Source organism: Halomonas sp. LBP4, assembly GCF_003202205.1.
Classification (GTDB): domain Bacteria; phylum Pseudomonadota; class Gammaproteobacteria; order Pseudomonadales; family Halomonadaceae; genus Halomonas; species Halomonas flagellata.
This window is the reverse complement of the sequence record NZ_PDOG01000001.1, coordinates 1,408,922-1,454,894: the sequence shown is the minus strand read 5'-3', so window position 1 is coordinate 1,454,894 and position 45,973 is coordinate 1,408,922. Positions and strand designations below refer to the sequence as shown.

The 45,973-nt window shown below is 65.8% G+C and carries 46 protein-coding genes, 1 tRNA gene and 2 pseudogenes; 18 read left to right on the top strand and 31 right to left on the bottom strand.

Annotation, left to right across the window (positions count from 1 at the left end; translation table 11 throughout):
* The 5 genes from CR157_RS06645 to def all read right to left on the bottom strand — a co-directional run.
* A partial coding sequence (locus tag CR157_RS06645) for an NAD-binding protein (protein WP_181421998.1) occupies positions 1-257 on the bottom strand: 257 nt, incomplete at its 3' end.
* A 111-nt stretch (positions 258-368) separates the two neighbouring features.
* Positions 369-575, bottom strand: a complete 207-nt coding sequence (locus tag CR157_RS06640; protein ID WP_110282684.1) for a dodecin — start codon at positions 573-575, stop codon at positions 369-371.
* 36 nt (positions 576-611) lie between these two features.
* Positions 612-1,973 carry a 16S rRNA (cytosine(967)-C(5))-methyltransferase RsmB gene (gene rsmB / locus CR157_RS06635; RefSeq protein ID WP_110282683.1) on the bottom strand — a complete coding sequence of 454 codons (1,362 nt, stop codon included), beginning with the start codon at positions 1,971-1,973 and terminating at the stop codon, positions 612-614.
* Positions 1,970-2,959, bottom strand: coding sequence for a methionyl-tRNA formyltransferase (gene fmt, locus CR157_RS06630; RefSeq protein WP_110282682.1), 990 nt, complete (start codon positions 2,957-2,959; stop codon positions 1,970-1,972). The genes rsmB and fmt overlap by 4 nt, the downstream gene beginning before the upstream one ends.
* 127 nt (positions 2,960-3,086) lie before the next feature.
* Positions 3,087-3,599, bottom strand: a complete 513-nt coding sequence (gene def, locus CR157_RS06625; protein WP_110282681.1) for a peptide deformylase — start codon at positions 3,597-3,599, stop codon at positions 3,087-3,089.
* A gap of 245 nt (positions 3,600-3,844) precedes the next feature.
* Between def and CR157_RS06620 the strand changes: the two genes are divergently transcribed.
* The 5 genes from CR157_RS06620 (at position 3,845) to aroE (ending at position 8,546) form a co-directional block, all read left to right on the top strand.
* The gene (locus CR157_RS06620; protein WP_219999899.1) at positions 3,845-4,879 is read left to right on the top strand and encodes a LysM peptidoglycan-binding domain-containing protein; all 1,035 of its coding nucleotides are present in this window, start codon (positions 3,845-3,847) and stop codon (positions 4,877-4,879) included.
* Positions 4,880-4,891: 12 nt separating this feature from the next.
* Positions 4,892-5,998 (top strand): DNA-processing protein DprA, encoded by a 1,107-nt coding sequence (gene dprA / locus CR157_RS06615; RefSeq protein ID WP_110282679.1) that lies wholly within the window; start codon positions 4,892-4,894, stop codon positions 5,996-5,998.
* A gap of 62 nt (positions 5,999-6,060) precedes the next feature.
* A complete protein-coding gene (locus tag CR157_RS06610) occupies positions 6,061-6,618 on the top strand; it encodes an L-threonylcarbamoyladenylate synthase (protein WP_110282678.1) in 558 nt (185 codons plus the stop codon).
* 38 nt (positions 6,619-6,656) lie between these two features.
* Positions 6,657-7,613: an oxygen-dependent coproporphyrinogen oxidase gene (gene hemF / locus CR157_RS06605; protein ID WP_110282677.1), complete on the top strand. Its 957-nt coding sequence runs from the start codon at positions 6,657-6,659 to the stop codon at positions 7,611-7,613.
* Positions 7,614-7,733: 120 nt separating this feature from the next.
* Positions 7,734-8,546 (top strand): shikimate dehydrogenase, encoded by an 813-nt coding sequence (aroE, locus tag CR157_RS06600; protein WP_110282676.1) that lies wholly within the window; start codon positions 7,734-7,736, stop codon positions 8,544-8,546.
* Between the two features lie 470 nt (positions 8,547-9,016).
* Here aroE and CR157_RS06595 read toward each other — a convergent pair whose 3' ends face one another.
* Both CR157_RS06595 and CR157_RS06590 read right to left on the bottom strand, forming a co-directional pair.
* The gene (locus CR157_RS06595) at positions 9,017-9,274 is read right to left on the bottom strand and encodes a hypothetical protein (protein ID WP_110282675.1); all 258 of its coding nucleotides are present in this window, start codon (positions 9,272-9,274) and stop codon (positions 9,017-9,019) included.
* A 165-nt stretch (positions 9,275-9,439) separates the two neighbouring features.
* Entirely contained in the window at positions 9,440-10,240 is an 801-nt protein-coding gene (locus CR157_RS06590) for a M48 family metallopeptidase (protein WP_110282674.1), read from the bottom strand.
* Between the two features lie 138 nt (positions 10,241-10,378).
* Here CR157_RS06590 and CR157_RS06585 point away from each other — a divergent pair, with 138 nt between their 5' ends.
* From CR157_RS06585 to CR157_RS06575, 3 genes are all read left to right on the top strand, one after another.
* Positions 10,379-11,266, top strand: a complete 888-nt coding sequence (locus CR157_RS06585; RefSeq protein WP_110282673.1) for an ATP-binding protein — start codon at positions 10,379-10,381, stop codon at positions 11,264-11,266.
* Positions 11,267-11,360: 94 nt separating this feature from the next.
* Positions 11,361-11,819, top strand: a complete 459-nt coding sequence (locus tag CR157_RS06580) for a hypothetical protein (RefSeq protein WP_181421985.1) — start codon at positions 11,361-11,363, stop codon at positions 11,817-11,819.
* A gap of 19 nt (positions 11,820-11,838) precedes the next feature.
* Positions 11,839-12,942, top strand: a complete 1,104-nt coding sequence (locus CR157_RS06575; RefSeq protein WP_110282672.1) for a PQQ-dependent sugar dehydrogenase — start codon at positions 11,839-11,841, stop codon at positions 12,940-12,942.
* A 25-nt stretch (positions 12,943-12,967) separates the two neighbouring features.
* Here the strand turns inward: CR157_RS06575 and CR157_RS06570 are convergent, their stop codons facing one another.
* The 15 genes from CR157_RS06570 to trmJ all read right to left on the bottom strand — a co-directional run bounded on the left by CR157_RS06570 (position 12,968) and on the right by trmJ (position 27,206).
* Positions 12,968-13,591, bottom strand: coding sequence for a hypothetical protein (locus CR157_RS06570; protein ID WP_110282671.1), 624 nt, complete (start codon positions 13,589-13,591; stop codon positions 12,968-12,970).
* Between the two features lie 194 nt (positions 13,592-13,785).
* Complete coding sequence (gene der, locus CR157_RS06565; protein ID WP_110282670.1) at positions 13,786-15,189, bottom strand: ribosome biogenesis GTPase Der; 1,404 nt, start codon at positions 15,187-15,189, stop codon at positions 13,786-13,788.
* Entirely contained in the window at positions 15,186-16,331 is a 1,146-nt protein-coding gene (bamB, locus tag CR157_RS06560; protein WP_110282669.1) for an outer membrane protein assembly factor BamB, read from the bottom strand. Before bamB ends, der begins: the two co-directional genes overlap by 4 nt.
* Positions 16,328-16,987, bottom strand: a complete 660-nt coding sequence (locus CR157_RS06555) for a YfgM family protein (protein ID WP_110282668.1) — start codon at positions 16,985-16,987, stop codon at positions 16,328-16,330. Before CR157_RS06555 ends, bamB begins: the two co-directional genes overlap by 4 nt.
* Positions 16,988-17,086: 99 nt before the next feature.
* Positions 17,087-18,412, bottom strand: a complete 1,326-nt coding sequence (hisS, locus tag CR157_RS06550) for a histidine--tRNA ligase (RefSeq protein ID WP_258364082.1) — start codon at positions 18,410-18,412, stop codon at positions 17,087-17,089.
* A 27-nt stretch (positions 18,413-18,439) separates the two neighbouring features.
* Entirely contained in the window at positions 18,440-19,555 is a 1,116-nt protein-coding gene (ispG, locus tag CR157_RS06545) for a flavodoxin-dependent (E)-4-hydroxy-3-methylbut-2-enyl-diphosphate synthase (RefSeq protein WP_110282666.1), read from the bottom strand.
* Between the two features lie 9 nt (positions 19,556-19,564).
* Positions 19,565-20,563 (bottom strand): RodZ domain-containing protein, encoded by a 999-nt coding sequence (locus CR157_RS06540; RefSeq protein WP_110282665.1) that lies wholly within the window; start codon positions 20,561-20,563, stop codon positions 19,565-19,567.
* 30 nt (positions 20,564-20,593) lie between these two features.
* Positions 20,594-21,340: a type IV pilus biogenesis/stability protein PilW gene (pilW, locus tag CR157_RS06535; RefSeq protein ID WP_110282664.1), complete on the bottom strand. Its 747-nt coding sequence runs from the start codon at positions 21,338-21,340 to the stop codon at positions 20,594-20,596.
* 123 nt (positions 21,341-21,463) lie between these two features.
* Positions 21,464-22,591, bottom strand: coding sequence for a 23S rRNA (adenine(2503)-C(2))-methyltransferase RlmN (gene rlmN / locus CR157_RS06530; protein ID WP_110282663.1), 1,128 nt, complete (start codon positions 22,589-22,591; stop codon positions 21,464-21,466).
* 79 nt (positions 22,592-22,670) lie between these two features.
* Positions 22,671-23,096, bottom strand: a complete 426-nt coding sequence (gene ndk, locus CR157_RS06525) for a nucleoside-diphosphate kinase (RefSeq protein WP_110282662.1) — start codon at positions 23,094-23,096, stop codon at positions 22,671-22,673.
* Between the two features lie 212 nt (positions 23,097-23,308).
* A complete protein-coding gene (locus CR157_RS06520) occupies positions 23,309-23,635 on the bottom strand; it encodes a HesB/IscA family protein (protein WP_110282661.1) in 327 nt (108 codons plus the stop codon).
* Positions 23,636-23,662: 27 nt separating this feature from the next.
* Positions 23,663-24,820 (bottom strand): aminotransferase class V-fold PLP-dependent enzyme, encoded by a 1,158-nt coding sequence (locus CR157_RS06515; protein WP_110282660.1) that lies wholly within the window; start codon positions 24,818-24,820, stop codon positions 23,663-23,665.
* Positions 24,821-24,866: 46 nt separating this feature from the next.
* Positions 24,867-25,337, bottom strand: coding sequence for a Fe-S cluster assembly transcription factor (locus tag CR157_RS06510; RefSeq protein WP_110282659.1), 471 nt, complete (start codon positions 25,335-25,337; stop codon positions 24,867-24,869).
* 114 nt (positions 25,338-25,451) lie between these two features.
* The gene (cysE, locus tag CR157_RS06505; protein ID WP_110282658.1) at positions 25,452-26,339 is read right to left on the bottom strand and encodes a serine O-acetyltransferase; all 888 of its coding nucleotides are present in this window, start codon (positions 26,337-26,339) and stop codon (positions 25,452-25,454) included.
* A gap of 87 nt (positions 26,340-26,426) precedes the next feature.
* On the bottom strand, positions 26,427-27,206 hold the full coding sequence (trmJ, locus tag CR157_RS06500; RefSeq protein WP_110282657.1) for a tRNA (cytosine(32)/uridine(32)-2'-O)-methyltransferase TrmJ: 780 nt from the start codon (positions 27,204-27,206) through the stop codon (positions 26,427-26,429).
* A gap of 313 nt (positions 27,207-27,519) precedes the next feature.
* Between trmJ and CR157_RS06490 the strand changes: the two genes are divergently transcribed.
* Positions 27,520-28,314 (top strand): inositol monophosphatase family protein, encoded by a 795-nt coding sequence (locus CR157_RS06490; protein WP_110282656.1) that lies wholly within the window; start codon positions 27,520-27,522, stop codon positions 28,312-28,314.
* 166 nt (positions 28,315-28,480) lie between these two features.
* Here CR157_RS06490 and secF read toward each other — a convergent pair whose 3' ends face one another.
* The 5 genes from secF to queA all read right to left on the bottom strand — a co-directional run bounded on the left by secF (position 28,481) and on the right by queA (position 34,083).
* Positions 28,481-29,407: a protein translocase subunit SecF gene (secF, locus tag CR157_RS06485; RefSeq protein WP_110282655.1), complete on the bottom strand. Its 927-nt coding sequence runs from the start codon at positions 29,405-29,407 to the stop codon at positions 28,481-28,483.
* A gap of 9 nt (positions 29,408-29,416) precedes the next feature.
* On the bottom strand, positions 29,417-31,267 hold the full coding sequence (gene secD, locus CR157_RS06480) for a protein translocase subunit SecD (protein ID WP_110282654.1): 1,851 nt from the start codon (positions 31,265-31,267) through the stop codon (positions 29,417-29,419).
* Between the two features lie 141 nt (positions 31,268-31,408).
* Positions 31,409-31,744 carry a preprotein translocase subunit YajC gene (yajC, locus tag CR157_RS06475; RefSeq protein WP_110282653.1) on the bottom strand — a complete coding sequence of 112 codons (336 nt, stop codon included), beginning with the start codon at positions 31,742-31,744 and terminating at the stop codon, positions 31,409-31,411.
* Between the two features lie 106 nt (positions 31,745-31,850).
* A complete protein-coding gene (gene tgt / locus CR157_RS06470; protein ID WP_441319104.1) occupies positions 31,851-32,969 on the bottom strand; it encodes a tRNA guanosine(34) transglycosylase Tgt in 1,119 nt (372 codons plus the stop codon).
* Positions 32,970-33,042: 73 nt separating this feature from the next.
* A complete protein-coding gene (gene queA / locus CR157_RS06465; RefSeq protein ID WP_110282651.1) occupies positions 33,043-34,083 on the bottom strand; it encodes a tRNA preQ1(34) S-adenosylmethionine ribosyltransferase-isomerase QueA in 1,041 nt (346 codons plus the stop codon).
* A gap of 147 nt (positions 34,084-34,230) precedes the next feature.
* Between queA and CR157_RS06460 the strand changes: the two genes are divergently transcribed.
* A tRNA-Leu gene (locus tag CR157_RS06460) sits at positions 34,231-34,317 on the top strand.
* Positions 34,318-34,370: 53 nt separating this feature from the next.
* Here CR157_RS06460 and CR157_RS06455 read toward each other — a convergent pair.
* On the bottom strand, positions 34,371-35,387 hold the full coding sequence (locus tag CR157_RS06455) for a tyrosine-type recombinase/integrase (RefSeq protein ID WP_110282650.1): 1,017 nt from the start codon (positions 35,385-35,387) through the stop codon (positions 34,371-34,373).
* A gap of 44 nt (positions 35,388-35,431) precedes the next feature.
* Positions 35,432-35,575 (bottom strand): annotated as a pseudogene (locus CR157_RS23300) (helix-turn-helix domain-containing protein); the annotation flags it as partial.
* A gap of 244 nt (positions 35,576-35,819) precedes the next feature.
* Between CR157_RS23300 and CR157_RS22195 the strand changes: the two are divergent.
* Positions 35,820-36,548, top strand: coding sequence for a hypothetical protein (locus CR157_RS22195; protein ID WP_146218657.1), 729 nt, complete (start codon positions 35,820-35,822; stop codon positions 36,546-36,548).
* A gap of 535 nt (positions 36,549-37,083) precedes the next feature.
* Here the strand turns inward: CR157_RS22195 and CR157_RS06445 are convergent.
* Positions 37,084-37,821, bottom strand: coding sequence for a YagK/YfjJ domain-containing protein (locus CR157_RS06445; RefSeq protein WP_181421984.1), 738 nt, complete (start codon positions 37,819-37,821; stop codon positions 37,084-37,086).
* A gap of 1,296 nt (positions 37,822-39,117) precedes the next feature.
* On the opposite strand from CR157_RS06445, the gene CR157_RS06440 reads away from it, so the two are divergent.
* The 7 genes from CR157_RS06440 to CR157_RS06410 all read left to right on the top strand — a co-directional run bounded on the left by CR157_RS06440 (position 39,118) and on the right by CR157_RS06410 (position 44,521).
* Positions 39,118-40,755, top strand: a complete 1,638-nt coding sequence (locus CR157_RS06440; protein WP_110282647.1) for a YfjI family protein — start codon at positions 39,118-39,120, stop codon at positions 40,753-40,755.
* A 172-nt stretch (positions 40,756-40,927) separates the two neighbouring features.
* Complete coding sequence (locus tag CR157_RS06435) at positions 40,928-41,245, top strand: hypothetical protein (RefSeq protein ID WP_110282646.1); 318 nt, start codon at positions 40,928-40,930, stop codon at positions 41,243-41,245.
* Between the two features lie 73 nt (positions 41,246-41,318).
* Positions 41,319-42,287, top strand: coding sequence for a DUF932 domain-containing protein (locus CR157_RS06430; RefSeq protein ID WP_110282645.1), 969 nt, complete (start codon positions 41,319-41,321; stop codon positions 42,285-42,287).
* Between the two features lie 119 nt (positions 42,288-42,406).
* Positions 42,407-42,592 (top strand): hypothetical protein, encoded by a 186-nt coding sequence (locus CR157_RS06425; RefSeq protein ID WP_110282644.1) that lies wholly within the window; start codon positions 42,407-42,409, stop codon positions 42,590-42,592.
* 10 nt (positions 42,593-42,602) lie between these two features.
* A complete protein-coding gene (locus tag CR157_RS06420) occupies positions 42,603-43,340 on the top strand; it encodes an ERF family protein (RefSeq protein ID WP_110282643.1) in 738 nt (245 codons plus the stop codon).
* A 60-nt stretch (positions 43,341-43,400) separates the two neighbouring features.
* Positions 43,401-44,012, top strand: a complete 612-nt coding sequence (locus CR157_RS06415) for a lambda exonuclease family protein (protein ID WP_110282642.1) — start codon at positions 43,401-43,403, stop codon at positions 44,010-44,012.
* A gap of 11 nt (positions 44,013-44,023) precedes the next feature.
* Entirely contained in the window at positions 44,024-44,521 is a 498-nt protein-coding gene (locus CR157_RS06410; RefSeq protein WP_110282641.1) for a JAB domain-containing protein, read from the top strand.
* A gap of 745 nt (positions 44,522-45,266) precedes the next feature.
* Here CR157_RS06410 and CR157_RS06405 read toward each other — a convergent pair.
* Positions 45,267-45,836, bottom strand: a pseudogene (locus tag CR157_RS06405) (OmpW/AlkL family protein); the annotation flags it as partial.
* Positions 45,837-45,973 lie beyond the last annotated feature (137 nt).

The following is a 45,973-nucleotide window of genomic DNA, read 5'->3' as shown; positions in this document are numbered from 1 at the left end:
GCGACCTGGCAGGCGATCATGTTGACCTCGTCGGCGCTGGTCACCGCGATCAGCATGTCGGCGTCCTCGCAGCCGGCCTGGCGCAGCACCATGGGGTAGGAGCCGCGGCCGACCACGGTGCGGATGTCGAGCCGGGTATGCAGCTCGCGCAGCCGCTCGCCGTCGGTGTCCACCACGGTGATGTCGTTCTCCTCGCGGGCCAGGTGTTCGGCCAGGGTGCCGCCGACCTGGCCGGCGCCGAGAATGATGATCTTCATGGCTTGTCGTTATTCCACACGGGGGTCGAGCGGCGTCCCTTGTGCGCCGCAACAGGGAGTCAGCATAAACCAGGCGCCACCCGGCGAACAGGTCCGGCCCTGGCACGGGGGTCAGTCGAGGGTGAAGCCGATCTTGAGCGTGACCTGCCAGTGGGCAACGCGACCGTGTTCGATATGCCCCCGGGTGTCGGTGACCTCGAACCAGCGCATGCCGTGAAGGCTCTCCGAGGCCTTGGCAATGGCACTGTTGATGGCCTCCTCGATACCCAGTTCGGAGGATCCGGTGAGTTCGATGTGCTTGTAGGTATGGTGGCTCATGGTGATTCCCCTGGATCGTTGCAGGTGTCGGCGGACTCAGCCCGCCTGCTTCACCAGTCTGGCATAGAAGAAACCGTCGTGGCTGTCCGGTGCCGGCAGCAGCTGGCGGCCGGCGCCGGCGGGGCGACCCCAGGCCACGTCGTGGGGGGTGGTGGGCGAGGCGTCCGGGGTGCGTGCCAGGAAGGCCTGGATCTGCTCGGCGTTCTCCTCGGGCAGCACCGAGCAGGTGGCGTAGAGCAGGGTGCCCCCGGGGCGCAGCAGGGACCAGAGGTTGTCGAGCAGTCGGGCCTGCAGCTCGGCCAGCTTGGGGATGTCCGAGTGGCGCCGCAGTCGCTTGATGTCCGGGTGGCGACGGATCACGCCGCTGCCGGAACAGGGCGCATCGAGCAGGATGGCATCGAAGGGGGTGCCGTCCCACCAGTCCCGCTGCGTGGCGTCGCCGTGGGCCAGGGTGGCGGCGAGGCCGAGCCGGGCCAGGGCATCCTCCACCCGGGCCAGACGCACGGCATCGCTGTCCACGGCGTGGAGGTCGATGTCGAACAGCTCCAGCAGGTGCGCCGTCTTGCCGCCGGGGGCGCAGCAGGCATCCAGCACCCGGGCGCCGGGGCGTGGCGCCAGCACCGGGCCGAGCAGCACCGCGGTGAGCTGGGCGGCCTCGTCCTGCACGCTGACGTGCCCCTCCTCGAAGCCGGGCAGGGCGTGGACGTCGCAGGGAGTCTTGAGGGTCACCCCGTCCGGGGCGTGCAGGCAGAGCCTGGCGTCGAGGCCGGCGCCGTCCAGCCGGTCGAGATAGGCCTCGCGGTCGCCGTGGCGGCGATTGACCCGCAGCGTCATGGGGCCTGGCTCGTTGTTGGCCTCACAGATGGTGCGCCAGTCGTCGGGCCAGGCCTGACGCAGGGCCTTGAGCAGCCAGCGCGGGTGCAGCAACGCCACCGCGGGGTCGCTATCCACCTCGGCCTGGAGGGCGGCGGCTTCCCGCTGGAGCCGACGCAGGCAGCCGTTGAGCACCCGGGTCGCCCACTCCTTGCCGAGCAGGCGGGCGGCCCCGGCGGTCTCGCCCACGGCGGCGTGGGCCGGGATGCGCAGATAGAGCAACTGGTGGATGCCGATCAGCAGCAGCGCCTGCACATCGGCGTCCCGGGCCTTGAAGGGCTTCACCAGCAGCTTGGCGGCCAGCGCCTCGAGCCGTGGCAGGGTACGGCAGGTGCCGTAGCAGAGGGCCTTGAACAGGGCGCGGTCGCGGGCCACCACCTGATGGTCGTCGAGGTCGGTCAGCGAGCCCTTGGCGGTGATTACCGGGACCAGGGCGCGGGCGGCGGCGGCACGCAGCGTGAGGCCGCTGTCGTTCTGCAGGCCGCGGGGCTGGCTGCGGCGGTTGTCCGGGGTTCCGACGCTCATCGTGGTGTCTCCTCGGTGAGGCGGCCCAGGCATCGCCCCGTGGGGAAGCGCTCGGCCCGGGCCTTGAGCAGTTCGCGCACCGCCAGTGGCTTGCCGCCGGGCAGCTGGGCGCGGGTCACCCGCAGCACCTGGTGGCCGCCCGGGCCGCAGGCGATGCGCAGCGCCTCGGTATCGTGGGGCAGCAAGGTGCCCGGTGTCGCCGGTGTCTCGCCGTCTTCCGGCACGCCGGGCTCGGCCATCAGCAGCCGCAGGCGCTCGTCGCCCAGGGCACACCAGGCGACCGGCCAGGGGTTGAAGGCACGCACCCGGGCCGCCAGCTCGGCGGCCGGCCGGCGGAAATCCAGCTCGGCCTCGGCCTTGGAAAGCTTGGCGGCGTAGGTGACGCCGGCTTCCGGCTGGGGCATGGCGGTCAGCCCGTCGTCGGCCAGGGCGTCCAGGGTCTCGACGATGGCCTCGCCCCCGAGGGTGGCGAGGGTGTCGTGGAGCTCACCGCCGGTGGTGGTGGCGGTGATCGGCGTGCGCCGGACCAGCAGCATGTCGCCGGTGTCCAGGCCAGCGTCCACCTGCATGATGGTCACGCCGCTCTCGACGTCACCGGCCTCGATGGCGCGCTGGATCGGGGCGGCGCCGCGCCAGCGCGGCAGCAGCGAGGCGTGGACGTTGAGGCAGCCCCGCCGGGGGATCTCCAGCACCGCTCGGGGCAGGATCAGGCCATAGGCCACCACTACCATCAGGTCGGCCTCGAACTCGGCCAGTTCGGCCTGCACCTCGGATGACTTGAGGCTCTCGGGCTGGTGGACCGGCAGGTCGTGCGCCAGTGCCAGGGTCTTGACCGGGCTCGGGGTCAGCTTGCGCCCGCGCCCGGCCGGACGGTCGGGCTGGGTATAGACGGCGATGACCGGGTGGCGGCTGGCCAGCAGCGCCGCCAGGCTCTCGGCGGCGAAATCGGGCGTGCCGGCGAAGATGACGCGCAGGGGTCGGGACATGATCTCGGGGGCCTTGCCAGTGGGCGATGCCTCTCATGATAACGGAGCCGGCCCGAAACGACGAAGGCCGACGCGCCCGGCGTCGGCCTTCGCAGGCCACTTTGCCACGGGGGCCGGGCCCGAGGGGTCAGGCGGGCTGCATCAGCTTGTGGCGTTTCTGCATCTTCTTCAGCACCCGGTCGCGCTTGAGCGGCGAGAGGTAGTCGACGAACAGCACGCCCTCGAGATGGTCATGCTCGTGCTGGATGCAGTGGGCCAGCAGGCCCTCGGCCTCGAGTTCGTAGGGGGTGCCGTCGCGGTCGAGCGCCTCGAGGTGGACCTTCAGGGACCGGGGCACCTCGGCGTAGTACTCGGGGATCGACAGGCAGCCCTCCTGCATCAGGTCGCGCTCGTCGCCGATGGGCGTGTAGGTCGGGTTGATCAGCACCAGCGGGCTGGTCTGGGTGTCGCTGACATCCATGACGATCACCCGGCGGTGGACGTCCACCTGGGTGGCGGCGAGCCCGATGCCGCGGGCGTCGTACATGGTCTCGAGCATGTCGTCGACCAGCTGGCGCACCTCGTCGTCTACCGCCTCGACCGGCGCGGCCTTCGTGCGCAGGCGCTCGTCGGGGAATTCGAGGATGGGTAATTTGGCCATGGCGTTGGAACCACCGTTATGCTGTCATTCAGGGGATGCCACTATTCTAGAAGCGGGCGAGCGGTGGCGAAACCGCTCGCCGGGCATCGCATCGATAAAATATGACTATATCATGCCGTCATCGTTCCATGGTGGCAGGCGTGACGCGGGCAACGCAGGGGGCAGCAGGGATGAGGCAGACGACGAGGGATGGCAGGCGGCGCCGGCTGGGCCGCCTGGGGCGGGCAGCGGCCCTGAGCCTGGCCATGGTGATGGTGCCAGTGGGGGGCGCGCAGGCCCAGGGGCTGACCTGGGAGGAGGGCCTGCAGCGCGATGCGCCGGATCGCTATACGGTGGTGCGGGGCGACACCCTCTGGGACATCTCCGGCCGCTTCCTGCGCCACCCCTGGCAGTGGCCCGAGGTGTGGCAGGTCAATCCGCAGATTCGCAATCCGCACCTGATCTACCCCGGTGACGTCGTCTATCTCTACGACTGCAACGGTCGCCCCTGCCTCGGCCTGGAGCGCGGCCAGGGCGAGGTGCGGTTGTCGCCGGGCGTCCGCACCACGCCGCATCGCGAGGCGATCGAGCCGATTCCCCTCGAGGCGGTCCAGCACTTCCTGCGCGAGCACCGCGTCATCGACGACCCGGAAGACCTCGACGAGCTGGCCTATGTGGTCGGTGCCGACGACCACCGGCTGGTCAGCGGTGCCGGCGATCGCCTCTATGCCCGGGGCCGCGTGGCGGGCGGTGGCCGGGTCGGCCTCTACCGCATCGGCGAGCATTACCTGGATTCTGCCTCCGGCGAGCTGCTGGGCCTCGAACTCGAGCACGTGGGCCAGGCCCGGCGCCAGCGTAGCGAGGACGATATCGTGGTGCTGGAGGTCACCTCGTCACGCCAGGAAGTGCGCAACGACGATATCGTGCTGCCGCTGGAGAGCCGCGAGCTGACCACCCAGTTCTATCCCCGGCCGCCCGAGGGTGAGGTCGATGGCCGCATCCTGGCAGTGCCCGGCGGCGTGCGCTTCATCGGCCACCTGCAGGTGGTGGCGCTGGACCGCGGTCGTCGCGATGGCCTGGAGCCGGGCCATGTGCTGCTGGTCGAGCAGCAGGGCGAACTGGTCAGCGACCCGCGCACCAGCGAGGCGTTGCGCCTGCCGGGCGAGGAGGCCGGCCTGGTGATGGTCTTCCGGCCCTACGAGAAGATGAGCTACGGCCTGGTGATGAAGGCCAGCCGTACCCTGGCCGTGGGCGACCGGGTGCGCAGCCCGCAGCGCGCCCTGGGCACCGCCCAGCGCTGAGGGACGGCGACGATGCAGGCCAGGGAGTGGCTGGTGCTGTCCCGTCTGCCGGGTGTCGGCAGTCGGGAACTGGCGGCGATCGCCGAGCACTCGCCGGCCTGGCCCCAGGGGTGGCTGGCCGCGCTGCCCGGTGAGGCGGCCACCGCCTTGCGGCTGTGGCTCGACCACCCCGCCCGCAGCCCTGTCACCACGACCCTCGAGGCCGACCAGGCCTGGCTCGCCGCCGATTCCGCCCGTCACCTCCTGCATGTCGGTCACCCTGCCTGGCCAGACCTGCTCGGCCAGATCGCCGATCCGCCGCCGGTGCTCTGGGCGCTGGGTGACCTCGAGGCGCTGTCGCCCCCGCGGCTCGCCGTGGTCGGCACCCGCCGCCCGACCCGGGAAGGCCTCGGCAACGCCGCGGCCTTCGCCAGGGAGCTGGCCAGCCGCGGCTGGTGCCTGGTCAGTGGCATGGCGCTGGGCATCGACGGTGCCGCCCAGCAGGCCGCCCTGGAGGCCGGGGGGCGCAGCGTGGCGGTGCTCGGTTGCGGCGTCGACCTGGTCTATCCGCCGCGCCATCATCGTCTCTACCGCCGTCTGCAGGCCCCCGGCGGGCTGCTGCTCTCCGAGCATCCCCCCGCGACCCGGGCGCGTCCCGGCTTCTTCCCGCGCCGCAACCGTATCGTCACCGGGCTCTCGCTGGGCGTGCTGGTGGTGGAGGCCGCCGAGAAGAGCGGCTCGCTGGTCAGTGCCCGCCTGGCCACCGAACAGGGGCGCGAGGTCTTCGTGCTGCCCGGCTCGATCCACAACCCCCAGGCCCGGGGTTGTCTGCAGCTGATCCGCGACGGCGCCGTGCTGGTCCGCGAGATCGACGATATCCTCGCCGAACTCACCCAGTGGCGGGCATTGCCCGATGCCGGGTCGGCGTCACCGGTGTCGGCGGAGTCGGCGTCGCCGCCGTCGGCCGATCCCCTGCTGCGCTGGCTGAGTGGTTCTCCCACCCCGGTGGATGCCCTGGTGGGGCTATCCGGTCTGGGCATCGCCGAATGCCAGCGCCGACTGCTCGAGCTCGAGCTGGAGGGCCTCGCCACCCAGGCGGTCGGTGGCTGGGTGCGCCTGCCGTCGCCACCGGGAGCGTGATAGCATAGGGCCCGGCACCGGGGCGTCGTCGCCATGTCGATCGTTTCCATCCGAGGAGTTCCATGACCGAAGCCTGCACGCTCGAGACCACCGTTGCCGCGCTGCGCGCCGGCGGTGTCATCGCCTACCCCACCGAAGCGGTCTGGGGGCTCGGCTGCGACCCCGACAATGACGAGGCGCTGGCCCGCCTGCTGCGCCTCAAGCAGCGCGACCCGGCCAAGGGCATGATCCTGGTGGCGGCGAGCATTGCGCAGTTCGCGCCCTGGCTCGAGGGGCTGCCGCTCGAACTCCACGCTCCGCTGGTGGCCAGCTGGCCCGGACCCCATACCTGGCTGGTGCCCGACAACGGTCGCTCCCATGGGCTGCTGCGTGGCGACCACGACCGGGTAGCGCTGCGGGTCAGTGCCCATCCCCTGGTGGTGAAGCTCTGCACGGCCTTCGGCAAGCCGATCGTCTCGACCTCGGCCAACCAGGCCGGCGAGCCGCCGGCGATGAGTGCCGACGAGGTGCGCGCCATTTTCGGTGACGCCCTCGATGCGGTGCTCGACGGCCCACTGGGCGGCCTCGAGCGCCCCAGTACCATCCGCGACCTGATTTCCGGCCGTATATTGCGCTCCTGACCCGGGAGCCCATCCGATCCCTGCTTCCAGGAGGCCCCGTGGCCCACGCCTACCTCGATGACGTCAAGCACTACCTGCTCGACCTCCAGGATCGCCTCTGTGCCGGCCTGGCCGCGGAGGATGGCGGCCCCGGTTTCCGCGAGGATGCCTGGGTGCGGGAGGAGGGTGGCGGTGGCCGCTCCCGGGTGCTCGAACATGGGGCGCTGTTCGAGAAGGGCGGCGTCAACTTCTCCCATGTCTTCGGCGAGCGGCTACCGCCGTCCGCCACCGCGGCCCGGCCGGAGCTGGCCGGGCGCAGCTTCCACGCGGTGGGGGTCTCCTGGGTGCTGCACCCCGAGAACCCCCATGTGCCCACCAGCCACGGCAACGTGCGCTTCTTCATCGCCGAGAAGGCGGGCGAGGCGCCGGTGTGGTGGTTCGGTGGCGGCTTCGACCTGACGCCCTTCTACCCGGTACTCGAGGACGTGGTGCACTGGCACCGGGTCGCCCGGGATGCCTGCGCGCCCTTCGGTGACGACGTCTACCCCCGCTACAAGGCGTGGTGCGACGACTACTTCACCCTCAAGCACCGCGACGAGACCCGCGGCGTCGGTGGCCTGTTCTTCGACGATCTCAATGCCTGGGGCTTCGAGAAGTGCTTCGCCTTCCAGCGGGCCGTGGGCGACGCCTTCCTGGAGGCCTACCTGCCCATCGTGCGCCGCCGTCGCGACACGCCCTGGGGCGAGCGCGAGCGCGATTTCCAGCTCTACCGCCGCGGGCGCTACGTGGAGTTCAACCTGGTGTGGGACCGCGGCACCCTGTTCGGGTTGCAGAGCGGCGGACGCACCGAGGCGATCCTGATGTCGATGCCGCCGCTCGCGCGCTGGGAGTACGACTGGCACCCCGAACCCGGCAGCCCCGAGGCGCTGCTCTATCGCGATTATCTGCGCCCCCGCGACTGGCTGGGGGAATCCGATAGGGCCATCGTGGCGGGGCAGGAAAGGGAGCGCCGGTGACAGGTCGAAGAGGAGGTCCGATTCCAGGGAGGGATTCACAGCGCCTCCTCGGAGACCTGTCGCCGGATCAGCCCCGGAAAGCACAGCTAGCTGCGATGGATCTGAGGAAGGGAAAACACCATGACCGATCATTACTGTGTCTTCGGCCATCCCATTGGCCACTCGAAGTCACCGGGCATTCACGCGGCCTTTGCCGAACAGACCGGAGAGGCCATCGACTACACCGCCATCGAGGCGCCGCTCGACGACTTCGCCGGTGCCTGGCGTGACTTCGTCGCGGCGGGAGGCCGTGGCGCCAACGTCACCGTGCCCTTCAAGGAGGAGGCGTTTCGCCTGTGCGAGGTGCTGAGCCCGCGCGCCCGGCGGGCCGGGGCGGTGAACACCCTGATCCTCGGCAAGGACGGCCAGACCTACGGCGACACCACCGACGGGGTGGGCCTGGTGCGCGATCTCGAGCGCCACGGCGTCACGCTCGCTGGCGCGCGTCTTCTGGTGCTGGGCGCCGGCGGGGCGGTGCGCGGGGTGCTGGAGCCGCTGCTCGCGGCGGCACCGGCCAGCCTGGTCGTCGCCAACCGCACCGCCGGCAAGGCCGAGCGCCTGGCGGCGGACTTCGCCGACCTGGGCGAGGTCCGCGGTGGCGGTTTCGATGCGGTGTCGGGGCCCTTCGACGTGGTGATCAACGGCACCAGCGCCAGCCTGGCCAATGAGCTGCCGCCGCTGCCCGACGACCTCTTCGCCGCGGGGGCCACGGCCTACGATATGATGTACGGCGCCGAGCCCACGGTGTTCCTGCAGTGGGCCGGCGAGCGTGGCGCCCGCGGCGTCGATGGCCTGGGCATGCTGGTGGAGCAGGCGGCGGAGTCCTTCTTCCAGTGGCGCGGCAGGCGCCCCGATACCACTCCAGTGCTCGAGGCGCTGCGCCGGGCGCTGTGATCAACGTCACTTGATGTGGCGTCAGCTCCCCGGGCATCTTCGCGAATTGCCGGAAGCTAGCCGCTATTCGGGCTCGGTACGCCTAGATCCTGGCGCCGAGGCCGCCCCTATGGGGTCAGACCCCGGCCGAGTTACCGGGCCTGTCACAGGGCACTTGGCAAGCGTATTCGACACCGCCGGGGTCTGACTGACGAATCCCCACATTTTTCTCGACGTTGATAGCTTGTTCGCCGAAAAAGGCGCCGAGGCTGCCCCTATGGGGTCAGACCCCAGCCAAGCCGCGAAGCCCGTCATGGTGCGTCTTGCGAGCGGATTCGACGCCGCCGGGGTCTGACCCCATAGGGACCTGCAGCGTTGGCAGCCTCCCACCCACCCATGTCCAATGCATTGATAATGCTGAAATATTACTGGGGAGGCCTCAGGGTCTGACCCCAAAGGATCTCTGATCAGCGCCGCTTGATGTGGAGCCTTCAGCGTCTTTTGACATATAGCCCCACCATGCACAGCACCATGCCGGCCACCGACAGCAGCATGCCGCCGTTGACCAGCCAGGGATGGCGGTCGAGCCAGGAGGCGAAGGGCTGCGGCGTGTCGCGGCAGCCCCCCTCGAGGTAGTCCCAGTAGCCGCCGGAGAGGGTGCACTCGCGCACGTCCGCCAGCTCCCAGAAGTAGACGCCCATCAGCACCAGGATGGGCACGATCAACAGCAGCAGTCCGAGTCTCAGCATTCGTTTTCCAAAAATGAGGTGGTTAGGGAGGTGCTGATTTATGTCGCGAGCGAAGGGAGGCTGGCCGCCGCCGGAGCGCAGGAACCGGAGTGTAGCCTGCTACATGAGGATTCCGAGCACCGCCGGCGGCCAGGATATCGAGCGGAGCAATAAATCAGTGTTTCCCTAGGGGCGCGGGCAATTTGGCTGGCGCCCCGCCTGGCGGGCCTGCTCGTAGCGTGCCATGGCCTCGCCCATGCCGGCCTCCAGGCCGCCGATGCGCTGGCCGTGGCTGGGGTGGGTGGACATCCAGGCCGGCGGCCGGCCGCCGCCGGTGGCCCCCATGTTCCCCCACAGGGCAATGCTCGCCCGCGGATCGAAGCCGGCATCCGCCATCAGGTTCAGCCCAATGGTGTCGGCCTCGCTCTCGTGGCGGCGCGAGAAGGGCAGCAGGATGCCGTACTGGGCACCCATGCCCAGCGCGGCCATCATCTGCTCGCCGCCGGGCCCCTGCAGGCCCGAGGCAGAGGAGATCACCGACAGGCCCAACTGGGTGGCGCCTTGTGTGGAGGCGCGCTCATTGGCGTGACGGGCCATCACGTGGCCAATCTCGTGGCCGATCACCGCGGCGAGCTGGTCCTGGTTCTCGGCGATCTCGAGCAGGCCGGTGTTGATGCCCACGTAGCCGCCGGGCAGGGCGAAGGCGTTGGCCTGCTCGGACTCGAAGACCTTGACCTGCCAGTTCTGGTCACGCACGCCGGCCGGCAGGGCGCGGACCACGGCATCGGTCACGCACTCCACGTAGCGCAGCGGGGCACCGCCGACGGTGGGCAGCTCTTCCTGATACTGGGCGAAGGCCTGGGCGCCCATCTGATCGAGCTGGTCGTCGGACATCAACGTCAGCTGCGAGCGCCCGGTGGGCGAGGTGGTACAGGCGGTCAGGGCGATACCGAGGGTACCGATGGCGAGGCAGTGCATCCAGCGCATGGGAGGTCTCCTGTGACCAAGCTCCTGTGTCCAGGCTTCTATGACCCTGGACGGGGCGTGACGGTTCGCCACAAGATACCCGTAACGCCTGCCAGGTCAACACTGGCCTGCCATATCACGAGCCGAGGAGAGAGCGCCATGGATGCGGAGCTGTCGCGCCGCCTGCTGCACTTGCTGGATCACGTCGAACACTGGCTGCCGCCGCCGCCCGAGGCGGTCGACTGGGAACGCGACATCGCCGCCCTCTGGCAGCGCCATACCCTGGGCGGGCGGCTGCTGCCGGTGCCGCCCCGGGATGCCCTGGGCCTGGACGACCTGCTCGGCATCGAGCGCCAGAAGCTGGCGCTGGTCGACAACACCCGCGCCTTCCTCCAGGGGCTGCCGGCCAACCACGCCCTGCTGTGGGGCTCGCGGGGCAGCGGCAAGTCGTCGCTGATCCGTGCCCTGCTCAATGCCCTGGCGCCGGAGGGGCTGCGCCTGGTACAGGTCGACCGCCACGACCTCGCCGGCCTGCCGCTGCTGGTGGCCCAGCTCCGCGAGCAGGCCCATCGCTTCGTGGTCTACTGCGACGACCTCTCCTTCGAGGGCCACGACGACGCCTACAAGGCGCTCAAGAGCGTGCTCGACGGTGCCCTCACCGGCCCGCCGGAGAACGTGCTGCTCTACGCCACCTCCAATCGTCGCCACCTGCTGCCCGAGTCGATGAGCGACAACGAGGGCTCGCGGCTGGTGGGCGACGAGCTCCACCACGGCGACGCCGTGGAGGAGAAGATCTCGCTGTCGGATCGCTTCGGTCTGTGGCTCGGCTTCCACCCCTTCAACCAGGACGTCTACCTGGAGGCGTGCTGCCACTGGGTCGGCCAGCTCGGCACGGCCGATGACTGGAACCGCGAGGCGCGCGCCGAGGCGATCCGTTTCGCCACCCTGCGCGGCGGACGCAGTGGCCGGGTCGCCTGGCAGTTCGCCTGCCAGTGGGTCGGCCAGCGGCGCTTGGGGGACCGCTTCCGAGTGCAGGGTGGCCAGTGAGGGCATGCAACCACGTGAAGGGCCTGTGCACTGCTGGCAACTTTGCCGTCTGGAAGGCGTGGCGCTGCTATCGAAGTCCTCATGAGAGGCCATCATGACGAGGCGATGGCAAACGCTGGTGGCTTATGTCGCTGCCGTGCTCGACGCCACACTGCTCGGGTCGATCGTGCAGACCCAGTTCAACCTGGCGGCGCTGTCGGCGCTGGGTGCCGATATCTCGTTCTCCACGCGCCTGGCGACCACGGCTCACGATCTGCTGGGGTTCACACCGCTGTACGGCAGCCTCGTCGCCATCATGATGCTGGGGGCCATGCCAGTGGCCAGCGTGGTGACACGCTGGCTGGGCTTCGGGGCATGGCCGATTCATGCGCTGGCGGCGGCGCTCGGGCTATGGGGCATGCTGTTGATTGTCGATGCTTTGGCGCCGATGCCGACCCTGATCGCGGCCACTCGCAGCCTGGAGGGAACCCTGGCGATGATGGCGACCGCCGCCCTGGGTGGCTGGGGCTATGCCATTCTGGCGTATTTCGACTGGGACGGGGCTGCCGGGTGACCCGGCAGGGGAGTGAAACATGCGTCGATTCGGTCGTGTCCTGCTGACCATCGTCGGTCTGTCGGTGTGTACCACGGCGCTCGCCGTGGACTACCGGTTCGAGACGCTGGCCGAGGGGCTCGACCATCCCTGGTCGCTGGCCTTCCTGCCCGGGGGCGGCATGCTGGTCACCGAACGCGTCGGGCGGCTGCGCCTGATCGAGGCCGATGGCAGGCTGCGCGAGGCGCCCATCGATGGGGTGCCCGAGGTCTTCGTCGGTGGCCAGGCGGGATTGTTCGAGGTGGCGCTGGCGCCGGATCATCACGACAGTGGCTGGGTGTACCTGAGCTATGCCTGTGGCACGCTGGCCGCCAACACGACCTGCCTGGATCGTGCCCGCTTCGACGGCCAGCGGCTGGTCGCACGGGAGACGCTGTTTCGCGCCGAGCCGGACAAGCAGGGACGCTCCCACTACGGCGGCCGTCTGACCTTCCTGCCGGACGATACCCTGGTATTGGGGCTCGGCGATGGCTTCGACTACCGTGAACAGGCCCAGAATCCGGGCAACCACCTGGGCAGCCTGGTCCGCTTGACCCCCGCTGGCTCGGTGCCCGGCGACAACCCCTTCGTCGCTGCCAGCGAAGCGCGAGCGGAGCTCTACAGCATCGGCCACCGCAATATCCAGGGGGTCGTCTTCGACGAGACACGAAGTGAGCTGCTCATTCACGAGCATGGCCCCCGGGGCGGTGACGAACTCAATCGTATCCTTCCCGGCGCCAACTATGGCTGGCCACTGGTCACGCATGGCGTCGACTATACCGGGGCGCGCGTCACGCCCTTCACCGAGCTGCCGGGGTTCGAGCCGCCCTTGCTGCACTGGACACCATCCATCGCTCCCTCGGGCATGACCCTGTATGACGGGGAGCGATTTCCCGAGTGGCGCGGCGACCTGTTCGTCTCGGCGCTGGCCGCTCGCCAGGTGCGCCGCCTGATCCGCGAGGATGGCGAGATCGTGGGCCAGGAAGCCCTGTTCACGGAACTCGGCGAGCGGATCCGTGACGTCCGCAGCGGGCCGGATGGCGCCCTCTACCTGTTGACCGACAGCGCCGAGGGGCGGGTGTTGCGTGTGATGCCTGCCCCTTGAATCATGTGGAGGCGGCGCCGGCGGATCAGCGCTGGGGCGTCAACCCGCCGTCCTCGCCCACCGCGAAGCGCAGGGTCGGTGTCAACAGGCCGGCGGGCAGGGTCATGCCCAGCCCGCGCAGATCCCCCGGCGTGATGGCCAGCTCGCTGCCGGCGGGTAGCTCCCCCTGGCTGGCCATCTGGCTGGCCAGCTCCACCAGCGGGGCCAGGCGGCTGCGGTCGGCGCCCAGCACGTCGAAGGCGACCGGCAGGCGTAGCTTGGTGTCGTCGGCCGAGGTCAGGGTGACCTCCTCCTGGTAGTTGCCGCTGACCACCTCGGCGCCGGGCACATCCAGGGTCCAGCGGAAGCCCGACATCTCCACCGCCGGCATGCCGACGGGCAACGCCAGGCCCATGGCCAGGGTGGCCTGCACCGGCAGGCTGCCCATGCCCAGGCTCGAGGCGATCAGCGAGGTGATGTCGCTGGTATCGAGGCCGGCCTGGATCGAGTAGGGGCCGATGCGCACGTCCTCCACCCCCAGCGAGGTGATCGCCAGGCGAAAGGCGAACAGGCCGGTCTGGGGGATCGCCAGGCAGCCGCCGAGCAGCGCCGCCAGGCAGAGCGGGGCGAGCAGGCGCCAGCGGCGCGGCAAGAGACGGGTGAGCATCATGAGGTCCTCCGGGGATAGGGTCGGTGCTGCATTGCAGCGAGAGGCGTATTTCAGGGCTGCCGGGCTTCCCTGTCAAGGCGTCGTGCGCCCTGTCGGCTCGCCGGGAAAGCGAACCTGTCGGCCCGGAACGACAAAGCCCGGCCAGTCGTGGACGACGGGCCGGGCGGGCGGTATGGGGGTGAGGCGGAAGTGACTCAGCGGCGGCTCTTGCGCGCCTCGCGGGTCCGGCCCAGTTCGCGCTTCTTGGCCTTCTCCTTGTCACTGGCTCCGGCCATGCTGTCGAAGGGGTTCTTGCCCGAGCGGAACTCGAAGCGCAGCGGGGTGCCGCGCACCTTGAGCACCTTGCGGAAGGTATTGGTCAGGTAGCGGCGATAGGCCTCGGGCAGCGAGGCGGTCTGGTTGCCGTGGACCACGATGATCGGCGGGTTGCTGCCGCCCTGGTGGGCCATGCGCAGCTTGATGCGCCGGCCGTTGACCAGCGGTGGCTGGTGCTGTTCCACCGCGTCCTGGAGGATGCTGGTCAGGCGGTTGGTCGACCAGTGGCTGTTGGCCGAGGCGAAGGCGCGCTCGATGGAGGGATAGAGGTCGCCGACCCCGGTGCCGTGCAGCGCCGAGATGAAGTGCAGCTCGGCATAGTCGGCGAAGCCCAGGCGGCGCTTGATCTCGGCACGCATCCTGTCCTTGGCCTCGTGCTCCATGCCGTCCCACTTGTTGACCGCCAGCACCAGGGCGCGGCCGCTGGTCAGCACATAGTCGAGCAGGTGCAGGTCCTGCTCCACCAGGCCGCTGCGCGCATCCAGCACCGTGACCGCGACATGGCACTCCTTGATCGCTTCCAGGGTCTTGATGATCGAGAACTTCTCGGCGATCTCGCGGACGTTCTTGCGTCGCCGCACACCGGCGGTGTCCACCAGCACGTAGGGCTTGCCGCGGCGCTCGAAGGGGATCTCGATGGCGTCACGGGTGGTGCCGGCCTCGTCGAACACCACCACCCGCTCCTCGCCGAGCAGGCGGTTGACCAGGGTCGACTTGCCCACGTTGGGACGGCCGATCACGCCGATGCGGATGCCCTTGGTGCCGGTATCGGCCGGGATGCTCTCGTCGCGTTCGGGGAAGGGCGAGAGCACCTCCTCGATCAGCGAGGTGACGTTGCGGCCGTGGGCGGCGGCGATGGGGTGGGGGTCGCCGAGCCCCAGCTGCCAGAAGTCGGCCATGGCGGCATGCTCTTCCAGGCCGTCGGTCTTGTTGACCACCAGCCAGGTCTTCTTCTGGTTGACCCGCAGGTGGTTGGCGATGGCCTCGTCGGCGACGTTGAGCCCGGCGCGGGCGTCGACCATGAACAGCACGATGTCGGCCTCGTCGATGGCCTGCAGCGACTGCTCGGCCATGGCCGCATCGATGCCCGCCTCGTCACCGCTGATGCCGCCGGTGTCGATCACCGTGTAGGCCTTGCCGCCGAGCACGCCGTTGCCGTACTTGCGGTCGCGGGTGAGTCCTGGGAAATCCGCCACCAGGGCGTCCCGGGAGCGGGTCAGGCGGTTGAACAGGGTCGACTTGCCCACATTGGGGCGGCCGACCAGGGCGATCACGGGGGTCATTGGATGTCCAGGGTCTCTAGGCTGCCGTCGTTGGCCAGCACGTGGATGCGACGGCCCTCGGTGAGGGGGCGCACGCTGATGCCCGAGCGGTCGACGCGGGTGCGGCCGGCCAGCTCGCCGCTGCGGGCATCGATCAGGTGCAGGTAGCCCTCGAAGTCGCCGAACACCAGGCGGCCGTCGGCAAAGGCCGGGGCGGTGATGCGGCGTCCCTCCAGGGAGTCGTTGCGCCAGATCTCGTCGCCGCTGTTGGCGTCCAGGGCGAGGATGTGGCTGGCCTCGTTGACGGTGAACAGGAAGTCGCCGACCAGGATCGGGGTCAGGTAGCTGGAGTGCTCGCGCTCCCACAGCACCTCGCCCTGGGTGGCCTCGAGGGCGACCAGGCGGCCGTTGTAGCTGGTCACGAAGAGGCGGCCGTCGGGAGTCAGTACCGGCTGGGCGGCGAGGTCGACCAACCGGTCGATGTCGCTGCGACCCCGGGGCACGGCGATGCGCATGTCCCACAGCGGCTGGCCGCTGCGGTTGTCCAGGGTCACCAGGCGGCCGTTGGGAAGGCCGGTGAAGGTGACGGGGTCGATCACCATGGGGGTGCCGGTGCCGCGCAGGGTCAGCGCCGGCCGCGTGGCGCTGTAGGTCCAGCGCTCCTCGCCGCTGGCCCGGTCCAGGGCGGTGACGCTGCCGTCGACGCTCTGCACCACCAGCAGCTGCTGGTTGGGTTGGGGCGCGGCCAGCACCTCGCTGGGGACCCGGGTGCGCCAGCGGACCTCGCCATCGCGCTGGTCGATGGCCAGCACCTCGCCGCTGCGGGTGCCCAGGTAGACCCGGTTCGCCACGGCGGTGAGGCCACTGGAAACGGGCACCTCGAGGTCGACTTCCCAGCGGGTATCGCCGTCATCGGCGTCCAGCGCCATCAGCCGGCCGCGCTCGTCGGCGGCGAAGACGGTGTCGCCGTCGCGGGCCGGGGCGATGGGATAGGTCGCGCGGCCGAGGCCCCGTCCGACCCGCTCGCGCCAGGCGGTATCCAGGCTGACGCTCTCTTCGAAGCGTTCGAGCTCCTTGGGCGGGTGCTGCGGCTCCACCTTGCCGGCGCAGCCGGCCAGCAGGGCGAGGCTCGCGACGGCGGCGATCAGGAGGGTCGGTTTCATAGCGTGGCCTCGTCAAAACCCAGGTTGTCGAGCTTGAGCTGGACGCCGTAGAGCGGTTGATCGCGCTCCTCGGCACGCGCCAGTGCCTCCTTCCATGCCTCGCGGGCCTCGTCCTCGCGGCCCAGGGCGTGATAGGCGTCGCCGCGCACGTCGGCGCGCTGGGCGGCCAGGGCCTCCGGCACGCCGGCATCCAGGGTGGCCAGCGCGGCCTCGGCAGCGCCGTCGGCGACCTGCAGCCGGGCCAGGCGCAGCCGCGCCAGGCCCTGCACATAGTCGCGCTTGGTGGTGTCGATCACGCCTTCCAGGGCGTCACGGGCCGCGGCCTGGTCGCCCTGGGCCACCGCCAGCCGGGCATCGACCAGACGCGCCAGGTCGGCATAGAGCGTGCTGCCGTGGCTGTCGGTGATCTCCACCACCAGCTCGCGGGCCTCGTGGAGGCTGGCCTCGTCGAGCTCGCCGCCGGCGGTCAGGTTGATCAGCTGCTGGTAGCGCATGGAGGCGGCCTGGGCCTGGTTCTCCTGGTAGGTCTGCCAGGCGTTCCAGCCGAACACGCCGGCCGCGGCGATGGCGACGCCGGCGATCAGCGAGGTGCCGTTCTCCTTCCACCAGCGCTTGATCGCGTCAAGCTGCTCTTCTTCGGTTCTCAGCTCCGCCACAGGCGGTCTCCTTCTGTCCTGGAGGATCCGGCGCGGGATCCTGTGCGGATCGCTTTCGGGATCCGGGGTGGATCGGCGTCGGGATCCTGATACGGGGGCTCAGGCGTGCTCGTCGGCCAGCAGGGCTGCCAGGGTGGCGTTGAGCTCCGCCTGGGGCAGGCTCAGTTGCTCGCGCTCCTCGCGCAGGAACTTCAGCGTCGCCCTGCCGTTGGCCAGTTCGTCCTCGCCCAGCAGCAGCGCCAGGCGGGCGCCGCTGCGGTCGGCCTTCTTGATGCGGCTCTTGAAGCTGCCGCCGCCGCAGTGCAGCTGGGCGCGCAGGCCGGGCAGCTCGCTGCGCAGGCGCTCGCCGAGCAGCAGGGCCTGGCGGGTGGCGGCGTCGTCCATGGGCAGCAGGTAGAGGTCGAGTTCGCCGCGGGCGCCGTCGGGCACCAGCTCGAGGGTCTCGAGCAGCAGGATGAGACGCTCGATGCCCATGGCGAAGCCCACCGCCGGGGTCGGCTTGCCGCCGAGCTGCTCCACCAGGCCGTCGTAGCGGCCACCGGCACAGACGGTGCCCTGGCTGCCCAGCGCCGTGGTGGTCCACTCGAAGACGGTGCGGCCGTAGTAGTCGAGCCCGCGCACCAGGCGCGGGTTGATCACGTAGTCGATGCCGGCGGCGTCGAGCAGGGCGGTGAGCTGCTCGAAGTGCTCGCGGGAGGCGTCGTCGAGGTGATCCATCAGCTGCGGCGCCCCGGCGAGCATCTCGGCCATGTCGGGGTTCTTGGAATCGAGGATGCGCAGCGGGTTGCTGGTCAGGCGCCGGCGGGAGTCCTCGTCGAGCAGCGCGTGGTGCCGCTCGAAGTAGGCCACCAGCAGATCGCGGTAGGCGGCCCGGGCCTCGGCGGAGCCCAGCGAGTTGAGCTCCAGGGTGACGTGCTCGAAGAGTCCCAGCTGCTGCCACAGGCGGGCCGAGAGCAGGATCACCTCGGCGTCGATGTCGGGGCCGTCGAGGCCGAAGGCCTCCACGCCGACCTGGTGGAACTGCCGGTAGCGGCCCTTCTGGGGACGCTCGTGGCGGAACATCGGGCCCTGGTACCAGAGCCGCTGGGTCTGGTTGTGCAGCAGGCCATGCTCCATGGCGGCGCGCACGCAGCTCGCCGTGCCCTCGGGGCGCAGGGTGAGGCTGTCGCCGTTGCGGTCCTCGAAGGTGTACATCTCCTTCTCGACGATGTCGGTGACCTCGCCGATGGAGCGGGCGAACAACGCGGTCTGCTCGACGATGGGGGTGCGGATCTCGTCATAGCCGTAGCGCTGCATCAGCGCGCGCACCTGTCCCTCGAAGTACTGCCACAGCGCCGACTGGCCGGGCAGCAGGTCGTTCATGCCACGAATGGCCTGGATTTTTTTCTTGCTCGGCTCTTGATGACTTGATTGGGGCTTGCTCAACACTGGCTCCTTGGTTCTTCGCCCGGCTCACTGGCCGCGGGCGATCACGTCCTGTTCGGCCTGCTGCTTTTCGCGGACCTTGTCGCGGATCAGCCGCTCCAGGTCGTCGACCAGGTGGTCGTTGCGCAGCTTGCTGGCGGGCTTGCCGTCGATGTAGACGAGGTTGGCGGGGCTGCCGCCGGTGAGGCCGATATCGCTCTCCTTGGCCTCGCCGGGGCCGTTGACCACGCAGCCGATGACCGAGACGTCCAGCGGCGTCATGACGTCCTCGAGGCGCTCCTCGAGGGCGTTCATGGTGCCGATGACGTCGAAGTTCTGGCGCGAGCAACTGGGGCAGGCGATGAAGTTGATGCCCTTGCTGCGCAGGCGCAGGCTCTTGAGCATGTCATAGCCGACCTTGACCTCCTCGACCGGGTCGGCGGCCAGCGAGACCCGGATGGTGTCGCCGATGCCGTCCATCAGCAGTAGCCCTAAGCCGATCGACGACTTGACGGTGCCCGAGCGCAGCCCGCCCGCCTCGGTGATGCCGAGGTGCAGCGGCTGCTCGATCAGGGTGGCCAGCCGGCGATAGGCGGCCACGGCCATGAAGACGTCGGAGGCCTTGACGCTGACCTTGTACTCATGGAAGTCGAGGCGGTCGAGGTGGTCGATATGGCGCATGGCGGACTCCACCAGCGCCTCGGGCGTCGGCTCGCCGTACTTCTTCTGCAGCTCCTTCTCCAGCGAACCGGCGTTGACGCCGATGCGGATCGGGATGCCGTTGTCGCGCGCAGCCGATACGACGGCTCTGACCCGGTCTTCCCGGCCGATATTGCCGGGGTTGATGCGCAGGCAGTCGACGCCGAGTTCGGCGACGCGCAGGGCGATCTTGTAGTCGAAGTGGATGTCGGCCACCAGCGGCACCTCGACCTCGCGCTTGATACGGCCGAAGGCCTCGGCGGCGTCCATGGTCGGTACCGAGACGCGCACGATATCGGCCCCGGCGGTCTCGAGCTGACGGATCTGGCCGACGGTGGCGGCCACGTCCAGGGTGTCGGTGTTGGTCATGCTCTGCACGGAGATGGGGGCATCGCCGCCGACCGCTACCCTGCCGACGTGGATCTGGCGTGACTGGCGTCTCTTGATGGGGGATTGTGCATGCATGGTGACGGATCACTCTCCCAGGGTGAAGCGGGCGACGTTGTTGGCGCCGGCGCGAGCGCCGAGGTCAACGGACTCGCCGCGCCAGACGAGCTCGACGCCGGTGGCGTTGCCCACGGTCAGGCGGAACGGTGGTTCGCCTTCGACGCTCGCCGTGGTGCCGGGTTCCTGGAGACCGACGAAGACGCGCTGGTTGTCGGCGTCGAAGATCTCGGTCCAGGACTGTTCGTTGAAGGTCAGCTCCAGTACCCGCGGGTCGGCGGTTGTCGCCGGGGCCGCCTGGGGCTCCGGCTCGGCTTCGGTGGCCCCCTCGACCGGCGTTACCGACTCGGCCTCGTCGGAGGCGCCGCGGTCGGCGGCGATGATATGGGCCGGACCGGAATCCACCACGCCGGCCGAGGCATCGCCGGCGGCTTCGGGATCCTCGACCAGGCCGAGGTCGCTCTGCGCGTCGGGCAGCGGCGGCAGCTCGTCGGCGCCGGCGTCGGCGGCCTCCTCGGCCATCGGTTCGTCGCTCTCGGTGATGGTGGGACTGCCGTCGAGGCTGTCCACCGAGACCGGGCCGCTGTCGCTGACGCCGGGGGGCTCGTTGCCGCCGCGGCTCTGCCACCACATGAGCGTCAGGCCGACCAGGCCGGCGATCACCAGCAGGGTGACCAGCCGGAACAGCCAGGCCCCGATGCGCGACGGCGGGCGGGTGACATGCACCGGCGTCACCTTGCGCTCGTGCTCCTCACCGCCGAAGCGCGCCCGGTAGGCTTCCAGTACCGGGCGGTCGTCGATGCCCAGCAGGTGGGCATAGGAGCGCAGGTAGCCTCGACGATAGGCGGCGACGGGGACTTCCTCGTAGTTGTCCTCCTCGAGCCCCTGGATCACCGCCGGGCGCAGGTTCAGGGACTCGGCGACCTCTTCTCGGGAAAGGCCCTGCGACTCGCGCTCACGCTTGAGCTGTTCGCCCGGTGAGGCCGTGAGGGCGACATCGGTGGCATCGGTGATGTGGGTGTCGCTCATGGCTGAGCATCCTTCGTCAAGAATCGGTTGTCAGGGAGCGTCATCGGCAGCGTCCAGTTGTTCGGTGTAGAAGGCGGCGGCGGCACGATCGCCCTCGGCCCGGGCGATGTCGCGGGCCAGGCGGAGCGCCCCGGGGCTGGCGCCGGCCAAGCGCATGAACCCTTCGAGCTGGTTCCGGGCGCGAGCATGATTGCCCTGGGCATGCTCGAGTTCGGCCAGCGTGAAGTAGCTGCGCGCGCTTCGCGGGTCGATCGCCTGGGCGCGGGCGAGGCTGGCCCGGGCGGCGTCGAGGTCGCCGAGTTCACGCTGGCACTGCCCCAGGTTGGCGAACAGCTGGGCACGGTTGGCGTACTGGCTATCCCGGCTGGCTAGCTCGAGCTGGTCGCAGGCCTCGCGGATGCGCCCACGATCATACAGGAAGGCCGCATAGTTGTTGCGTACCCGGGTGAAGTCGGAGTCGGCGTCGAGGGCACGCCGGAAGGTCTCGTCGGCGAGCTCATCCTCTCCCTGGCGCTGGTAGACCATGGCCATGGCCTGCAGGGCCTCGGCATCGCCGGGTGCCATCTGCAGGGCTCGATCGAGGGAGCTCATGGCCCGCTGCAGGTTGCCACGCTCGAGGTAGGCGATGCCCAGTCGGGTATAGGCGTCGCCGGGGTTGTCCTCATTGCCGTTGAACGGGCCCACCTGGGAGGCGCAGCCGGCCAGCCACAGCGCCCCCAGCAGGACGGCGACGGCAGGGGCCTGCGTGAGTCCGGGCGTGCGTGGGCAGCGAGTCATGGCGTCCTCTCGATAGTGGGCACGACACCACCGGTGGCGCTTCGTGAGCGAACCGTCACCGGTGGGGGAAAAGGCCAGTCCATCAAAGCGCCGAGCCCGGTTGAAGTCAAGGTGACCCCCGGGTCAGTCGGCGTCGATCTGGATCGACCGGATATAGCGTTCGTGACGCTTGGTGCGATCCTTGACGCGCCCCACCAGCTGGCCGCAGGCGGCATCGATGTCGTCGCCGCGGGTGGTGCGGATCGGCGCCGTGTAGCCCAGCTCATAGAGCCACTGCTGGAAACGCATCGTCTGGTTGCGTGACGGTTTCTCGTAGCCCGAGTGGGGGAAGGGGTTGAACGGAATCAGGTTGATCTTGCACGGCAACTCCTCGAGCAGGGCGGCGAGCTGCTCGGCGTGCTCCTGCTGGTCGTTGACGTCCTTGATCAGGGTGTACTCGATGGTGACCATCCGCGTGTCCTGGCACTTGGCGAGGTAGCGCTTGCAGGCATCCAGCAGGGTGCGGATGTTGTACTTGCGGTTGAGCGGCACCAGCTCGTTGCGCAGCTCGTCGGTGGCCGCATGCAGCGAGATGGCCAGGCTCACGTCGAGTTCGTCGCCGAGCCGGTCGAGCATCGGCACCACCCCGGAGGTGGAGAGGGTGACGCGACGCTTGGAGAGGCCGTAGCCGTCGTCGTCGAGCATCAGCTTCATCGCCGGCACGACATTGTCGTAGTTCATCAGCGGCTCGCCCATGCCCATCATCACCACATTGGTGACCGGACGATTGGCGGTGTCCTTGCGCGGGCCGACACTGCGCTGGGCCACCCACACCTGGCCGATGATCTCGGCGGCGGTGAGGTTGCGCTGGAAGCCCTGCTTGCCGGTGGAGCAGAAGCTGCAGTCCAGCGAGCAGCCGACCTGGGAGGAGACGCAGAGGGTGCGGCGCTTGCCGTTGTCGGCCGGGATCAGCACCGTCTCCACGTAGCTGCCGTCCTCGACCTCGAGCACCCACTTGCGGGTACCGTCGCTGGAGGAGCCCTCGTAGACCACACCGGGACCGCGGATTTCGGCCACCTCGGCCAGGCGCGTTCGCAGTGCCTTGGACAGGTTGGTCATGGCCGCGAAGTCATCGCAGCCCTCGTGGTGAATCCACTTCATCACCTGGGCGGCGCGGAACTTCTTCTCGCCAATGGAGAGGAAGAAGTGCTCCATCTCCTCGCGAGAGAGGCCGAGCAGGTTGGTGCGTTGGGGAGCGGTTGTGGTGGTCATGGCATCAGGGCGTCGAGGGGGCAGAGAGAGGGCGGGGGTGGGGTCACCCCCGCTTGAAGCGCCGTGGGGATGGGGCCCCTCAGCGCGGGCAGATCTCATCGGCCGCAAAGAAGTAGGCCACTTCGCGCTCGGCGGATTCCGGCGAGTCGGAGCCGTGGACGGCGTTGGCGTCGATGGTCTCGGCGAAGTCGGCGCGGATGGTGCCCGGCGCGGCGTCCTTGGGATTGGTGGCCCCCATAAGGTCGCGGTTCCTGGCGATGGCGTCCTCACCCTCCAGCACCTGCACGACCACCGGACCGGAGGTCATGAAACCGACCAGATCCTTGAAGAAGGGGCGCTCCCTGTGCTCGGCGTAGAAGCCGCCGGCCTTCTCCTCGGAGAGGTGCAGCATCTTGGCGGCGATGACCTTCAGGCCGGCCTTCTCGAAGCGGGAAGTGATCTCGCCGATGATGTTCTTGGCGACGGCATCGGGCTTGATGATGGACAGGGTACGCTGGGTGGCCATGGGGCGTGTCTCCAGTTGAGCAGGATGATTGACATGGGGGTCGATGGATAGCGCCGCGCCGCCCCGGAAGCTCCTGGGTCGAGAGCAGGGGGCGGCGCGGCGAATCGGGTGATGCGGCTCGGCGAGTTCGCCGACTGGGCGGGGATTATAACGGCTGGGGGGCTCGTTGAACAATCGTCGAGCCGTTCCCGCCCCGTTCGGGCGCTGAGCGCCTAGACGCTGAAGCTCTCGCCGCAGCCGCACTCGTCCTTGACGTTGGGGTTGTTGAAGCGGAAGAAGCGGTTGAGCCCCTCGTTGACGTAGTCGACCTCGCTGCCGTCGAGCATCTCCAGGGCGTCGGGCGCGACATAGACGGTCACGCCGTGCTCCTCGAAGGTCACGTCGTCATTGGCCGCCTCGTCGGCGAAATCGAGCACGTAACTGTAGCCGGAGCAGCCGCTCGGTTTGACCGAGACCCGCAGGCCCAGGCCGTGGCCGCGCTCGTCGAGGACCCGGCGGATCTGGTCGGCGGCAGCGGTGGTGATCGAAAGGTGCGCCATGGTCTTTCTCCTGCACGGGTGGAATGGTTAGATCGCCTGGCGGCGAAGGCCCTCGAGGGCGTGTGTCAGGGCGTGCAGCGTTTGGTCGATATCGGCCTCGGTGGTGAAACGGCCGAAACTGAACCGCAGCGACGCCAGTGCCAGGGGGCGCGGCACGCCGATGCCCTTCAATACATAGGATGGCTCGACGCTCGCCGAGTTGCAGGCCGAACCGGTGGAGAGGGCGATGTCGCGCAACGCCATCAGCAGCGATTCGCCGTCGACGCCCTCGAAGGCCAGGTTGAGGATGTTGGGGACCGCGACGCCGATATCGGTGTTGCGGTGGACGCCCTCGAAGCCGGCCAGGCCAGCGAGCAGCCGGTCGCGCAGCGCCGTGATGCGTGCCTGGTCGGCGTCCCCCTCGGCGGCGGCCAGGGCGAAGGCCTCGCCCATGCCGACGATCTGGTGGGTGGCGAGCGTCCCCGAACGCATGCCGCGCTCGTGGCCGCCGCCGTGGATCAGGGCCTCCAGGCGGATGTCCGGGCTGCGCTTCACGTAGAGGGCGCCGATGCCCTTGGGCCCGTAGACCTTGTGGCCCGACAGCGACATCAGGTCGATGCCCTGCCGGGCGACATCCAGCGGGATGCGCCCCACCGCCTGGGCGGCGTCCACATGGAAGACCGCACCGCCGGCATGGACGACCTCGGCGAGCGCCGCCAGGTCGTGGATGCTGCCGAGCTCGTTGTTCACCGCCATCAGCGAGACCAGCACGGTGTCCGGGCGCATGGCCGCGCGCAATTGGTCGGGCGTCACCCGCCCGTCGTGGCCGGGCGTGAGCCAGGTGACCTCGAAGCCCTCGGCCTCCAGCGCCTTGGCGGTATCCACCACCGCCTTGTGCTCGATACAGGAGGTCACCAGGTGGCGGCCCCGTGCCCGGTTGGCCCGCATGAAGCCGGTCAGCGCCAGGTTGTCGGCCTCGGTGGCGCCGCTGGTCCAGACGATCTCGCGGGGGTCGGCACCGATCGGGTCGGCGACCTGGCGACGAGCACCCTCCACGGCCTGCTCCGCCTGCCAGCCGAGCATGTGGCTACGCGACGCCGGGTTGGCGAAAAGGCCGTCCGGGGTCAGGTGACGGCTCATCGCCTCGGCGACCCGCGGATCGACCGGGGTGGTGGCGGCATAATCGAGGTAGACGGGTGTGGTCATGGGCTCGCAGTGGTGGCGGATGTTCGGAAAGGGTATGCCCGGCGGTTCAGGGCGACGAGGCGAGAATGCCGTCGTTGCCCTGCCGGCGACGCTGGCGACTGGCGATGCCCCGTATCTCCTGGCGCTGCGCCAGTTGTCCCAGGGTGATGCCGTCGAGGAAACCGTGGATATGCTCCGACAGCTCGCACCACAAATGGTGGGTCAGGCAGGTATCGCCCTGCTGGCAGTCGGATAGCCCGCCGCAGCGGGTGGCGTCCACCGACTCGTCGACCGCGTCGATCACCCGAGCCACCGAGATAGCCGCCGGCGGCAGCGCCAGCAGGTAGCCGCCGCCGGGACCGCGTACGCTCTCCACCAGCCGGGCGCGGCGCAGGCGGGCGAACAGCTGTTCGAGGTAGGAGAGCGAGATCTCCTGTCGCCGCGAGATGTCGGCCAGGCAGATGGGACCCTCGTCGGCGTTCATCGCCAGGTCGAGCATGGCGGTAACGGCGTAGCGTCCCTTGGTGGTCAGGCGCATGCGGATCGACACCTCGGCGCCGACGCTGGGGTCGGGGTTCGATGGATCGGGTGCGTCTCCCCAGGGGAAACGTCACGGACGAAAGGGCATTATGGTAAAGACCGAGTGCCGTGGTCAACCATTCTCCCGGCGCTTCTCGGGTCGGGCATCGTCGGCGGCATCGCCCTGAGGCTCTTTCTCGCTCTCCGGTTCCTCCCGGTCGACGGGCGGGCAGCAACTGTCCACGTCGGCGAGGATGTCGGCGAAGTCCTCGTCACGCAGCTCGGGCAGCCGGCCGTCGCGATAGCTGGCATCGAGTTTGCGCAGGGTGCCGCACATGCGCTCGATGCGCTCGTCCACGGCGTGCATGTGGTCGAGCATGGCCTGGATCGAACGGGCCACGGGGTCGGGCATGTCCTGGCTGATGCCGTAGGCGTCGAAGCCGAACTTGCGGTGCATCGCCTCGCGCCGGGCCGGGTCGACCTCGAGGACCTCCTCGGCGTCCGGCTCGAGGCGATGGACGACCTTGCCGGGGATGCCTACCACGGTGGCGCCGGCGGGCACCTCCTTGGTGACCACGGCGTTGGAGCCGATCTTGGCGCCGGCGCCCACGGTGAAGGGGCCCAGTATCTTGGCCCCGGCGCCGACGATCACACCATCCGCGAGGGTCGGGTGGCGCTTGCCCTTGTTCCAGCTGGTGCCGCCCAGGGTCACGCCCTGGTAGAGGGTGACGTCGTCGCCGACCTCGGCGGTCTCGCCGATCACCACGCCCATGCCGTGGTCGATGAAGAAACGCCGGCCGATGGAGGCCCCGGGATGGATCTCGACGCCGGTCAGCCAGCGGGAGAAGGTCGAGAGGCTGCGGGCGAGCCACTTGAGGTTCTTCCGCCACAGCCAGTGGCTGAAACGGTGGATCAACAGGGCGTGCAAGCCGGGGTAGTTGGTCAGCACTTCCAGGAAGTTGCGCGCCGCGGGGTCGCGGGCGAATACACTGTTGATGTCCTCACGCAGATGTTGAAACATGCAGCGGTCCTTGGGTGGCGGAGGGGCGATGCTCGAGGGGGCAATCGCCGGAGGTTCCTCTCATACTGGGGGCGCCGGCTGGCGGCTTCAAGCCGGCGGGTCCGGCTCGCCGCTGTCGGCCGGCGTCTCGCCGCTCGCCTGTTTCTCGGTGGCGGAGAGAATCCCGCGCAGGATATTGAGTTCCATGCGCTCGGGACGGCTGCGCAGGGTCAGGCGCCGCAGCCGCGCCATCAACTGGCGTGGCATGACCGGATCGTGGAAGCCGATGGCGATCAGGGTGCGTTCCAGGTGGGCAAAGTAGTGCTCCAGCTCCTCGTGGGTGGCCAGTGGCTGGGGCGGTTCCGCGTCGCTCTCGCCGCTCGTCTCCAGGCCGTCCAGCCAGGCCAGGCGACACTCGTAGGCCAGCACCTGCACCGCGGTGGCCAGGTTCAGGGAGCTGAAGTCCGGGTTGGCGGGGATGTGCACATGGGCGTGGCAGCGCTGTAGCTCGGCATTGGAGAGGCCGCTGTCCTCGCGGCCGAAGACCAGGGCGAGGCGAGTCCCGGGCCCGGCCAGTTCCCCGGCCAGCCGGCCGCCCAGCTCGCGAGGGGTGATCATCGGCCAGGGCAGGGTGCGCGACCGGGCGCTGGCGCCCACCACCAGGGTGCAGTCGGCGACCGCCTGCTCCAGGGTCTCGGCCGTGCGGGCCGCGTGGACGATATGGTCGGCCCCCGAGGCCCGCGAGACCGTCTCCGCGGTGAGCGGCTCGCAGCGCGGCGCCACCAGGGCCAGGTCGGAAAGCCCCATGTTGTGCATGGCGCGGGCGGTGCCGCCGATGTTGCCGGGGTGGCTGGTGCCGATCAGGACGATGCGGATGCGCTCGAGCATATGGAGAACCCTTGGGACGGCTGGAAATCGGGGAGAGAAGTCTAACATGCTGCCTTCGAGCTTCGAGCTTCGAGCTTCGAGCTTCGAGCTTCGAGCTTCGAGCTTCGAGCTTCGAGCTTCGAGCTTCGAGCTTCGAGCTTCGAGCTTCGAGCTTCGAGCTTCGAGCTTCGAGCTTCGAGCTTCGAGCTTCGAGCTTCGAGCTTCGAGCTTCGAGTGCGTGGCGCAATCGTCCTGGGTCTGCTAGGATGCGCGCCGACCCGTTCCACCGAACCGGCCGCGTTCTTTAACACCACCGACTCCTCAAGGCCCGATCATGCATCCGATGGTCCAATTCGCGTTGCGCGCCGCGCGCAGCGCCGGCGAACAGTTCCTGCGCATTCGCGAGCGAATCGAGAATGCCCACGAAGAGCACAACCTCGACCGCCTGCTCGAGGATGCCGCCCGCAACGCCGAGACGCTCATCGTCCGCCAGCTCAGCCGCGGCTATCCGCAGCACGGCGTCAGCGGCCGTTTCACCCCCCACCGCGCCGGCGAAGGCGAGGGCAGCGACACCCTCTGGAAGATCGAACCCTTTCACGGCTATTCCAACCTGACCGTTGCCGCGCCCGGCTTCGCCCTGTCGGTGGTCTGCCTGGTCAAGGGCCGTGCGGAGCATGCGGTGGTGATCTGCCCCTTCAGCGATGACGAATACCTGGCCAGCCGTGGTCGCGGTGCCCAGCTCAACGGCAAGCGTATCCGCGTGCCGAAGGCGTCTGCCGTGGCCGGGACGCGTATCGCCATGGGCCTGCCGGAGACCTGGCTGCGTCCGCGCCATCTGCCGGCCTACCTGACCCTGATACAGCAACTCGGCCCGCAGATCGAGATGCAGCGTGCCTCCGGCAGCGGCCTGCTCGACCTGGCCGACCTGGCCGCCGGGCGTGCCGATGCCGCCTTCGTGCTCGGTCTCGAGGAGCAGGACCTGCAGGTCGGTTCGCTGTTGCTCAAGGAGGCCGGTGCGCTGATGGGCAGCCCCGATGGCAAGCCCACGGTGGAGATCGAGGGCCAGCTGATGGCCGCCGGCCCGCGCCTCTACAAGGCCCTGGTGCAGCAGCTCAAGCCGCACTTCTGAGCTCTAAGCCTGAAGCTTGAAGAAAAACCGCCCCCACAGCATTGCTGCGGGGGCGGTTTCGTTTCAGGCTGCTTTCCAGCTTCCAGCTTCCAGCTTCCAGCTTCCAGCTTCCAGCTTCCAGCTTCCAGCTTCCAGCTTCCAGCTTCCAGCTTCCAGCTTCCAGCTGTCAGGGCAGCTGCTCTTCCTCCTCGTCCGCCTCCTTCGGTGGCGGGATCAGGTCCTCGCGCTGGAGCTTGAGCGGCAGCAGCAGGGCCGAGGCCACGTAGATGGAGGAGAAGGTGCCGACAACGACGCCGATGATCAAGGCCATCGCGAAGCCCTTGATCATGTCGCCGCCCAGGAAGTAGAGGGCGAACAACACCAGCAGGGTGGTGCCCGACGTCGCCAGGGTGCGCGACAGGGTCATGTTGATTGCCTCGTTGAAGATCGCCGGCATGTCGTCGATGCGCGACTTGCGGATCGTCTCGCGGACGCGGTCGTAGACCACGATGGTGTCGTTGAGCGAGTAGCCGATCACCGCCAGCAGTGCCGCCAGCACGGTGAGATCGAAGTCGAGCTGGAACAGCGAGAACACGCCGACCACGATGATCACGTCGTGCATCAGCGCCAGCAGGGCGCCGATGGCGAACTTGTACTGGAAGCGGAAGGCCACGTAGAGCATCACGATGCCCAACGCCACCAGCAGGCCGAGCCCGCTCTGGTCGCGCAACTGCTCGCCGACCTGGGCGCCGACGAACTCGGCACGCACCAGCTCCACCCGGTCGCCGCCCTCGCGCAGCAACGACACCACCCGGTCACCCACCTCGGGGTCGAAGGCCTGCTGCAGGCGGATCAGCACCTCGGTGGAGGCGCCGAAGCTCTGCACCGAGACGTCGCGGAACTCGGCGGCCTCGAGGGCCTGGCGCACGGCGTCGAGCGAGGGGGCCACGGCGTAGCGGACCTCCACCAGGGTACCGCCGGTGAAGTCCAGCCCCAGGTTGAGCTGCTGGAACAGCAGCGAGACGATCGACGCCAGGATCATCAGGCCGGAGAGCGCGAAGGCGATCCGGCGCTTGCCCATGAAGTCGAACTGTCGATTGATGAGGGTCTTCATGTCCACCTCTTATATCCAGAGCTTCTTGACCGGCTTGCCGCCGTAGATGAGGTTGACCATCGCGCGGGTCACCAGCAGGGCGGTGAACAGCGAGGTCATGATCCCCAGCGAAAGCGTCACGGCGAAGCCCTTGACCGGCCCGGTGCCGATCGAGAACAGGATCACCGCCACCAGCAGGGTGGTGATATTGGCATCGATGATCGAGGTGAAGGCGCGCTCGTAGCCGGCGTGGATCGCCTGCTGCACCGAGAGCCCGCCACGCAGCTCCTCGCGTATGCGCTCGAAGATCAGCACGTTGGCGTCCACCGCCATGCCCAGCGTCAGCACGATGCCGGCGATGCCCGGCAGGGTCAGGGTGGCCCCGAGCAGCGACATGGCGGCCACCACCAGGGTCAGGTTGAGCGCCAGCGCCACGTTGGCGAAGACCCCGAACACCCTGTAGCGCACCAGCATGAACAGCACCACCAGCAGCAGGCCGATCTGCACCGACATCACGCCGCGCTCGATGTTCTCGGCGCCCAGGCTCGGGCCGATGGTGCGTTCCTGCACGAAGTAGATCGGTGCCGCCAGGGAGCCGGAACGCAGCAGCAGGGCCAGCTCGGCGGCCTCGGTGGGCGAGTCGAGGCCGGTGATGCGGAAGCTGTTGCCCAGGGCGCTCTGGATGGTGGCCAGGCTGATCAGACCCCGCTCGGTATAGGGGTCGCGCACCGTCACCTCTTCGCCATCCTCGATTACCACGCGGTCGCGGGTCTTGTGCTCGATGAACAGCACCGCCATGTTGCGGCCGATGTTGGTGCGGGTCGCCCGGTTCATCAGGGTGCCGCCGGTCCCGTCCAGGTTGATGTTGACCTGGGGGCGGCCGTTCTCGTCGAAGCTGCGGCTGGCGCTGGAGACGCTGTCACCGGTGATGATGACGTCACGCATCAGGTCGGCGGTGCGTGACTCGTCGTTGCGGAAGCTGAAAGTCTCGATCTCGGCATCCGGGGTGTCCGGGCGGGCCTCGAGGCGGAACTCCAGGTTGGCGGTGGCGCCCACCACGCGCTTGGCGGCCACGGTGTCCTGTACCCCGGGCAGCTCGACCACGATGCGAGCCGGTCCCTGGCGCTGGACCATGGGCTCGGCCACGCCCAACTCGTTGACGCGGTTGCGCAGGGTCGTGAGGTTCTGGTTGATGGCGTAGTCCTGGAGCTCATTCACCGCTTGGTCGGTCATGGTCATGACCAGGCGGGCGCCACGGTCCTCACCTTCGCTTGCGTAGTCGAAATCGGGGAACTCGCGGCTGATCAGGCGGCGCGCCTCGTCGCGGTCCTCGTCACTGGCGAAGGCGATGGAGAGGGTGCGGCCGTCGACCTCGGTGTCGCGGTAGCGGATGCGCTCACCGCGCAGCAGCTCGCGCATGGCGCTGGCATTCACTTCGAGGCGCTGCTCGAGGGCCGCGTCCATGTCCACTTCCAGCAGGAAGTGCACGCCGCCCCGCAGGTCCAGCCCCAGGGTCATCGGCGAGGCGGAGAGCGACTGCAGCCAGGCCGGGGTGGACTCGGCCAGGTTGAGGGCCACCACATACTCGTCGCCGAGCAGGGCGGCGATGCGGTCGCGGGCCTTGATCTGGTCATCGGCATCGAGGAGGCGGATCAGTAACCGGTTGTCCTCGTCCTCGACGGCCTTGATCTCGATGCCGGCCTCGCGCAGGGACTCCCGGATGCGCTCGAGCTGGCGCGCGTCGACGGAGGCATCGCCCCGCTCGCTGCTGACCTGCACCGCCGGGTCTTCAGGGAAGAGGTTGGGCAGCGAATAGACCAGGCCGCCAATGAGTACGGCAAGTATCAGCAGATACTTCCACAGGGGGTAACGGTTGAGCATGCGAGCCCTGCCCTTGGTTGCTGACAATAGGAGGCTGACGTGATGACGTCCTGGCCACCGGCGAGTTCCGTTGCGGTGGCCGAAGGGCGGCCTGGCCGGGCGCGGGGGAGGGGCGCCCGACCAGGCCGGGGAGGGCCCGGGTCAGATGGACTTGATGGTGCCCTTGGGCAGCACGGCGGCCACGGCGCTCTTCTGCACGTTGACCTCGGTGCCGTCCGCGACTTCCATGCGGATGAACTCGCTGTCGTCGCTGACCTTGGTGATGCGGCCCAGCATGCCGCCACCGATGACGATCTCGTCACCCTTGGAGAGGCTACCGATCAGCTGCTTGTGCTGCTTGGCCCGCTTGGCCTGGGGGCGCCACAGCAGGAAGTAGAAGATGAGCACGAAGCCGACCAGCATGACGATCTGGGCGATGCCGCCACCGGCGGCGCCGGCATCCTGGGCCATGGCCGGCGAAATGAAGAAGTCCAGCATCTGGATGTGTCTCCTGGGTTGTCAGAAACGGAATGTAGGAAGCGAGTCGTCTGAAACGGGCCCATGGCCGGCGCCGGGCATCATGCCCCCGGGTGCCGACCGTGGATCAATTCGGAGCGGGAGGTACCGGCAGCCCGCGCTGCGCATAGAAGCCTTCCACGAAGTTCGCCAATGTACCCGCTTCGATGGCACCGCGCAAACCGGCCATCAGGCGTTGATAGTGGCGCAGGTTGTGGAGGGTGTTGAGCATAGAACCGAGCATCTCGCCGCAGCGATCGAGGTGGTGCAGGTAGGCCCGGGAGAAGTGCCGGCAGGTGTAGCAGTCGCAGCCTTCCTCCAGCGGGCGGGTGTCATGGCGGTGCTTGGCGTTGCGGATCTTGACGGTGCCCTCGGCGGTGAAGAGGTGGCCGTTGCGGGCGTTGCGGGTGGGCATCACGCAGTCGAACATGTCGACCCCGCGACGCACGCCTTCCACCAGGTCCTCGGGCTTGCCGACCCCCATCAGGTAGCGCGGCTTGTCCTCGGGCATCCAGGGGGGCAGGTAGTCGAGCACCCGGATCATCTCCTCCTTGGGCTCGCCCACCGAGAGACCGCCGATGGCCAGGCCGTCGAAGCCGATCTCCAGCAGCCCCGCGAGCGAGCGCTCGCGCAGGGCCGGGTACATGCCGCCCTGGATGATGCCGAACAGCGCCGAAGGCGAGGCGCCGTGGGCCTCGCGGGAGCGCTCGGCCCAGCGCAGCGAGCGCTGCATGGAAAGCTCGGCCTCCTTCTCGGTGGCCGGGTAGGGGGTGCACTCGTCGAAGATCATCACCACGTCGGACCCCAGCGAGCGCTGCACCGCCATGGACTCCTCGGGGCCCATGAACACCTTGGCGCCGTCCACCGGCGAGCGGAAGTGCACGCCCTGCTCGGTGATCTTGCGCATGGCACCCAGCGAGAAGACCTGGAAGCCGCCGGAGTCGGTGAGGATCGGCTTGTCCCACTGGGCGAAGTCGTGCAGGTCGCCGTGGGCCTCGATCACCTCCATGCCGGGGCGCAGCCACAGGTGGAAGGTGTTGCCGAGGATGATCTCGGCGCCGATCTCTTCCACCGAGCTCGGGGTCATGCCCTTGACGGTGCCGTAGGTACCCACCGGCATGAAGGCCGGTGTTTCCACCGTTCCCCTGGGGAAGGCCAGGCGGCCACGGCGGGCCCGGCCGTCGCTGGCCAGGTGCTCGAAGCTCATGAAGCATTCGTTACGCATGTGACTCTCGATAATAGAAACCAGGTGCTCTGAGGCGTTCAGGGCGTCTTGCCGGTCAGGAACCCTTGCGGGTTAAAAACATCGCATCGCCGTAGCTGAAGAAGGCATAGCGCTCGCGCACCGCCTCGCGGTAGGCGGCCATCACGTGATCGAAACCGGCGAAGGACGACACCAGCATCAGCAGGGTCGACTCCGGCAGGTGGAAGTTGGTGATCAAGGCATCGACGCAGCGCCACTCATAGCCCGGGTAGATGAAGATGTCGGTCTCGCCGCTGCAGGGGGCGATCTCGCCGTCGGCGCTCTTCAGGCAAGCACTCTCCAGGCAGCGCACGCTGGTGGTGCCCACCGCCACCACCCGATTGCCCCGGGCGCGGGCCGTCCGCACCTGCTCGCAGACGGCCTCGCTCACCTCGATCCACTCGCTGTGCATGCGGTGCTCGCGGATGTCGTCGGCGCGCACCGGCTGGAAGGTGCCGGCGCCCACGTGCAGGGTGACGAAGGCGCTCTCCACGCCCTTGGCGGCCAGGGCTTCGATCAGCGGCTCGTCGAAGTGCAGCCCGGCGGTGGGGGCGGCCACGGCCCCGTCGCGGCGGGCGTAGACGGTCTGGTAGCGCTCCCGGTCGGCGAGTTCGTCGGAGCGGTCGATATAGTGCGGCAGCGGCATATGGCCGTGCTTCTCCAGCAACTGGACCAGGGGGGTAACGCCCAGGAAGCGCAGCTCGAACAGGGCGTCGCGGCGGCCTTCCACCACGGCGTGGATGTCGCCCTCGAAGATCAGCTCGGTGCCCGGCTTCGGCGACTTGCTCGAGCGCAGGTGCGCCAGCCCGCGGTGGGCGTCCAGCGGGCGCTCGAGCAGCATCTCCACCCTGCCTCCGCTGGCCTTGTGGCCGTGCAGCCGTGCCGGGATCACCCGGGTGTCGTTGAACACCAGCAGGTCGCCGGGCTCGAGCAGTTCCAGCAGGTCGGGGAAGCGGCGGTGGGCCCGCGCGCCGCTGGCGCCGTCGACGCACAGCAGGCGGCAGTCGCTGCGCTGCTCGGAGGGGTAACGGGCGATCAGCTCGTCGGGAAGCTCATAGTGGAAATCGGCACGCTGCATGCGGATCGGGGACTCGGGAATGGCGGAGGTTGACGAGGCGACGGCGACTGGACCGTCTGGACAAGCCGCCTAGGATACCGTCTCATGCGCGCGAAGTCAGGCGTCCCGATTGACCTGTTCGCACCGCCACGTATAATGCCACGCGCTGCCGGCGTGGCGGAATTGGTAGACGCAGCGGATTCAAAATCCGCCGGGTGCAAGCCCTTGTCGGTTCGAGTCCGACCGCCGGTACCACTTAGAAAACAGTCGCTTATGGGCGGCTGTTTGTGTTTCTGCCCTCCCTGTTTCTAGTGCTTGGTCGCAGTTTGGTCGCAGAAGGCCGCACTCAAGCTCGGCAGACGTGAGCCAATATCGTCCAGGCCTGCATCGAACATGTGCGAGTAGCGGCTGGTGACGATCAAGCTGGAATGCCCCAGCAGATCGCGCACCGTGGTCATGCTCTCGCCGGCCTGGGCCAGCATGCTGGCATAGCTGTGGCGCAGGTCGTGAAAGCGCAGATCGGGCCGCCCCACCGCCTGGCGGGCATGTTCCCACACCATTCGCAGGCGAGAGTAGGTCGTAGCGAACGGTAGATCCTCCAGCCATGCCCGGGCGTCTTCCGGTACCGGCACCACTCGAGCCTTGCCACTCTTCGTCTGGTCTGGTCGCAGCAGGATGCGACCAGCCTGGACGTTCTGCGGATCCAGCGCCAGCAGCTCGCCCTGGCGCAGCCCGGTGAGCGCTGCCAGAGCGATCACCCGTTTCTCGACAATCGACTGATCGGGGATGGCTTGTAGTAGCTGACTTACCTGCTCGATGGTCAGGTACACGTGCCGTTCGTTCTTTGGCATCTTTTTGCGGATCTTGTCGCCCAAGGGGCGGTCCAGCCACCCCCATTCCCGATAGGCAAGGTTCAGAACCCGCTTCACCACCTGCAGGTGGTTGTTGATGGTGCTCTGCGCACGCCCCTGCTGGCGAAGGTCTCGAGCCATCTCGCGGGCCTTGTCGACGCTGTCCATGCCGAGCAGCACCCGGTCGCCCATGTAGTGGGCCACCGGGCGGATGGCCTTCACCTGGCTGGCCACGTCGTATTCGTCGATCCATCGTTCAAGACCCTCGATGAAGGTTCGCCGCGGCTGGCGTCCCATGGCCTCACCCTGGAAAGCAGCTTCGTTCAGTTCGGCTTGGCGCTTCGCTGCGTATTCCCGCGCCTGCCGCTCCCCCTCTCGATCCCCCGCAAACGATCGTTGATGTCGGTGACCGTGGTACGTTTCCGTGACCACCCACCGGTTCCTCTTTTCCCTGTATCTGACTGTGATTCCCATGTGTCGCGTTCCTCAGGCTGAGGGCCGCGCTTGCAGCTCTCAGCGTACCTCTCCACTGCGCTCTGCTCAAAGCGCACTGCGGTGCCAAATTGGACGAAGCCGATGCGGTGCTTGTTGCCATAGACCCAGCTCAGGCTCATGCCCAGCCTTTCAGCCACTTGCTCTGGTCTAAGTAGTCCGTTGCTCATGATCACTACCCTGGCTTAACGATCAGGTCGATCATGGCGGGATCATTTGGGAGTTTTAATCGTTCTGCTTGATTATGAGTTAAGACACAAGCTCTTTCTTGACAAGATTATTTTTTTGTGATCCGGGGCGTGGGTTGTGTGCGGTAAGCTATGATGAACTGGAAAATATTTTTTTGGCGCGTTAACGTATTTACTTCTAGGGCTCCTTTAAGGCTAGGGCCTTTTTTATTTGTCAGGAGGTTTTGTGGATCTCGTTTCTAATATGAAAATAAAGGCACTTCAGCTACAAAAGAACTTGGGGGCTCGTAAATTTTCTATTAATGGTGCTGTCCCTGGCCCCGCTCTTGAGGACATTGAGGATGATATATTTAACGGCATTATTAACCCAAAAGAATACTGGGGATTTGAAGAGCCGGAAATTCTTGACCACCCATTGAATATTACCGAAGAAATGCGCCGTCACTGGTTTGCCTCGCAGGTGCAAGTCGCTCATTTTCAACACTTAATAGTTCTTTACCATCTTGGGAAGGTAGAGATGCCTGATGGCGGTGCCAGAATAAAACATCATGTCGAGCTTTCTGTTGAGATGGCAGAAGCTTTGGGATGGGGCTTCTATCATTGGGCATGTGCCGAAGACTTCTTTGGACGAAGAGAGCGTGCCTATGCTGAGAGAGGCAAAAGCGGAGGGAATGCCAATCCATTGAAGCGAAAGGAAGAAGACGCGATACTTAGCGGTCTCGTTAAGGCACAGTTAGAGCACCATCCAGAAGGGCAAAGAGGTTGGAATGATACTGATCATGCAGCCCGAGCGCTTGCCAAGACGATTGCGCTTATCGCTGAGGAGCAGCATTTTCCCATCCGGCAGAAGGGAGATAAGCTTATGAACGATATTTTTGACCTATTAGAAGATGCTAAAGACGTTCGCGCGGTTTATGATAGATTTGATCGACGTAAAAGTCGCCCTCGTCGGTAGGCACTAGTAGCCCATTCGCATGAAGTAAAAACGCAAAATGCCCCTTTCCCTGAAGGGTGGGGCATCGCTTGTATAACGCCTGAATTACAGCTTTGGTATTGCGAATTGAGCCGTCGGCGGTGCGAATGGCATCCAAGGCATCAAGTCCAGCATTGCAGTCTTGCCGTCCATGAATTGTACGACTTGTCCGTGCACCTGCAATTCATCAAGGGCACCCAGTAGCCGGTCGCGTTTGCGCAACGAATTTGGGCACCGCTGGCGGACCCAAGTGCGGGGCAGTAAACGGTTGTTACGATTGCGGTGATCTTGGAACCACACGTTGAGGAGGTGAGCATCCTGGCACACCTGCGGTAATGGCTGGAACACGTCATGGAATTGCATTGAGGACCAGCTAGACAAGTCGATGGCCTGCAGCAGCGTCGCTTTGGTGATGGGGCCAAAAAAGCAGTGTCATAACACGGGCCGTGAAGAATTTCGTCCACTGAGATAAGACAAAGGCCGACTTAGGGTGGCGTTTGGTCATTAGACATAAGTCTTATGGGGTCGCGTTGAAGAGTGGCTCCCGGCGACTCCCCTCGCAGCAATGCACGCCTTGAGCGATGGGTTTGGTGTGCGCCTTGCTCATATAGCTCGCTGCGTAGAAGAGCTGCTCGAAGGTGGCCTGGTCCTCACGATGGAAGTGAAACGTAATGAGCTCTTTGGTGATCTTATTCTTGGAGACGTTCACCAATCCCCCCATCTGTTCCGGTGGGCAGCCAATGACTGCTTCCCACGCTCGCACAATACGGTGGTAGAGGGTGTCCGCTGCGTATGCCTCCGTGGCGCCCTTCCCGACGTAGGCGTTTAATGGCCCGAGGCTTTGCAGGGCATTGCCGTTGAACAGCAGCAGAACGTGGTAATGGGGCTTGTCGCTGTCCTTCTGCTCCCGACACCAGACGTAGCGCATGTCATGCGGGTACTTGGTCTTGACCAGATCGAGCTCCCAGCACAGGTTCGTCAAGAATTTGCTGATCGCGGCATTACTGGCCAGCAGGGAACTGCCCGGCATGGCCTCGGGGAAGCGCAGATCTATGCGAATCGCGTAGGTTCGGCTATTGGCACGGCGCGCCTGGTTCATCACCCGGCGCAGGGTATAGAGGTAGTTCTCGATCAAGGGACCCTGTGAGGTCTGCACCCGCATGTCGTGGTAGTACTGATCGAACCACAGGCGTAGAGCGGGATTGTCGGGGTGGCGTTTACGGAAGCGCTGTCCGACGGTTGGCTTGAGTTTCATGGTCATTTGTCTCCTGGTACATGCTCACGCGGATACCCACGGCACTGAGGCCGTGTCCATTACGGGGTGGTGTCATCGTGAAAGGGTCAAAGGCTTAGCCCACACCAAGGCGATGGCGCGCCACAACGCGCCGTCATCGTCCAGTGCAGGAAGGGGATAAACTCTGGCGGGGTATGACACGCGCGTGGTCATGGCCTTCGGCCCCACGCCACGTGTCAGTCACTCATCTACGTTAAAGCTCTGAGAGGGAAGTCAGCTTCACTGGCGGATTCATGTCACCCGGTCTTCTGGAAGGTTCGTTGCTGGTGGCACTGTCGGTATGTGTCTCTCAGGGATGGTCGCTTATCCTAGCGACCTCCTGCTGTCTTCCTAGACTTCCCACTATGGGGTATCTCATGTGGTTCTATTGGGAGGGGTCGTCGGCTCTGTAGGCCTCCTCCATGGTGGTACTCCTGTTGGGGTTCTGCGTATGCATACTACTACTACCGTCAATAACGTAAATATCAAAAATGTCAGCACATTAACATTTAAACTGCTATTTTCGTGACATCCAGCAGGGTAAACCCGATATTCCACCAAGCTCCAACATCAAATAAATAATTCTAATTTTTTAGACGGAATAAAAGGTAACGATACTTCAGCAATCGTTGCTCGCTCAGAACATATTACACATCAGTATATTTTCTATGGCACACCAGCTGACCTCCGTGTCTTATCCTTTTCCATCACCGGGTCAAGGAGCGACGATACATGACTGGTCTCTGGTGATGACATAGGCATAGCCACTTACTTCAGTCTCTGTCTGCACCTGCATAGGGTGGGATCCACTTCAGTGCTCTTAAATCCCCCATGACCACTGAACGCGCAGCATTGATGATCCATCCCTTAGCACACGCGATTAACTCGACAGATAGCGTTCTTCTTACCCTGAGCTCATAGGCCAGCCAGGAAAAGGTTTCGACTTGGGTTATGCACCATGGCTCCTTGCTGGTCACACTACCACCGTCACAAGAGGAGATGAGGTGAGCAACCGCCAAAGCTAGACACTGATCAAGCCGTCAGTCGATTTTTGAAGTCCTTCGAGAACGACCAGCACGCTGGGCTGTGCCCTAGTGCTGGTAGGGATTGTAGCTCTTCGCCGGTGGCAGGAAAGCCGGGAGCTTCCCCTATCCGTGGCGAATTTAGCCACTCCGGTGGGGGTATGCGTAGCGCTATATCCGCAATTACGTGATTTTTTGGTATGCATCAGTGCTAAAACTGCTAAGATAGCAATTTTAGCAGAAGAAAGGATCCAACATGGATGAATTTTCAGAAGGTGAAACGGACGATTCAGTTGTGCCTCCAGATGAGCATTCAGAAATATTGTTCGATAATGAAACCAGCGATTGGCCATGCTACAAGGAGGATTCCATCTTTGAATCCACTGTGGTTGAGCTGGCAACATCACTTGAAGTATCTGATGAAATGGCTCGGACATCATTGCTAGGCGTAATGGCGACAGTCTGCGAGGGCCTGGTTGATGTCGAGTACGATAATGGTCACAGGTTGCCAGTTTCGCTAATGACGTTAACTATCGCGGATAGTGGTGAAAGGAAAAGCGCAACTGATTCTTGGGCAATCCAACCATTAAAGGAATTTGAAATTCTCAAGGAAAAAGAAGTAAGAGAAAAGAAAAATATCGCTCATCGGCTGTATAAAAACTGGGAAGTCAAGATCAAGGCTCTCGAAAAGTCTTTAACCAAAGCGACTATCGATGAAGCCGATACTGGTGAAATACAAAAAATAGAAAACCATCTACTTGAGCTACATTCTAAGAGGCCAGAGTTGCCACGAGATATAGTGCTTATTTATGAAAACGTTACGCCTGTGGCACTTGCTAATGCCCTTTATAAAAATTTCCCATATGCCTGCTTAAGCTCTAGCGAAGCTGGAAATTTATTTAATGGTCAAACGTTCAGAGACCTTTACATTTTCAATTCTATTTACACCGGGTCTTCGCTTACCTTTGATCGATCCAGTTCGCCAAGCTTTACTTTGCACAATCCAAGACTAACTCTGTCTTTGATGTTACAGCCAACTGCTATAGAGCGCTTTGTTGAGAGAAAAGGTCGTGAGGCACATGGAAGTGGTTTTTTCTATCGATTCCTTATTGTTAAACCGCGAGAAATGGCCGGAAGGCGCACAGGTGATATGCCTGCAGTCCCCGAGGAAGTAAAAAATGCTTATTACGGCAGAGTTAAAGAGCTTATCTCAAGATCAGTCGAAATTTTTGAGCGTGGAGAAGAACGTCGGAATATTAAGCTTAGCCCCACTGCCAAAAAATTGTGGCGAAAACAATTTCGCAGCATAGACAGCAAGAGTCTAAAAGGTGGCATTTATCATCACGCCAAAGGGCATGCGTCAAGGCTAATGGAAAATATAAGCCGGGTAGCTGGAATTATTCATACGTTCGAAGGTTATGAGGGAGATATCAGTTCAAGCACACTTGAGTATGCCTATAGTCTTTGCTTGAAGTATTCTCAGCATTACATGAAAAACCTAGCGGAAGAGCCTGAGATTGTCAAATTGACTAATCAGATGGTCCGGGATATACGCAAGTCGGCAGAAGTGACTCCAGATGGATCTGGATTCACCTTCCATAAATCTTTATTCCAGCAGTATGGTCATCCAAAACTAAGATTCATAGAAGCCAGGACCTTGGCATTTGATATGTTGACAAAGCTAGGGCATCTCAGGCGACCAGCACATTCTCGAGATATTTATCAGTTTAAAAATACCGTCTGGACAGATTTTAATCCTGAGATAAAAAATGGTGAGGAATATTACATTAGCGAATTACCTCTCTGGAAAGACCAGGAGGTAAGATCAAAAGACGGTCATGCGAACGTTCCGCCGTATTTCGCTATTAAAAGCACAGACAAGAAAAGTTATTGATATGATTTACATGACATGTGCGATATGCCATAGGAGAACAGTTAAGCCAAGCATGCCAAATCATCATAATTTTGGCTGGAATATAAACTTTAATATATAAAATTTGAGACCTATATCACTCCTGTGAGCTAAGCCCTTCCCAGGCTTCTTCCACCGGCACAGGAAACATGACATGCCCCCACCCTGCTCGCGCTGTGTCTCGCAGCGCGTGATCAACCTCGAGACCGCCCGCAAATTGGGGACGGCAACCGGCGCATTGGCCGGCTCCCTCAAGGGCGCCTATGCATCGCTCTACTCGCCCGGCCGGTTGCCGGCCTCCTCGGCGCACTTTCCCCTCAGCCGAATCGCGGTTGCGGTGATTTCCGCCGCGTCGAGCGGAATCGCCGGGGCTGCCGCCGGCCATCAGATGGTCCAGCACCTGTTTCCGCCCGGCGAAGGCTCGCCTTGGCTCTGCCTGGGGTGCGGCCACAGCTTTCGCATACTCGACTGACCCGTTCCCCCACATCCTTCTTCTCACCCTCCGCCGGCGCTCAGCCGGCTTTTTTCCGTCCAGGAGATTTCTCATGGCACATCAGATCGAACACATGGCTTACGTCGGCGATATCCCCTGGCATGGCCTGGGGCAGCAGCTGTCGCGGCACCAACCGCTGGAGGTCTGGCGGCAGCAGGCCGGCATGGACTGGCACATCGAGGCCTCCCCGGTGCGCTTTATCGCCGATGGCGCTGGCCACCTGGGCAGCATCCACTCCTTCCCGGAACAGAAGGTGCTCTACCGCTCTGACACCCGGGCGCCGCTGTCGGTGGTCTCCCGGCGCTACAAGGTGGTGCAGCCGGAGGAGGTGTTGGAGTTCTACCGGGATCTGACCGAGTACGCGGGTTATGAACTGGAGACGGCCGGGGTGCTCAAGGGTGGCCGCAAGTTCTGGGCGCTGGCCCGCAGCGGTCTGGGCACCGCCCTGAAGGGCCAGGATCAGGTCAACGCCTACCTGTTGCTGGCCACGTCCTGTGATGGGTCGCTGGCCACCGTGGCGACCCCGACCTCGGTACGGGTGGTGTGCAACAACACCCTGACCATCGCCGTGGACGGCATGGCCCAGGGGGTGAAGGTGCCGCACAGCACCGAGTTCAACCCGCAGCTCGTCAAGCAGCAGCTGGGGATCTCAGTCGCGCAGTGGGACGACTTCATGTACCGCATGAAGACCCTGGCCGAGCGCAAGGTCAGCCAGGAGGAGATCAAGACCTACTTCCAGTCGGTGATCTGCAACGCCGAGGCGCCGCTGGACGATCCCTCGAAGCTGCCCAACGTCCGGGCGCTCAACCGCGTGCAGAAGCTTTTCCATGGCGAAGGGCGTGGCGCCCGGCTGTGCACTGCGCAGGGCACCGCCTGGGGCCTGCTCAACGCCATCACCGAGTACGTCGACCACGACAAGCGCGCGCGCAGCAACGACTACCGCATGGATTCCGCCTGGTTCGGCCAGGGAGCCAGCCTCAAGGACAAGGCCCTGACGTCCGCCATGGCGTTGGTCGGCTGATCATCAGGGAGCCTTGTGTCACGGCTCGCTCCCCTTCTCACCGTCTTAATCCATGTTCCCACACCACGGCATAACGCCCGGCCCACCACGGCCGGGCGTTTGCGTTTCTGGAGGTGCCGATGCAACCGCCCATGACATTCGAGATCTGCTGCGCCCTGACCCAGCTGACACGTCAGCTGCTGGAGGCCAGGGAGCACGAGGCCCAGACCCATGTGCTGGCCAAGGGCCAGGTCTATCGCGTGGTCGTGTCGCTGGAGCCGGTCCCCGCCGACCAGCTCCAGGACGTCATCAACCGCTACCAGTAAGGAGATCACCATGGCCACTCCCATCCACCCCGATACCCACGGCAAGACACCCGTCACCCAGCCCCTTCAGGAGAGCACCGCGATCATCCAGGTGATCGAGCGGGCCGCCCTCAATCCCGAGGTCGACATCGACAAGATGGAGCGTCTGCTGCAGATGCAGGAGCGCGTGCTCGATCGCCAGGCACTGATGGCCTACAGCGCCGCCATGGCGGCCATGCAGACCGAGCTGCCGAGCATTGCCGAGCGCGGCCAGGGCAACAACGGCGCCTACGCCACCCTGGAGGACATCGTCGACACCGTGCGCCCGATCATGCAGAAACACGGCTTCGCGGTGAGTTTCCGGATCCAGACCCAGGAGCGCGGCATCCAGGTGACCGGGGTGCTGATGCATCAGGACGGTCACCGCGAGGAGACCAGCATGCTGCTGCCGGCCGATACCAGCGGCAGCAAGAACGCCGTGCAGGCCTTCGGCTCCTCGACCAGCTACGGCAAGCGCTACGTGCTCTGCGCCCTGCTCAATATCACCACCCGCGGCCAGGACGACAACGGCCATGCTGCCGCCCCAGTCAAGCTCGTTACGCCCTTCCAGGCGGGGCAGCTCAGACAGCTGATCGCCATCTGTCCTCCCGCCACCCAGGAATGGTTCGTCGGCAAGTACGGCGAGGCCGAACAGGTACCCCGCGGCGACTTCGACAAGCTGCGCGCCTCCCTGCAGAAGCGCGCGCAGCCCAACCATCAACGTCACTGACCGGCCGTCGAGGGGGCTACCCCTCGCCGTGTATGCCGTGTCATCGAGAAGGAGATCGTCATGCAGATCCTGACATTGGAACAAGGCACGCCCGAGTGGCATGCCGCTCGCCTCGGCATCGTCACCATGTCCGAGCTGAAGACGCTGCTGGTCAAGGGCAAGGGGCCGGGCGGCTTCGGTGCCGGCGCGCTGAGCTACATGCATCAGCTGATCGGTGAGCGCATTACCGGTGAGCCCTCCGATGCCTTCCCGGGCAACGCGCACACCCAGCGTGGCCACAAACTAGAGCCCATCGCCCGGGACCTCTATCACGAAGCCACCGGGCTGCCCCGCCTGGAACAGGTCGGCATCATCCTCAATCACGGGGTCGGCTATTCCCCGGACTGCCTGGTCGACATTAACGGCCTGGTGGAAATCAAGACCAAGCTGCCCAAGTACCAGATCGAGCTGCTGCTGGCCGGTGAGCTGCCTCAGGAGCACGTGGCGCAGTGCCAGGGCGGTCTGTGGGTTAGCGGACGGGAGTGGATCGACTTCGTCAGCTACTGGCCGGGTATGCCGTTGTTCGTGAAGCGTGCTTATCGGGACGAGGCGATGATTCGCACCATTGCCGAGCGGATCGAGGCGTTCTACGTGGAACTGGAGCGCCGCATGGCGCTGGTGATGGCGGCCTGAGGAGAGACACCATGACCCATCGCAAGCTGGTGGCCGGCGAAGTCGCCGGCACCTACCACGTCATTGATGCGGTGACCGAAGGCGAGCTGCTGCAGATCGCCCAACGACTCGCCAGGCGGCGACTGGCCAGGGGACGCAAGATCACCCAGCCGGCGTTGGCCTTCGAGTACTTGCAGGTGCTGCTGCAGGAGTATGAGCACGAGGTGTTCAGCGCCGTCTTCCTCGACAGCCAGCACCGCGTGATCCACTTCGAGACGCTGTTCCGAGGCACCATCGACTCGGCCAGCGTCTACCCCCGGGAAGTCGTCAAGCGTGCCCTGGCCCACAATGCTGCGGCTGTGATCTTCGTTCACAACCACCCGAGCGGTGACCCCGAGCCCAGCGACGCCGACCGACGCATTACCCAGCGCCTCAAGGAGGCGCTCGGCCTGTTCGACATCCGCGTCATCGATCACATCGTGGTCGGAAGCGAGGGCTGTGAGTCGTTTGCGGAGCTGGGCTACCTGTGAGTTCATGTTACGACATAACGCCGGTGCTGCCCCTGTGGGGCAGCACCGGCGTAGCTGGTCTCTCATTTTTTTGCTTCATCGCACTTGGCGAGGAAGCCCAGGCTCATCAGTCACGAGCAAAGCGCTAATCGAAAATGAAGAACGGACGAACCTCAACAGGCCCGGGGGTGCATGAATCGGGTGAAACGCAAAAGCGCCAAGGGAGGAGAGGAAATTAGGCTCCCGAGGTGGAGGGCGGTCTCAAGTTCCAAGCGCAACGCAATTGAAGGGTGGTCGAGATAAAGTCGGCCACGCTGGGCAAATGGAAAGAATGTTTCGGCGACAGGCCACAACCCTGGCTCGTCAAGGCCTGTCCGCAGTGCCAGTTGACTGACGTTGCCCAGCGGGAGGTTGTGCCCTATCCGTCGCTGCCAACCCAACTCCTGCCTGAGCGCCAGGGAACTGGGTACCGGCAACATGACGTTGTATGTGGTGAATGAGGAAAAGGCATCGCTGAGGGGCGATCCCGCGCGCTATGTGCTGGTGATGTCGTGTGTCGTGATGGCCGCCCATTCCCGCCTAGTCAGTTCCCCATGGTCGCCCCGTTAGGGAAGGCCTCTCTCTGCCTTACCGCTGCTCGGAGTCTCAGCGTGTCGTCACTCGCCGTCAGCAAGGCGTTAGGCTCAACCCTAAAATGCCGGGCCCCTGAAGGGCCCGGCAATCAATGAGGCAGAAGCTAGTCGACGGGGAGGGGATGTCCCCGTTATTAGAACCAGTAGGTCAGGCCGGCACCGATGATAACGGGGTCGAGCTTGGTGGTGCCGATGCTCTCACCGTTGTTCTCCACCTCGGCGTCCACGTCGGCCCAGCGGGCGTAGCTGGTGGCGCTGAGGTTATCGGTCAGGGTCAGGTCAACGCCTGCCTGGCCCACGACGCCGTAGTCGTCATCGATATCGATGTTGTACGGGTCAACCTCGTCGATGCTGGAGTAGCGAGTGTAGTTCACGCCCAGGCCAACGAACGGCTGCACGCGAGCTTCCTCGATGCCGCCCAGCGGGTAGTAGTTCACCAGCAGGTTGACGGGCATGCGGTCGACGCTGCCCAGGTCGTTGCCGGCCAGGCCGAAGCCGTGATCCACGGGCTCACCGAGGCCCTGCTCCATCCCCACCTTGTCGTGGAACAGGTAGCCGCCTGCCAAGGAGAAGCCGCTCTCGTCGGAGATGTTGTCGGTGGTGACATCAGCTTTTTCGAAGCTGCCGCGAACATAGAGATCGCCCGCCTGGTAAGCCATCGCCTGGCCGGTGAAGGTCGCGCTGGCGCTGGCGCTGGCGCTGGCGACGGCGACGGCGACGGCAACGGCGGTGAGGAGTCAGCTTGCGCATGAGAGTCCTCCTGGGAGCCCGGCCCGGTATATCAGGCCGAGGGTGTGGGCAATCCATCAGCAAGCACGGTATAAGAAACGCTGTTTACTTC

Bases quoted from the DNA above. Each gene is read 5' to 3' on its own strand.
- CR157_RS06640 (WP_110282684.1), bottom strand. From the start codon at position 575: ATGAGCCACCATACCTACAAGCACATCGAACTCACCGGATCCTCCGAA.
- rsmB (WP_110282683.1), bottom strand. From the start codon at position 1,973: ATGAGCGTCGGAACCCCGGACAACCGCCGCAGCCAGCCCCGCGGCCTG.
- fmt (WP_110282682.1), bottom strand. From the start codon at position 2,959: ATGTCCCGACCCCTGCGCGTCATCTTCGCCGGCACGCCCGATTTCGCC.
- def (WP_110282681.1), bottom strand. From the start codon at position 3,599: ATGGCCAAATTACCCATCCTCGAATTCCCCGACGAGCGCCTGCGCACG.
- CR157_RS06620 (WP_219999899.1), top strand. From the start codon at position 3,845: ATGGTGATGGTGCCAGTGGGGGGCGCGCAGGCCCAGGGGCTGACCTGG.
- dprA (WP_110282679.1), top strand. From the start codon at position 4,892: ATGCAGGCCAGGGAGTGGCTGGTGCTGTCCCGTCTGCCGGGTGTCGGC.
- CR157_RS06610 (WP_110282678.1), top strand. From the start codon at position 6,061: ATGACCGAAGCCTGCACGCTCGAGACCACCGTTGCCGCGCTGCGCGCC.
- aroE (WP_110282676.1), top strand. From the start codon at position 7,734: ATGACCGATCATTACTGTGTCTTCGGCCATCCCATTGGCCACTCGAAG.
- CR157_RS06595 (WP_110282675.1), bottom strand. From the start codon at position 9,274: ATGCTGAGACTCGGACTGCTGCTGTTGATCGTGCCCATCCTGGTGCTG.
- CR157_RS06590 (WP_110282674.1), bottom strand. From the start codon at position 10,240: ATGCGCTGGATGCACTGCCTCGCCATCGGTACCCTCGGTATCGCCCTG.
- CR157_RS06585 (WP_110282673.1), top strand. From the start codon at position 10,379: ATGGATGCGGAGCTGTCGCGCCGCCTGCTGCACTTGCTGGATCACGTC.
- CR157_RS06580 (WP_181421985.1), top strand. From the start codon at position 11,361: ATGACGAGGCGATGGCAAACGCTGGTGGCTTATGTCGCTGCCGTGCTC.
- CR157_RS06575 (WP_110282672.1), top strand. From the start codon at position 11,839: ATGCGTCGATTCGGTCGTGTCCTGCTGACCATCGTCGGTCTGTCGGTG.
- CR157_RS06570 (WP_110282671.1), bottom strand. From the start codon at position 13,591: ATGATGCTCACCCGTCTCTTGCCGCGCCGCTGGCGCCTGCTCGCCCCG.
- der (WP_110282670.1), bottom strand. From the start codon at position 15,189: ATGACCCCCGTGATCGCCCTGGTCGGCCGCCCCAATGTGGGCAAGTCG.
- bamB (WP_110282669.1), bottom strand. From the start codon at position 16,331: ATGAAACCGACCCTCCTGATCGCCGCCGTCGCGAGCCTCGCCCTGCTG.
- ispG (WP_110282666.1), bottom strand. From the start codon at position 19,555: ATGCATGCACAATCCCCCATCAAGAGACGCCAGTCACGCCAGATCCAC.
- CR157_RS06540 (WP_110282665.1), bottom strand. From the start codon at position 20,563: ATGAGCGACACCCACATCACCGATGCCACCGATGTCGCCCTCACGGCC.
- pilW (WP_110282664.1), bottom strand. From the start codon at position 21,340: ATGACTCGCTGCCCACGCACGCCCGGACTCACGCAGGCCCCTGCCGTC.
- rlmN (WP_110282663.1), bottom strand. From the start codon at position 22,591: ATGACCACCACAACCGCTCCCCAACGCACCAACCTGCTCGGCCTCTCT.
- ndk (WP_110282662.1), bottom strand. From the start codon at position 23,096: ATGGCCACCCAGCGTACCCTGTCCATCATCAAGCCCGATGCCGTCGCC.
- CR157_RS06520 (WP_110282661.1), bottom strand. From the start codon at position 23,635: ATGGCGCACCTTTCGATCACCACCGCTGCCGCCGACCAGATCCGCCGG.
- CR157_RS06515 (WP_110282660.1), bottom strand. From the start codon at position 24,820: ATGACCACACCCGTCTACCTCGATTATGCCGCCACCACCCCGGTCGAT.
- CR157_RS06510 (WP_110282659.1), bottom strand. From the start codon at position 25,337: ATGCGCCTGACCACCAAGGGACGCTACGCCGTTACCGCCATGCTCGAC.
- cysE (WP_110282658.1), bottom strand. From the start codon at position 26,339: ATGTTTCAACATCTGCGTGAGGACATCAACAGTGTATTCGCCCGCGAC.
- trmJ (WP_110282657.1), bottom strand. From the start codon at position 27,206: ATGCTCGAGCGCATCCGCATCGTCCTGATCGGCACCAGCCACCCCGGC.
- CR157_RS06490 (WP_110282656.1), top strand. From the start codon at position 27,520: ATGCATCCGATGGTCCAATTCGCGTTGCGCGCCGCGCGCAGCGCCGGC.
- secF (WP_110282655.1), bottom strand. From the start codon at position 29,407: ATGAAGACCCTCATCAATCGACAGTTCGACTTCATGGGCAAGCGCCGG.
- secD (WP_110282654.1), bottom strand. From the start codon at position 31,267: ATGCTCAACCGTTACCCCCTGTGGAAGTATCTGCTGATACTTGCCGTA.
- yajC (WP_110282653.1), bottom strand. From the start codon at position 31,744: ATGCTGGACTTCTTCATTTCGCCGGCCATGGCCCAGGATGCCGGCGCC.
- tgt (WP_441319104.1), bottom strand. From the start codon at position 32,969: ATGAGCTTCGAGCACCTGGCCAGCGACGGCCGGGCCCGCCGTGGCCGC.
- queA (WP_110282651.1), bottom strand. From the start codon at position 34,083: ATGCAGCGTGCCGATTTCCACTATGAGCTTCCCGACGAGCTGATCGCC.
- CR157_RS06455 (WP_110282650.1), bottom strand. From the start codon at position 35,387: ATGGGAATCACAGTCAGATACAGGGAAAAGAGGAACCGGTGGGTGGTC.
- CR157_RS06445 (WP_181421984.1), bottom strand. From the start codon at position 37,821: ATGAAACTCAAGCCAACCGTCGGACAGCGCTTCCGTAAACGCCACCCC.
- CR157_RS06440 (WP_110282647.1), top strand. From the start codon at position 39,118: ATGGATGAATTTTCAGAAGGTGAAACGGACGATTCAGTTGTGCCTCCA.
- CR157_RS06435 (WP_110282646.1), top strand. From the start codon at position 40,928: ATGCCCCCACCCTGCTCGCGCTGTGTCTCGCAGCGCGTGATCAACCTC.
- CR157_RS06430 (WP_110282645.1), top strand. From the start codon at position 41,319: ATGGCACATCAGATCGAACACATGGCTTACGTCGGCGATATCCCCTGG.
- CR157_RS06425 (WP_110282644.1), top strand. From the start codon at position 42,407: ATGCAACCGCCCATGACATTCGAGATCTGCTGCGCCCTGACCCAGCTG.
- CR157_RS06420 (WP_110282643.1), top strand. From the start codon at position 42,603: ATGGCCACTCCCATCCACCCCGATACCCACGGCAAGACACCCGTCACC.
- CR157_RS06415 (WP_110282642.1), top strand. From the start codon at position 43,401: ATGCAGATCCTGACATTGGAACAAGGCACGCCCGAGTGGCATGCCGCT.
- CR157_RS06410 (WP_110282641.1), top strand. From the start codon at position 44,024: ATGACCCATCGCAAGCTGGTGGCCGGCGAAGTCGCCGGCACCTACCAC.